This is a genomic window from Modestobacter sp. VKM Ac-2979, assembly GCF_026967995.1.
GTDB lineage: Bacteria > Actinomycetota > Actinomycetes > Mycobacteriales > Geodermatophilaceae > Modestobacter.
In genome coordinates this window covers 169,683-227,353 of sequence record NZ_JAPVBO010000006.1, presented here as the reverse complement: position 1 = coordinate 227,353, position 57,671 = coordinate 169,683, and the positions used below count along the sequence as shown (strand labels likewise).

General features: G+C 74.1%; 51 protein-coding genes and 2 pseudogenes (2 of these 53 cut by a window edge). 25 read left to right on the top strand and 28 right to left on the bottom strand.

The features are described from left to right. The 4 genes from O2W15_RS18360 to O2W15_RS18345 form a co-directional block, all read right to left on the bottom strand. A protein-coding gene (locus O2W15_RS18360; protein WP_269180426.1) for a polysaccharide pyruvyl transferase family protein crosses the window boundary here: on the bottom strand, positions 1–622 show its 5' end (the start). 629 nt of this gene lie to the left of the window's left edge; 622 of the gene's 1,251 nt are visible here — the first part of the coding sequence; it begins with the start codon at positions 620–622; the stop codon falls past the left edge of the window. Next, the gene (locus O2W15_RS18355; protein ID WP_269180425.1) at positions 619–2,232 is read right to left on the bottom strand and encodes a lipopolysaccharide biosynthesis protein; all 1,614 of its coding nucleotides are present in this window, start codon (positions 2,230–2,232) and stop codon (positions 619–621) included. The genes O2W15_RS18360 and O2W15_RS18355 overlap by 4 nt, the downstream gene beginning before the upstream one ends. Continuing rightward, positions 2,229–3,278, bottom strand: coding sequence for a glycosyltransferase (locus tag O2W15_RS18350; protein WP_269161187.1), 1,050 nt, complete (start codon positions 3,276–3,278; stop codon positions 2,229–2,231). The genes O2W15_RS18355 and O2W15_RS18350 overlap by 4 nt, the downstream gene beginning before the upstream one ends. Before the next feature lie 136 nt (positions 3,279–3,414). Continuing rightward, positions 3,415–4,335, bottom strand: coding sequence for a hypothetical protein (locus O2W15_RS18345; protein WP_269180424.1), 921 nt, complete (start codon positions 4,333–4,335; stop codon positions 3,415–3,417). Positions 4,336–4,643: 308 nt separating this feature from the next. On the opposite strand from O2W15_RS18345, the gene O2W15_RS18340 reads away from it, so the two are divergent. The 7 genes from O2W15_RS18340 to O2W15_RS18310 all read left to right on the top strand — a co-directional run bounded on the left by O2W15_RS18340 (position 4,644) and on the right by O2W15_RS18310 (position 11,344). Further along, entirely contained in the window at positions 4,644–5,795 is a 1,152-nt protein-coding gene (locus O2W15_RS18340) for a hypothetical protein (RefSeq protein WP_269180423.1), read from the top strand. Beyond that, positions 5,792–6,451, top strand: coding sequence for a CHAP domain-containing protein (locus tag O2W15_RS18335; RefSeq protein WP_269180422.1), 660 nt, complete (start codon positions 5,792–5,794; stop codon positions 6,449–6,451). The genes O2W15_RS18340 and O2W15_RS18335 overlap by 4 nt, the downstream gene beginning before the upstream one ends. An 18-nt stretch (positions 6,452–6,469) precedes the next feature. Continuing rightward, positions 6,470–7,441 (top strand): glycosyltransferase family 2 protein, encoded by a 972-nt coding sequence (locus O2W15_RS18330; RefSeq protein ID WP_269180421.1) that lies wholly within the window; start codon positions 6,470–6,472, stop codon positions 7,439–7,441. Between the two features lie 154 nt (positions 7,442–7,595). Beyond that, entirely contained in the window at positions 7,596–8,717 is a 1,122-nt protein-coding gene (locus tag O2W15_RS18325; RefSeq protein ID WP_269180420.1) for a hypothetical protein, read from the top strand. A gap of 5 nt (positions 8,718–8,722) precedes the next feature. After that, the gene (locus O2W15_RS18320; protein ID WP_269180419.1) at positions 8,723–9,772 is read left to right on the top strand and encodes a glycosyltransferase family 4 protein; all 1,050 of its coding nucleotides are present in this window, start codon (positions 8,723–8,725) and stop codon (positions 9,770–9,772) included. A 349-nt stretch (positions 9,773–10,121) separates the two neighbouring features. Next, positions 10,122–11,006 (top strand): tyrosinase family protein, encoded by an 885-nt coding sequence (locus tag O2W15_RS18315; protein WP_269180418.1) that lies wholly within the window; start codon positions 10,122–10,124, stop codon positions 11,004–11,006. Positions 11,007–11,020: 14 nt separating this feature from the next. Continuing rightward, positions 11,021–11,344 carry a hypothetical protein gene (locus tag O2W15_RS18310; RefSeq protein WP_269161179.1) on the top strand — a complete coding sequence of 108 codons (324 nt, stop codon included), beginning with the start codon at positions 11,021–11,023 and terminating at the stop codon, positions 11,342–11,344. A gap of 185 nt (positions 11,345–11,529) precedes the next feature. Here O2W15_RS18310 and O2W15_RS18305 read toward each other — a convergent pair whose 3' ends face one another. Next, entirely contained in the window at positions 11,530–13,068 is a 1,539-nt protein-coding gene (locus O2W15_RS18305; protein ID WP_269180417.1) for a sugar transferase, read from the bottom strand. A 501-nt stretch (positions 13,069–13,569) separates the two neighbouring features. On the opposite strand from O2W15_RS18305, the gene O2W15_RS18300 reads away from it, so the two are divergent. Both O2W15_RS18300 and O2W15_RS18295 read left to right on the top strand, forming a co-directional pair. Then, on the top strand, positions 13,570–14,559 hold the full coding sequence (locus O2W15_RS18300; RefSeq protein WP_269180416.1) for a hypothetical protein: 990 nt from the start codon (positions 13,570–13,572) through the stop codon (positions 14,557–14,559). A gap of 68 nt (positions 14,560–14,627) precedes the next feature. Then, positions 14,628–15,185 (top strand): diguanylate cyclase domain-containing protein, encoded by a 558-nt coding sequence (locus tag O2W15_RS18295; protein WP_269180415.1) that lies wholly within the window; start codon positions 14,628–14,630, stop codon positions 15,183–15,185. Between the two features lie 1,880 nt (positions 15,186–17,065). On the opposite strand, the gene nrfD is transcribed toward O2W15_RS18295, so the two are convergent. The 3 genes and pseudogenes from nrfD to fdh all read right to left on the bottom strand — a co-directional run bounded on the left by nrfD (position 17,066) and on the right by fdh (position 22,663). Next, positions 17,066–18,166 carry an NrfD/PsrC family molybdoenzyme membrane anchor subunit gene (gene nrfD / locus O2W15_RS18290; RefSeq protein WP_269161175.1) on the bottom strand — a complete coding sequence of 367 codons (1,101 nt, stop codon included), beginning with the start codon at positions 18,164–18,166 and terminating at the stop codon, positions 17,066–17,068. Next, positions 18,163–19,293, bottom strand: a complete 1,131-nt coding sequence (locus O2W15_RS18285; protein WP_269180414.1) for a 4Fe-4S dicluster domain-containing protein — start codon at positions 19,291–19,293, stop codon at positions 18,163–18,165. The genes nrfD and O2W15_RS18285 overlap by 4 nt, the downstream gene beginning before the upstream one ends. 31 nt (positions 19,294–19,324) lie before the next feature. Then, positions 19,325–22,663: pseudogene (fdh, locus tag O2W15_RS18280) on the bottom strand (formate dehydrogenase). Positions 22,664–22,777: 114 nt separating this feature from the next. Between fdh and O2W15_RS18275 the strand changes: the two are divergent. The 5 genes from O2W15_RS18275 to O2W15_RS18255 all read left to right on the top strand — a co-directional run bounded on the left by O2W15_RS18275 (position 22,778) and on the right by O2W15_RS18255 (position 30,473). Further along, entirely contained in the window at positions 22,778–23,065 is a 288-nt protein-coding gene (locus O2W15_RS18275) for a hypothetical protein (RefSeq protein WP_269180413.1), read from the top strand. 148 nt (positions 23,066–23,213) lie between these two features. Continuing rightward, positions 23,214–25,853: a putative bifunctional diguanylate cyclase/phosphodiesterase gene (locus tag O2W15_RS18270; protein ID WP_269180412.1), complete on the top strand. Its 2,640-nt coding sequence runs from the start codon at positions 23,214–23,216 to the stop codon at positions 25,851–25,853. Then, complete coding sequence (locus O2W15_RS18265; protein ID WP_269180411.1) at positions 25,850–28,474, top strand: diguanylate cyclase domain-containing protein; 2,625 nt, start codon at positions 25,850–25,852, stop codon at positions 28,472–28,474. Before O2W15_RS18270 ends, O2W15_RS18265 begins: the two co-directional genes overlap by 4 nt. Before the next feature lie 34 nt (positions 28,475–28,508). Next, on the top strand, positions 28,509–29,330 hold the full coding sequence (locus O2W15_RS18260) for an MBL fold metallo-hydrolase (protein ID WP_269180410.1): 822 nt from the start codon (positions 28,509–28,511) through the stop codon (positions 29,328–29,330). Between the two features lie 150 nt (positions 29,331–29,480). Further along, entirely contained in the window at positions 29,481–30,473 is a 993-nt protein-coding gene (locus O2W15_RS18255) for a glucosyl-3-phosphoglycerate synthase (RefSeq protein WP_269180409.1), read from the top strand. Positions 30,474–30,540: 67 nt separating this feature from the next. Here the strand turns inward: O2W15_RS18255 and O2W15_RS18250 are convergent, their stop codons facing one another. Further along, positions 30,541–31,206, bottom strand: coding sequence for an HAD family hydrolase (locus O2W15_RS18250; protein WP_269180408.1), 666 nt, complete (start codon positions 31,204–31,206; stop codon positions 30,541–30,543). Positions 31,207–31,284: 78 nt separating this feature from the next. Beyond that, on the bottom strand, positions 31,285–32,391 hold the full coding sequence (locus O2W15_RS18245; protein ID WP_269161168.1) for an NDMA-dependent alcohol dehydrogenase: 1,107 nt from the start codon (positions 32,389–32,391) through the stop codon (positions 31,285–31,287). 132 nt (positions 32,392–32,523) lie between these two features. On the opposite strand from O2W15_RS18245, the gene O2W15_RS18240 reads away from it, so the two are divergent. After that, complete coding sequence (locus tag O2W15_RS18240; protein ID WP_269180407.1) at positions 32,524–33,045, top strand: DUF5946 family protein; 522 nt, start codon at positions 32,524–32,526, stop codon at positions 33,043–33,045. Between the two features lie 42 nt (positions 33,046–33,087). Then, positions 33,088–33,762, top strand: coding sequence for a TetR/AcrR family transcriptional regulator (locus O2W15_RS18235; RefSeq protein WP_269161166.1), 675 nt, complete (start codon positions 33,088–33,090; stop codon positions 33,760–33,762). Positions 33,763–33,807: 45 nt separating this feature from the next. Here the strand turns inward: O2W15_RS18235 and O2W15_RS18230 are convergent, their stop codons facing one another. The 3 genes from O2W15_RS18230 to O2W15_RS18220 all read right to left on the bottom strand — a co-directional run bounded on the left by O2W15_RS18230 (position 33,808) and on the right by O2W15_RS18220 (position 35,764). Further along, entirely contained in the window at positions 33,808–34,434 is a 627-nt protein-coding gene (locus O2W15_RS18230) for a TetR-like C-terminal domain-containing protein (RefSeq protein ID WP_269180406.1), read from the bottom strand. A 91-nt stretch (positions 34,435–34,525) separates the two neighbouring features. Further along, positions 34,526–34,858 (bottom strand): hypothetical protein, encoded by a 333-nt coding sequence (locus O2W15_RS18225; RefSeq protein ID WP_269161164.1) that lies wholly within the window; start codon positions 34,856–34,858, stop codon positions 34,526–34,528. A gap of 15 nt (positions 34,859–34,873) precedes the next feature. Then, positions 34,874–35,764, bottom strand: coding sequence for a 1,4-dihydroxy-2-naphthoyl-CoA synthase (locus tag O2W15_RS18220; RefSeq protein WP_269161163.1), 891 nt, complete (start codon positions 35,762–35,764; stop codon positions 34,874–34,876). Positions 35,765–35,887: 123 nt separating this feature from the next. Here O2W15_RS18220 and O2W15_RS18215 point away from each other — a divergent pair, with 123 nt between their 5' ends. Next, positions 35,888–36,682, top strand: coding sequence for an endonuclease/exonuclease/phosphatase family protein (locus O2W15_RS18215; RefSeq protein WP_269161162.1), 795 nt, complete (start codon positions 35,888–35,890; stop codon positions 36,680–36,682). A gap of 47 nt (positions 36,683–36,729) precedes the next feature. Here O2W15_RS18215 and O2W15_RS18210 read toward each other — a convergent pair whose 3' ends face one another. Together O2W15_RS18210 and O2W15_RS18205 are read right to left on the bottom strand one after the other, a co-directional pair. Beyond that, a complete protein-coding gene (locus O2W15_RS18210; RefSeq protein ID WP_269180405.1) occupies positions 36,730–37,401 on the bottom strand; it encodes a Pr6Pr family membrane protein in 672 nt (223 codons plus the stop codon). After that, on the bottom strand, positions 37,398–37,871 hold the full coding sequence (locus O2W15_RS18205) for an NUDIX domain-containing protein (protein WP_269180404.1): 474 nt from the start codon (positions 37,869–37,871) through the stop codon (positions 37,398–37,400). Before O2W15_RS18205 ends, O2W15_RS18210 begins: the two co-directional genes overlap by 4 nt. Positions 37,872–37,953: 82 nt before the next feature. Here O2W15_RS18205 and O2W15_RS18200 point away from each other — a divergent pair, with 82 nt between their 5' ends. Together O2W15_RS18200 and O2W15_RS18195 are read left to right on the top strand one after the other, a co-directional pair. Further along, a complete protein-coding gene (locus tag O2W15_RS18200; RefSeq protein WP_269161159.1) occupies positions 37,954–38,301 on the top strand; it encodes a VOC family protein in 348 nt (115 codons plus the stop codon). A gap of 29 nt (positions 38,302–38,330) precedes the next feature. Further along, a complete protein-coding gene (locus O2W15_RS18195) occupies positions 38,331–38,627 on the top strand; it encodes a hypothetical protein (RefSeq protein ID WP_036335646.1) in 297 nt (98 codons plus the stop codon). A gap of 46 nt (positions 38,628–38,673) precedes the next feature. Here O2W15_RS18195 and O2W15_RS18190 read toward each other — a convergent pair whose 3' ends face one another. The 8 genes and pseudogenes from O2W15_RS18190 to O2W15_RS18155 form a co-directional block, all read right to left on the bottom strand. After that, positions 38,674–39,270, bottom strand: coding sequence for a hypothetical protein (locus tag O2W15_RS18190; protein ID WP_269180403.1), 597 nt, complete (start codon positions 39,268–39,270; stop codon positions 38,674–38,676). Then, a complete protein-coding gene (locus tag O2W15_RS18185; protein ID WP_269180402.1) occupies positions 39,270–40,955 on the bottom strand; it encodes a PHP domain-containing protein in 1,686 nt (561 codons plus the stop codon). Before O2W15_RS18185 ends, O2W15_RS18190 begins: the two co-directional genes overlap by 1 nt. A gap of 125 nt (positions 40,956–41,080) precedes the next feature. After that, positions 41,081–41,797 carry an IclR family transcriptional regulator gene (locus O2W15_RS18180; RefSeq protein WP_269180401.1) on the bottom strand — a complete coding sequence of 239 codons (717 nt, stop codon included), beginning with the start codon at positions 41,795–41,797 and terminating at the stop codon, positions 41,081–41,083. Positions 41,798–41,856: 59 nt separating this feature from the next. Continuing rightward, positions 41,857–42,774, bottom strand: a pseudogene (locus tag O2W15_RS18175) (PDR/VanB family oxidoreductase); the annotation flags it as partial. Between the two features lie 168 nt (positions 42,775–42,942). Then, a complete protein-coding gene (locus O2W15_RS18170; RefSeq protein ID WP_269180399.1) occupies positions 42,943–43,266 on the bottom strand; it encodes a hypothetical protein in 324 nt (107 codons plus the stop codon). Next, positions 43,263–44,363: an aromatic ring-hydroxylating dioxygenase subunit alpha gene (locus O2W15_RS18165; RefSeq protein ID WP_269180398.1), complete on the bottom strand. Its 1,101-nt coding sequence runs from the start codon at positions 44,361–44,363 to the stop codon at positions 43,263–43,265. The genes O2W15_RS18170 and O2W15_RS18165 overlap by 4 nt, the downstream gene beginning before the upstream one ends. Before the next feature lie 114 nt (positions 44,364–44,477). Then, positions 44,478–45,455: an ABC transporter substrate-binding protein gene (locus O2W15_RS18160; RefSeq protein ID WP_269180397.1), complete on the bottom strand. Its 978-nt coding sequence runs from the start codon at positions 45,453–45,455 to the stop codon at positions 44,478–44,480. Between the two features lie 100 nt (positions 45,456–45,555). Then, positions 45,556–46,017 (bottom strand): MarR family winged helix-turn-helix transcriptional regulator, encoded by a 462-nt coding sequence (locus O2W15_RS18155; protein ID WP_269180396.1) that lies wholly within the window; start codon positions 46,015–46,017, stop codon positions 45,556–45,558. Positions 46,018–46,094: 77 nt separating this feature from the next. Here O2W15_RS18155 and O2W15_RS18150 point away from each other — a divergent pair, with 77 nt between their 5' ends. The 6 genes from O2W15_RS18150 (at position 46,095) to O2W15_RS18125 (ending at position 51,659) form a co-directional block, all read left to right on the top strand. Continuing rightward, positions 46,095–47,003 carry an SDR family NAD(P)-dependent oxidoreductase gene (locus tag O2W15_RS18150; protein WP_269180395.1) on the top strand — a complete coding sequence of 303 codons (909 nt, stop codon included), beginning with the start codon at positions 46,095–46,097 and terminating at the stop codon, positions 47,001–47,003. Continuing rightward, on the top strand, positions 47,000–47,872 hold the full coding sequence (locus O2W15_RS18145; RefSeq protein ID WP_269161149.1) for an amidohydrolase family protein: 873 nt from the start codon (positions 47,000–47,002) through the stop codon (positions 47,870–47,872). The genes O2W15_RS18150 and O2W15_RS18145 overlap by 4 nt, the downstream gene beginning before the upstream one ends. Then, the gene (locus O2W15_RS18140; RefSeq protein ID WP_269180394.1) at positions 47,869–49,413 is read left to right on the top strand and encodes an acyl-CoA synthetase; all 1,545 of its coding nucleotides are present in this window, start codon (positions 47,869–47,871) and stop codon (positions 49,411–49,413) included. The genes O2W15_RS18145 and O2W15_RS18140 overlap by 4 nt, the downstream gene beginning before the upstream one ends. Next, positions 49,410–49,868 carry a MaoC family dehydratase gene (locus O2W15_RS18135; protein ID WP_269161147.1) on the top strand — a complete coding sequence of 153 codons (459 nt, stop codon included), beginning with the start codon at positions 49,410–49,412 and terminating at the stop codon, positions 49,866–49,868. Before O2W15_RS18140 ends, O2W15_RS18135 begins: the two co-directional genes overlap by 4 nt. Positions 49,869–49,960: 92 nt before the next feature. Continuing rightward, the gene (locus O2W15_RS18130) at positions 49,961–50,533 is read left to right on the top strand and encodes a TIGR00730 family Rossman fold protein (protein ID WP_269161146.1); all 573 of its coding nucleotides are present in this window, start codon (positions 49,961–49,963) and stop codon (positions 50,531–50,533) included. A 10-nt stretch (positions 50,534–50,543) separates the two neighbouring features. Continuing rightward, positions 50,544–51,659 (top strand): NAD(P)/FAD-dependent oxidoreductase, encoded by a 1,116-nt coding sequence (locus O2W15_RS18125; protein WP_269180393.1) that lies wholly within the window; start codon positions 50,544–50,546, stop codon positions 51,657–51,659. A gap of 9 nt (positions 51,660–51,668) precedes the next feature. Here the strand turns inward: O2W15_RS18125 and O2W15_RS18120 are convergent, their stop codons facing one another. From O2W15_RS18120 to O2W15_RS18100, 5 genes are all read right to left on the bottom strand, one after another. Beyond that, complete coding sequence (locus O2W15_RS18120) at positions 51,669–52,427, bottom strand: sulfite exporter TauE/SafE family protein (RefSeq protein ID WP_269180392.1); 759 nt, start codon at positions 52,425–52,427, stop codon at positions 51,669–51,671. A 151-nt stretch (positions 52,428–52,578) separates the two neighbouring features. Beyond that, a complete protein-coding gene (locus tag O2W15_RS18115; protein WP_269180391.1) occupies positions 52,579–53,541 on the bottom strand; it encodes a GGDEF domain-containing protein in 963 nt (320 codons plus the stop codon). Between the two features lie 277 nt (positions 53,542–53,818). Continuing rightward, entirely contained in the window at positions 53,819–55,900 is a 2,082-nt protein-coding gene (locus O2W15_RS18110) for a bifunctional metallophosphatase/5'-nucleotidase (RefSeq protein WP_269180390.1), read from the bottom strand. 160 nt (positions 55,901–56,060) lie between these two features. Then, positions 56,061–57,548, bottom strand: a complete 1,488-nt coding sequence (locus O2W15_RS18105; protein WP_269180389.1) for a glycoside hydrolase family 3 protein — start codon at positions 57,546–57,548, stop codon at positions 56,061–56,063. A 44-nt stretch (positions 57,549–57,592) separates the two neighbouring features. Beyond that, positions 57,593–57,671: the final stretch of an ROK family protein gene (locus tag O2W15_RS18100; protein ID WP_269161140.1), read on the bottom strand. 902 nt of this gene lie beyond the right edge of the window; 79 of the gene's 981 nt are visible here — the last part of the coding sequence; the start codon falls outside the window, past its right edge; it ends in the stop codon at positions 57,593–57,595.

Here is a 57,671-nt window from a genome sequence, read left to right as displayed (position 1 = left end):
CGACCGGTGCGATCCCGTCCTTGCGGGCGCGCTCGGCGGAGATGGGGTCGCGCAGCAACAGGCGCACCCCGTCCCGGGCCGCGGCAGCCAGTGACCGCCGGGCCGCGACCCGGGCACGGTCGCTCCAGCTGAACCCGATGACCCGGGTCTGGACCCCGGCGAGCGCGGCCGCCCGGGCGAGGTTCGACCGGCGCACCGACGCCGGCAACGAGTACCGGCCGTCCATCACGTCCGCGCCCAGGACGGACAGCTGGGCCGCACCCGCGAGAGCCCGGCCGAACGACGCCACCGATGCCCGGTGCTCGGCGCCGGTCCCGTAGACCAGGTGCGGGATCTCCAGCACCTCCACGCGCTGCCGGAACTCCTCGGGCAGCTCCACCGACGCGCGGTCGGGCACGACCAGGGTCACCGGGCCGGCGGTGTTCTCCAGCACCGACTCGAGCATCGCCTGGTCCCCGACGTTGCCGCCGCCGGGCGCGGCGAGGAGCAGGTGCCTGCTCCGGTCGCGCGGCTCGGCGCGCACCCGGGACCGGACGATCCGGCGGTCGACGAGGCTGGGCAGCCCCGATGCCACCACCGCCCGTCGCCGGATCCGGTGCGCGCGCTCGATGGCCTTGGTCATGCGTCCATACCCGCCTTCGGGGTCGTGATCGGGTCAGTGGCAGCCGCACCGGTGAGGCTGAGGGTGGTCGGGTCGGCGTCCCGGCCGGTGGGTGCGCCGTCGTCGTCCGCCGGCCGGGTGGCCGGACGACCGGAGCCGCGCCGGAGGGACCTGCGCATCCCCGCGATGCCGCGCAGGTCGCGCCGGAACGTCGGCCAGACGAGTGCGGTGAGGCCGGTCGCGCCGAGGACGGCGACGACCCCGACGACCAGGCGCAGCGCATGCGCGTCATCCGGGAGCGCCACCGTGGCCAGGTAGGAGAGCGCCGACGCCGTGCCGAAGACCAGCCCGGTGCGGAGCCCGTTGCCGAACATCCGCCCGGCGGGGGCGTCGGAGACGCGCGCGATCCACAGCAGCGCCACCGGCCAGGACAGGGCCACCCCGATCGCGTAGCCCACCGCCACGCCCTGCAGCCCCCAGGCGGAGCCGACCACGATGATGACGGCCATCACGGGCCTGGTCACCAACGCGTAGACGAACTGCGAGCGCGTCAGCCCCTTGGCCAGGAAGACCCACGAGATGGCGTAGGTGGCGGCCTGGAAGAACCCGGCGACGAGCAGCACCCGGAAGATCGGCACCGCCTCCGTCCACTGGGACCCGAGCATCACGAACACCACGGACTCGGCCTGCGCGAACAGCACGGCGAACAGACCGCCGATCAGGGTGAGCAGCGCGACCTGACCGAAGCTGATGAACTCGGCGAACCGCTTCCGGTCGTCCTGCAGCCGGGAGAGGACCGGCAGGGCCACCCGGGTCGCCGGTGCCTGGACCTGCAGCAGCGGCATCATGACCAGCTGGAAGGCGCGGTTGTAGAGCCCGACGGGCGCCGCACCGAAGCGCGCACCCAGCACGAGGGTGTCCATGTTCCGGCCCAGGTAGTTGAGCAGGTGCGAGCCGAGCAGCGGCATGCCGTACCCGATGAAGGGCCGGACGGACGCGCTCCGGTCCACCCAGCCCGGCAGCCACCGGTTGGTGGCGACCAGGAACACCTGCGCGACCAGCCCCTGGGTGAGCTGCTGGGCGACCAGCGCCCAGTAGCCGGCCCCGAGGACGGCGAGCACGATGCCGACGACCACCCCGGCGACCTGCCCGCCGATCTCGGAGAGAGCCAGCTTGCCGAACCGCAGGTGCCGGGTGTGCATCGCCCGGTACTGGGTGGAGACCCCGTTCAGCAGGAAGGTGGCCGACATGACGACGGCGACGAGCGTGAGCCGGTCGTCGTCGAAGGCCAGCGCGATCAGCGGCGATGCGGCGCAGACGAGCACGGCCAGGACCGCGCCCATGCCGGTGTTGAGCCAGAACAGGTTGTCCCGCTGCCCGTCGGAGAGCGTCTTGGCCTGGACGGCGGCCGAGGAGAGCCCGAAGTCCCGGAACAGCTCACCGAAACCGACGATCAGGGCCACGATCGCGATGAGCCCGTAGTCCTCGGGGTCGAGCAGCCGCGCGAGGACGGCGATGCCCACGAGCTGGACGAGCACCCGGATCCCCTGGCCGCCCAGCGTGACGGCAGCACCCCGGGTGGCTCGTGTGCCGAGCCCCGGGCCCTCCCCCGCTCGTGACTCGGCGTTCACCCTCGCCCGCTGAGCACTCGGGCCCGGCGGTAGGCGTCGCGGTGGTGGAGCCCGATCCGCTCCCAGTCGCGGTCGTCGAGCCGCGGTTCGCCGTCCAGGCCGGTGGCCGTGGAGGTGATCGCCGCCTCGAGGACCTGCGGGGTCAGCTCACCGGCGTACTGCAGGATCCAGTCGGGACCCACCTCCTCGGACAACGCCGCGTTGGTCGGCGACTCCGGCACGAGGACCGGCCGACCGAGGGACAGCGCCGCGAAGAGGGACCCGGAGTTGTGCATGCTCCCGCGGTAGGGCAGGACCACCAGCTGCGATCGGCGGATCTCGTCGACCAGCTCCTGGTCGCTCACGAGCCGGAGCAGGGTGTCGATGCGCGGGTCGCCCGCGCACGCCTCCTGCACCAACTCGGCCTGGCCGGGGTGCGGGTTCCCCACGATCCGCAACCGGAGGTCGGCCCGGTCGATGCCCCGGAAGGCGTCGATGAGGACGTCGACGCCCTTGTAGGGCCGGATGATGCCGAAGTAGAGGACCCGGCCGGGCTCCGCCTCGGGCTGCGGGTACTGGGCGAAGGGCTGCCGGTAGTGGCCGTGCGGGATGGTCACCGTCTCGCGGCCGGCGGTGACCGGACTGGCCGGGTTGAGCCGGATCACCAGGTCGACGTGCCGGTAGAACCGGTCCAGCGACCGGTGGTCGGCTCGACTGCCCTGCTCATGCGGGCTGAGGTTGTGCGCCGTCCACACCAGCGGGACCCGCCGCAGCCGCAGCCGCAGGAGCAACAGGTCCAGCAGCCGGCGCTTGACGAACCGCAGCCACGGCCGCCGGCTGTCGCGGATGAGCAGCTCGGGCCAGTGCACGTGCAGCACGTCGTACCGGCCGAACAGCCCCGTCTGCCAGTCGAAGAAGCGGATGTCGACGTCCGGGGCGGCGCCCTGGACCATCTGGTCGGCGTACTGCGTGGTGCCGTCCGGCTCGCGCAGGGAGTGCAGCACCACCAGGCGCCGTTCGGGGTTGGTCCCAGCGGCCGCCGGACGCAGGGGCCGGCGGCCGGTCACGGCCGGCAGAGCCCGTCGCCAGACACTCCAGCGTGCGGCCCGACGCACATCGCTCCTCGCGCGGTCATGGGTGTCGCCGCCCATCGGACAGCGGACGGGGGTTCGGTGCAACGGACATGGGGCAGTGGGCTCCCGCTCACAGCCAGGAGGAGAAGGTGGCGGCCATGTCGGAGTTCGTCCACCCCGGCACGGTGTGCCCCTGGTCGTGGTACTGGACCCGCACGTCGGCCGCGACCGGCTTCGCGAGACCTGCCAGCGCGAGGCCGTGCCGCTCCGGCGGCACGACCGGGTCCACGAGGGAGACCACGGTCTTCACCCGCTTGCCCGCCCACGCGCTCTGCGGCAGCCGGGCGGGGTTCGTCGCCGCGACGAGCGCCGGGTCGTTGCCGTAGACCGGACCGATCCGCCCAGGGTCCCGGGCGTAGAGGTCCTCCATGTCGTAGGTCGCATTGGCCAGGTAGATCCCGCGCATCCCGCGGACCATGTTCTTCGCGTAGGCGTAGGTCATCAGCGAGCCACCGCCGGAGTTCGCGCGGGCGAAGGCGACGCCGATGTTGAACACGCCGCTCATGTACTTGTCCCAGTTCACCTGGTGGGTGAGCGCTGCCTGCGTGGTCCAGGTGCTCCCGCCGAAGTTGGGGCAGACGCAGACCGCGCCACGGTCGACCAGCAGCTGGGAGCCGTACGCGTACGCGCCGTCGAGCGCGGTGTGGGTGCTGCCGTTCGAGTGGTACATCCAGGCCACCGCGCTGGGCTTCGGCGCCTTCGGCGGGGTCGCCCACGGCACGTAGAGCCGGGCCCGGTCCTTGCCCCAGACGACGTCGATGACCTCGAACTTCTTCTTCCCGACCCGGGTGGTCCGGGTGTCGGCGCGGGAGACCTCGCCCGGCAGCTTCGGGATGGGGGTGTAGACCGGGGCCGCCTGCGCGGGCCGAGCCGCGACGGCCACGCCGGCGAGCCCGGCCGCGGCACCCAGCAGGACGGTGCGTCGGCTGGCCAGGGGCGCGCGGACGGCGGACAGGTCGGACGCGGGGACGTCCGGGCGGACTCGGGACACGGGCTACGCCCTCCATGAGAACCGGGACGGGTGGTCGGCACCGAGCCGCAGGACCGCAACAGGTGTACCGGAAAACTAGCCTCCACCGAACGCAGAAGCCAGGGAAGACCTGTGGCCGATCCCGTCCGGGCGTCACCCGATCAGGGGGCGAGCGCCGCGGCACCGCACGCACCGTCGACCGTGTCCCCGCCCACCCGTGGCCGACAGAGGCAGGCGTGGCCGGGTCGGCACGTACCCTGGACAAGAGGCGACTTCCCTGGCCCAGGGCCCGCCGTGACGCCGTCGCACGCACCGTCTGGAGGAGGAGCATGGCCTCGATCGCCGTCCTGGACCCTGCTCCGGGGGCCCGGGTGCGGGGCACGGTCGAGGTGCGGGTCGAGGTGCGCGGCGGCAGCAGGGTGGCCAGTGTCACGGTCGCCATCGGCGATCCGGAGTTCGGGACCCGGCCGGCCGAACGGGTCGGCGACCGGACGTACGCCGTCCGCTGGGACACCACGCGCAAACTGGTCGACCGCAAGGTCCCTGCACCGGCCGATGCACTGTTCTGGATCACCGCCTCGGCGGTCGTCGACGGCATCCGGGTCGAGGCGCCGCACATCGCCGTCGTCACCGCCAACGACCGGGACGCCGTGCGTGCGGAGTCCGCCGGCGGATGGCGGGAGGAGCTCGCCTGGGCCGCGGACTACAGCGGGTCGACCGAGCAGTGGCTGGCCAGCAACACCGCGGTCGTCGGGGCCGAGTACGCCTCCGTCGAACCCGACCCGGTGCTCGGGCCGGCGCGGCGGGCCGTCCGGGTCTCCGTGCCCGACAGCGCGCGGGGCGACCGCGACCAGCCGACGTCGTCCACCGTGCGGTTCCAGTCCTCGAGCAGGTCCAACATCCGCGAGGGGGACGAGTTCTGCGTCGGCTTCGCGTTCCTGCCCCCCGACGACTTCCCCTCCGTCCACCCCCGGGACGGCGTCCTCCGCCCCGGCGGCGAGGCGTCCGGGTACATCGCGGTCTTCCAGTTCTACGGGCCGCCGTACGAGCAGGGCTCCCCGTTCGTGCTGCACACCGAGCGCCGCACGCCCGACGACCCGATCGACGAGTTCAGCGTGCGGGGCAACGAGCTGAACCCCGGCGACCCGGTCCCCTTCCTCTCGTTGCCCTACCGCCGCGGGCAGTGGACCGACGTGGTGTTCCGGATCCGGGCGTCGTCGTCCATCGCGTCCGGCTGGGTGGAGTGCCACGTCAACCAGGGTGAGTCGACGGCGGTCCGTCCGATGCAGCTCGCCGACGGCCGGCTCCAGGTCCCCCGGGTGCTCCTCCGGCCGGACTCCGAGGCCCACCGGACCGACATGCAGCTCTACCGGGTGGCCGGCCGCTTCGACCGGGTGACCCTCTGGCACACCGGCCACAGGATCGCCCGCACGGTCGAGGAAGCAGACCCGGGCTCCTACCGGAACGGGGCGTTGGCGTGATCGACCCGCACGGCCCGTCCCTGCGCGGCGACCAGCCGACCGACCCCGACGGCCCGGACGCCCCGGCCCCCGGTCGGCGGCCGGTCAGCCGTCGCTCGTTCCTGCTCGCAGGCGGCGCCGTCCTCGCCGGTGGTGCGGCCGTCGTGGCGGGGCTGTCCCGGTCGGGGCAGCCCGAGGTCCCGCCGGTCGCGACGCCGCCCCCGGAGACGCCGGCGCCGTCCGAGCTGGTGCCCGGCTCCCTGGACGCGGTGCTGGCCGAGGCCGGACGGACCGCCGGGCGCCGGCTGCTCGGCAGCCCGTGGCGGGCCTGGTTCGGTGAGACGTCGGAGCCGTGGAGCGCCATCTACGTCACCTGGTTGCTGCGCGAGAACGGGGTGCAGCGGACGGCCGACCCGGTGACCCTCTACGCGGAGCTGCAGCGCGACGGCCGGGTGGGCTCGGACCCGGAGCCCGGGGCGCTGGTCTTCTACTCCCGGGGCGAGGTCAACCGGCCACACCACGTGGGGCTGGTGACCTCGGTGACCCGCGGTGTGCCGCAGACGGTCGAGGGCGACCACCCCTTCTCGCTGCCGTACCCCGAGCGCTTCGTGCGCCGGTACGCCCGCCCCTGGGAGGAGCAGGCGCTGCTCAGCTACGGCTACCCTGCCTACGCCTGACCGCCGCCTGGAGGAAACGTGCTGATCAGCGTCGTGCTGCCCGTCTACAACGACGCCGCCCACCTCGCCGACGCGATCGACCGGGTGCTGGGCCAGGAGAGGGTCGACGTCGAGCTGGTGCTCGTCGACGACGGCTCCACCGACGGCTCGCGGGCGATCGCCCAGGCCGCTGCCGACCGGGACGACCGGATCCGGTTCGTCCCCCTGCCGGAGAACGGCGGGGTCGCGCGGGCCCGGGAGCGCGGGGTGCAGGAGGCGACCGCGGACTGGATCTGGTTCGTGGACTCCGACGACGGCTGGCTGCCCGACGCCGCCGCCCAGCTCCTGGCTGCCGCCGCGGCGTTCCCGGACACGGACGTGGTCGTGGCCGGCGCCACCGCCACCTTCGAGTCCGGCAAGGCGCCCACCAGCAACGAGCCGCCGGCCGGCCCGCCCGTCCCGGGCCACGAGGCGTTCAGCCTCTTCCTGACCGGCCGGATCACCGGGCACCTGTGGAACAAGCTGTTCCGCCGGGAGCTGCTGGGCAGCATCGACTTCACCCCCGCCCGGGTGCAGTCCGACCTCGCCATGGTCGCCCAGGCGGTCGCCGGCGCCCGCTGGGTGGGCTTCCTGCCGGTGTCCGTCTACGAGTACCGCGTGCGCAGCGCCTCGATCATCACCACCCGGTCCCGGCGCGCGGAGTCCCTCGAGCTCATCGCCGCCGCGGTCGAGGGCGCCGCCCGGCGGATGGACCCGACGGCCATCGGGACGGCTGAGTACCGCTACTTCGTGACCCGCTACCTCACCCTCTCCGGGCTCAAGGACGCCGTCCTCGGTTCCTACAGCCCCGCGGAGAGCGCCCAGCACGTGCGCCGGCTGCGCCGTCGGCTCGGGGTGCGGGAACTGGTGCTCCTGGCCCGGCGCCGGGACGCCAAGCGGCTGGCGCTGGCGCTCTCGGCGAGGGTGTGCCTCCCCGCCTACCGCCGGCTGCTGGCCGTCGCCGACCGGTGAGCAGCCCAGCCGGCGCGCACGGTGCGTTACCGTTCGACGGCTCCGTGGACCACCGGACCTGCGCCCCCCAGGGTGCCGTCCAGGCCACCGCGGACCTGCGTGTCCTGAGGTGCCGACGACGCCACCGCCGCCACCGTCACCGAAAGGCGCCCGCATGACGAAGGTCTTCGCGATCGGCCGCGGCCAGTACGAGAACGTGGGAGACATCATCCTGCGCCGGCAGCTCCTCGACTGGGTACGTCCGGTCGGCGAGCTGCACGTCTACGTGGGCGCCTCCCCTGCCGGCTACGACGAGGGCCTCGGGCTCCGGCCAGGCGACCGCGTCTACCGGTCGCTGCGGGCCTGGTACCGGGTCGCCCTGACCTCGGCGGTGCGGGGCCGGGCCGCCTACGTCTTCAAGCCCGGGGAGATCCAGCTGACCCTCGTGGGCATGAAGGAGCACCTCTCCCTGCTGCCCCTCCTGCTGGCGCTGAAGCTGCGGGGCGGCGCCGCCGTCCGGGCCGGGGTGGGCACGCGCAACTACGCAGCCGTGCCCCGGGCCCTGATGCGCCCGTCGATCGCCCTGTCGGACCGGACCCTGTGGCGCGACGACGCGACCGGCCGCTACATGGGCACCGGCGCGGTCATGCCGGACCTCGCCTTCGGCGAGGGGGCCGATGACGCCGCGGTCGCGCGGTTCGCCTCCCCCGCCCCCGAGCGGAACGCCCTCGTGGTGTCGATGCGCGGCGAGGACCCGGCCCGCCCCTACCCGAGTCAGGCCTGGCTGGACGGCGTCCGGGCGTACGCCGCGGCGCACGACCTGGAGATCTGGGCGGTCACCCAGGTGTGGACCGACGAGGAGCGCACCCGGCGACTGGCGGCGGACCTGGGCGGCCAGACGCTCGGCTGGGACGGCCCCACCGGCCACGACGAGCAGGAGCGCCGGCTGCGGGAGCTGTACGCCCGCACCGCGATCGTGCTGTCGGACCGGCTGCACGTGGTCATCGCCGCGTTCACCGAGGGCGCGGTGCCGGTCGGCTCACCGGTCGGGGACTCCGACAAGGTGGACCGGCACTTCACCACCATCGGCGTCCCGGGGGTGACCGTCTCGGCCGCCACCGACTCCGCCGACGAGCTGGTGGCCCGGCTGGAGGCCCTGGCCGGACGGCGGGCCGAGCTGTTCGGCGCCCTCCTGGAGGCGCGCCGGCGGCTGCGCGGGCACCGCGACGACATCCGGCAGGTGCTGTCCGGGCGATCCCCGGCGGCTCCGGCCACCACCGAGCCGGTCGCGGGCTGACCGCGGTGACGACCCGGCCGACCGTGCACCACCTGGGCCGCGTGGGGGACATCCCCGGCGGGATGACGCAGGTCATGAACGGCTACCTGGCGTGGCCCTTCCCGCGGGTGGACGTCGCGGTGATCACCTCCCGGGGAGACCCGCACGACCTGCGGGCCGCCCTGGTGAAGGGCACCGGTGCGCTGGCCCGGGTGCTGCGGCTGCCCCGGCGGTCCTCGGTCGTGGTGGCGCACCTGTCCGAGCGCGGGTCCTTCGTCCGCGAGGGCGCGCTGATGCGGGTGGCGCACCGCCGCGGGATCGCCACGGTGGCGCACCTGCACGGCAGCTCGTTCGCCGCCTTCGCCGCCGCGCACCCGCGGCTGACCGGATGGGCCCTGCGCGGCGCCGACCGGGTGATCAGCCTGTCGGCCGAGTCCTCGGAGGTGGCGGCCCGCTTCGTGCCGGCCGAGCGGGTGGTGCTGATCCCGAACGCGATCCCCTCCAGCGCTCCCGTGGCGAAGGAGGACCTGGTGGTCTTCGGCGGCGTCGTGTCGCACCGCAAGGGGATCGACGTGCTGCAGGAGGCGTGGGCCCGGATCGACGCCCCGGGCTGGGAGCTCGTCGTGGCCGGCCCCGTCCAGGACGCCGCGCTCGTCCGTGCGGACGTCGAGGGGCTCACGATGGCCGGTTCGCTGGCGCACGAGGAGCTCATGGCGCTGCTGGACCGGTCCCGGATCGCGGTGCTCCCGTCCCGGGACGAGGCGATGCCGATGTTCATCCTCGAGGCGATGGCCCGCGGCAACTGCGTGGTCTCCACCGACGTGGGGGGCATCGCCGCGGTCCTGGGGGACGAGCACGGCATCGTCGTCCCGCCCGGGGACGTGGAGGCCTTCCGGGCCGCCCTGCAGTCGGTCCTCAGCGACCCGGAGCGCCGGTCCCGGCTGGCCGAGTCGGCCCTGCTGGCCTTCGAGGAGCGCTTCAGCGCGGACGCGGTGTTCCCCCGGGTCGAGGACCTGTGGCTCGCCGCGCTCGCCGACCGCCGTCCTCCCACCTCCGGCGCCCCCCGGGCCGACTGAGCCTGCCGGTCACCAGACGGTCACCGTACGGATCGGGCTCGCTCCGAATCGTACGGAATGAGTCATCGAACGCACGCGATGAGTCACACTGGGGAATGCTCTTAGTGACCCCGTGATCACGGGGGGAAGTGGCGAATCGCTCAGTCCATATCCGCGAGAGATGTGGCTATGGTGTCGACGAGATTACGAGCGATCGACCTTCGAGTTCGCGCCTCCCAGTTGCGGATTCCCGTCGGTTCGATTGCCTCTGTCGAACGTCACCAACTGTTCTCGAAGGGTCGGACATGCTCGAACGAGGGCCTGCGGCACCGGTCGCCTCCCCGTCTCGCCAGGAAGGGGTGTGCTCCTGATGACCGGGACGAGACGGAACATCCTGAGCCTGTCCCCGACCGAGGTGCAGCGGCTGACCTCGGCCTTCAACGTGCTCAAGGCGAACGGCACCTACGACCAGTTCATCCGGAACCACGTCGCCGCGATGAACGTCGCGACCCCCCCGGGCTCCACGCGCAACGCCGCCCATCGCGCGCCGGCCTTCCTCCCCTGGCACCGGGCGACCCTGCTCGACATCGAGAACGCCCTGCAGGCCGTCGACCCGTCGATCGAGGGGATGCCCTACTGGCGGTGGCAGAACGACACGGCCCTCAACGGTGGCGACCCGCGACGCTCGCCGCTGTGGAGCCCGGGGGGCATCGGCGGCGACGGCGACCCGGCCCGGGGCAACCGGGTGCTCAACGGGCCGTTCGCGCACTGGGTGGCGCTCATCGTCAACAACAGCACCGGAGCGCTGGTCCCGCGCTCGCAGCCCGGCCTGATCCGACTCCTGGGCCGCGACCCCCGCGGGTCGAGCAGCCTGCCAACCCCGGCACAGGTCACCGACGCCATCGACCGCTACACCACCTACGACAGGTCCCCCTGGGACGCCAGCGTGGCGACCTTCCGCAACCGGATGGAGGGCTGGTCCGGAGGCCCCCGTATGCACAACCTGGTGCACCGGTGGGTGGGCGGCGACATGCTCGCCGGCACCTCGCCGAACGACCCGGTCTTCTGGCTGACCCACGCCAACGTGGACCGGCTCTGGTGGGTCTGGCAGGGCATGCGGGGCGTGAACAACTACCAGCCCACCTCCGGCGGTCCCACCGGGCACAACCTCAACGACTCGATGCAGGGCCTGGTCGTCCCGCGGACCCCGGCTGACGTCCTCGACATCAACCGGCTCGACTACACCTACGTCTAGGAGGACCGACGCACATGGATCGCAGACGTTTCGTGATGGGGGCCTCCGTGGCCGTCGTCGGCACCGCGGTGGCCGTGACCGGCACCCCTCCGTTCGACGACGTGCCGAGTGCGGCCGCAGCCGGGGAGGAGCGCTTCACGGCCCGGGGGCGTGCGGTGGCCATCCAGCGGATCGGCAACAGCGCGCACGCCGTGATCAACGGCCGGCACGGGGTGCACCTCGAGCGGATGCTCGACGGGTACGCGACCCACCTGCTCCCGTTCGGCACGTACAAGTCGCCGCGGAAGCTCATCGAGGCCGTCATCCAGGCCGAGGACGCCGGGCTGCTGATCATCTGACGCGTCCGACACGGACGGCAGGACGGAGGCGGGGCGCTGGCAGACCAGCGCCCCGCCTCCGTCGTGTCGGGCTGTCACCGGGCGTCAGCGGTGCGCGGCCCACTGACACCGGCGCCGGGAACGACGTCGGGGTGGGCCCGAGGCTGCATGCGCAGCCCAGGCCCACCCCGGTCGGCGGCGGTCGGTCAGTAGGCGCCGGAGCCGCGGAAGACCGCACCCACGGTCTTCCACAGGATCATGAAGTCGAAGGCCAGCGACCAGTTCTCCACGTACCGGACGTCGATCCGCACCGAGTCGTCCCAGGAGAGGTCGGAGCGGCCGCTGACCTGCCACAGCCCGGTGATCCCGGGCTTGACCAGGAAGCGCCGGTGCATGTCGAAGCCGTAGCGCTCGACCTCGGTGGGCAGCGGCGGGCGCGGCCCGACCAGCGACATCTCACCGCGCAGCACGTTGAGCAGCTGCGGCAGCTCGTCGAGGGAGTAGCGGCGCAGCACCCGGCCGACCGGGGTGACCCGCGGGTCGCCCTTCATCTTGAACAGGACGCCGTTGCCGTCGCTCTGCTCGGCCAGGTCGGGCACCATCCGGTCGGCGCCGGCGACCATGGTGCGGAACTTCAGCATCCCGAAGGTCTGCCCGTCCCGGCCGACGCGCTCCTGCCGGTAGAACACCCCGCCACGGCTGGTGAGCCCGACCGCCAGGGCCAGGGCGGCGAGCACCGGCAGGATGAGCAGGATCCCCACCGTCGCCGACGTGCGGTCGAAGGACTCCTTGGTGAGCCGGCGGACGCCGCGCAGCTCGGGCCGCTCCATGTGCAGCAGCGGCAGCCCGCACACCGGGCGGATGCGCACACGGGGGCCGGCGATCTCGGTGACCGCGGGAGCCAGCAGCAGCTCGGCGCGGGTCTTCTCCAGGTCCCAGCCCAGCCGGCGCAGCGCCGGACCGTCCAGCTCCGGGGAGGGCAGCACCGCGACGGTGTCGACCTCGTAGGCGTGGACGACGTCGACCACCTCGTCGAGGGTGCCCAGCACCGGCAGCCCGTCGAAGGCCTCCGGGGACTCCCCCTTCGGGCCGGCCGGGAGGCAGCAGCCGATCACCCGGTAGCCGTGGTAGGCCTCGCGGTCGATCTGCGCGTGCAGTGCGGTGACCCCGCCGCGGTGACCGACGAGGATCGCCGTCTGCAGGAAGCGCCCCTCGGCGCGACGGCGGTGCACCCACTGCCGCTGCAGGTAACGCTGCAGCAGTGAGAGCCCGGTGGCCAGCGGCAGGGCGACCACGATGAAGCCACGGGCGAGCTCGAGCTTGAAGGCCCAGGAGACGGTGCCGACCGTGGCGAGCAGCAGGACGGCGGCGGAGAAGACCCGACGGAACTCCTCCGGGCCCACCCACAGGAAGCGCTCCTCGTAGCTGCGACTGACGAGCATGATGGTCACCCACGCCACGGGGAGGATCGTCGCCATCCAGACCGACGCCTGCTGCCCTGCGGACATCCCCTCGGGGCCGAACCGGGTCAGGTAGCCGACGGTGGCGGCGACCCCGGCCGCTGCCGCGTCCCCGATCGCGATGTGGCGGACGTACTGGGCGCGCCAGGCCCGGCGGGCCACGGTGCCCTCACCGCGCAGCCAGGAGCGTGCGAACGTGCGGCGCCGCGGCTCCTGCGCCCGGTGCTTGGACGCCGTGCTCCGTCGAGGACGGACGGCGCTGTTCCGCTCGTCGATCATGCTCATGCAGTGAACCCCCGGGAGGCTGGCGCCACGGGAAACGCAACCTCGTAGCCATGTCTTGGACGGACCGACGACTGCTCTGTCCGACCGGCCAGGGTGAAGGTAACGAAGTCGTAGCAATAGCGGCACCCCGAGAGAATGGAACTTCGACCGGTCCCGGCGTGGGGCCCATTACTCGGGCACGTGCAGTCAGTCGACCATTACTCACTGCAAGGACACACGCGGCATGTGTGAATACCTGGCGTATCGACCAGCGGTGAATTGAGTCACTGCAGGCGGACCGTCGCGCACGTCGGGCCCGGGCTCCCGAGCCGCCGACGCCGACTCAGCCCCGCCCAGCGTGTCGATACGGACACGCCGTAGTCGTCTAGGCACAGCGTGCCACGACAACTACCTTGCTGCCGTCGGCTCGTGCCGACGCGCGAGGGGGGAACGCAGGACGTGCAGACCGATCGACCAGACCCGGAGACCTCCGGCCGGCACCGCCAGGTCCAGGTGCCACCAGTGCCCCCCGAGACCGGCCGGCACCGGGTCGTCACCGACCCGCCGCTCCGGGCGGCCGAAAGCGCGCTGCCGACCCCGGCGCCGCCGACCCCGGTGCGCCGCCGGCACGCGGCGGATGAGGCGCCGAGCTCCCACCCCGATGCCCGCCGCCGACGCAGCCGGACACCCCAGCGGGTCATCGCCGGCGCCACCCTGTTGCTGATCACCGCGACGCCGGTGCTCGCCCGGTCCACCACCGCCCTCGGCATGCACGACGCGGTCGCCGCTGAGATCGCCGCCCACCCCGACCAGGCCGACGACACACTGGCGGCGATCACCGCCGGCGGCGTCCTGGCCGGCGCGGCCTCGCCCAGCCCGGCTGTGGTGCCCCCCGCTCCCGACGACTCCGGCGCACGCTCAGTGGAGCCCGACGGCACGGCCCCCGCCCCGGCGGACGCCGCGGCCACCCGGTCCGACGCTGCCGCGCCCGGCACCGACAGCGCCGATCAACCGGCCCCTGGTCCGCCCACCGCCAGCAGTGCGTCCGCCGGCTCGCCCACCGGGACCGGACAGCCGACGCCGCCTGGCACCCGCCCGGTGACACCCGTGCCGACCGACGCGGCGCCGACCGGTGTGACGCCGACCGGCACGGAGCGGACCGGCGCAGAGCGGACCGGCGCAGAGCAGACCGGCGCAGAGCAGACCGGCGCAGAGCAGACCGGGGCGAGGCAGACCGACGACAGCACGCCCGGGACGAGCGGCCTGCCGGCTCCGGAGACCACGGACGCCCCGCCGACCGACGAGCCGCTCGTCCAGTCCTTCCTGACCCAGGACCCACCGCCACCGAGCCCGACCGCGCCGTCCACCGGCGCGCCGGGGGCGACGGTCGCGCCGGAGCCCTCGGAGCCGGCACCGACCACGGCGGCCCCGTCGCCTTCGGCAACAGCAGAGGCGTCCGCCGGCACCGTCGCTGCGCTCATCGAGCGGGTGGGCACCCTCGTCGGTCCCTGAGCCGGGGCCGCGGCGGACCACTCGACCCGGCCACGGGCGGCGGCCGCTCCCTCCGACGGGGCACCCCGGTGGCCGCGGACCTCAACCGGGCCGTCCAGGACGCCGACACCTCGGTCATGCCGATCGCCGCCGCCCCGGTCGCCGACGAGGTCTCGTCACTGCCGGGCCTCCACGCCGCCGCCGTCTCCCTGCTGCCCACCCGGGCCACGTTGCTCGCCCGGATCGCCGAGCAGACGGCCGCCGCGGACGTCTCCCCCGCTGCGCTGGTGCTCGTCGGACTGCTCCGCCGGGACACCGGCTGGCCCCTGCCGGGCGACCACCTCGACCAGGTCGCTGCGGCGCTGTCGGCCAACGTCCGTGGCGACGACTGGCTGGCCCGCTCCGGTCCCACCGAGTTCGCCGTGCTGCTGGGCGCGGCGGCACACCACGCCGAGACCGCGACCGACCGGCTCCTCGAGGTCGTCGCCGGCACCGGCGTCCCCGGCCTCACCGCCTGCGCCGGCATCGCCGGGCTCTCCCCGGACACCTCACCCAGCGAGGTGCACCGCCGGGCCACCCTGTGCCTCACCGCGGCGCGCAGCATCGGCGGCGGCCGGGTCATCCGCTACCGCGGCACCCGCCGCTGACGACGCGTGTCCACCGCAGCGGCGCGGTGGGCACGTGGCCGATCGGCGACCACCCCAGACCTGCCCCGTGCCGCCGTGTCCCGGCGGCACGGGGCAGCTCCACGTGTCCGGTCGACCGGGCCCGGACGGTGCTGGCGCCCACCCGTCGCCGGGGCCCTCCGTCACGCCCCCTAGGCTTCCGCTGCGCTCGTCTCCCGGACCTCGGTGACGCCCCTTCGGATCGGAGGGGTCACCGTCCCGCTGGGGCACCGCCGAGGACCCTGTCGGCAGGTCGCTCCAACGGACCGATGGCCTGGTGAGACCCGCGATTGACGGGAACGTCCGACCGGGCGAACCTTGGCGTGGGGACGCTGCCAGCGTGGGCAGAGCGGCCGAGACGAGGGAACTCCGTGGCGTGGTGGTGGCTGCTGGTCGCATGGCCCGTGGTGGGTCTGCTGGCTGCTGCCGTCTTCCACGTCGTCGTCACCCACGTGCCACCGGACCGCTGCCATGAGCTGACCCCCGTACAGCGCGCCCACCTCCCCGGTGTGCACCCCCTGAGGCTGCGCCGCCGACCCGCCTCCCGCCCCACGGCCGGCCGCCCCGGTGGCCCATCCCTCACCCGGTACCGCCCCACGAGCGCGACCGGCGCGCCGATGCCCCTCGGCCAGACCCGCGGGCCGGTACACCGCCTCTCCCCGCAGACGCAGCTCGTCCCGGGGCGCCGGCGGCGCGCATCGGGCCGAGCTCCTCTCCCCCAGGTGCCGGGTGCCGTGGCGCAGGCGGGCTGCGCGCCCCGGCGGACCGCCGGCCACGGGCCCCTCGCCGCAACTGCCCGGGGCGCCGTCACCGTCTTCGTCTCGGTGCCGTCCCACCAGCCGTCCCGATCGGTCAGGCCACTCCGGGCCGGCGTCGTGCCCAGTGCCACCGCACACCGCAGGCGGCCGTCGTGGACGCGCGGGGGGGCAGATCGGCCAGGGCGGCGGGGCCCGGGTGCGCAGCGCCTCCTCGCGCTCACGGCGCTCGCGGCCGTCGCACTCGCGCCGGTCCTGGCCCGCTCCAGCACCAGCCTGGGCTTCACCGACCCCCTCGTAGCCGACCTCGTCGCACATCCCGACCAGGTGCCGGCCACCTTCGAGGCCCTGAACCGTGGCGCTGCGATGTCCGGGCTGGCCCCCATCTCGGTTCCCGAGTGGGAGACGGTGCTGTCCGGGGCGGTGCCGACCGACACCGGCGACCGGTCCACCAGGCGGGCACCCGACCCCACCACGGCCGCCACCGAGTCGAGCCGGACCAACGCCCCGCCTGCGACCTCGACCGACGATGCGCCCGGCGACGGGCCGACGGTGCCGCCCGGGGCCGTCCCCGACGACCCACCGCCGGCGAGCGACGCTCCGACCGGCGGGGTCACCCGCACCACCGTGCCGACGCCGACACCGACGCCGTCGGACCCGGCCGACCCCACCGCGCCGCGGCCCACCCCGACCCCCAGCCCGACGGATCCCGAGCCGACGCCGACGCCTACTCCGACCCCGACTCCGACGCCGACCGACCCGGTGCCCACGCCGACCCCGACCGACCCGGAGCCGACCCCCACGCCCAGCCCGACCGACCCGGCCGAGCCGACGGAGCCGGCGCCCACGGAGCCGGCGCCGACGGAGCCGGCGCCGACGGAGCCGGACGAGCCGGACGACGCGGCGGCCGCGGCCGGCGACGTCACTCCCCCTCGGCCTCCAGCGGCTCCCACCGCACCCTAGGAGCCGGCCCGGTCCGGTCCGGCACAGGACTGCCGGACGGCCACCTGGCCACCGAGGGCGACTTCGGGTGCGCAGTGCCCGGAACGCCGAACTGCCCCGGCACCACCAGCGGTGGGACGGGGCAGTTCGGTCGGAGCTGGTCGCTCAGCGGGTGACGGAGCGGGCCTCGTCCTCGCGCTTCTTCTCCTCGCGGGCAGCCATCCGGGCCCGCTGCGGGACCACCGTGTACTTCGGGTCCCGGGCGCTGGCCATGCCGGCCTCGAAGACGCCGAAGCGGGTGAGCAGCGAGCCGGCCGCCAGGAGCGCACCGGAGACCGCGGCACCGACCCGGGTGCGGCCGGCCACCACGGTGAGACCCGCACCGCTGGCGGTGCAGGCCTTCGCGGCCTTCATCATCGTGCCGGCCTTGCCCAGCTGGTACGGCTCGCCGACGATGCCGTGGTCGTGCTCGACCTTGTGCATCGCGGCCAGCTCGACCGCCGCTCCGGCGACAGCCATCTTCCGGGCCGGACCCGCCTCGGCGACCGGGGTGAACGCCATGCAGATCCCGCCGCCGGCGGCCATCCCGGAGCCGGCGAAGACGAAGGGCAGCTCCTTGTACGGCTCGTGCCATGACGGCACGGCGGTGTTGGCCAGCAGCACCGCCGTGTAGGTGGTCATCGGGCCACCGAAGACGGCGGACGTGGTGCCCACGACCTTCCGGAGCCCGGGGAACCAGCCGGCGATCCGCCGCAGCCCGAACTTCTGCAGACCGGGGAAGGCCTCCAGCAGCTGGAGGCCCGCGGTGGCCGCGGTCAGGGCGCTGAACGGCGCCAGGATGTAGGAGCCCACCGACAGCGGCGAGGTCGGCTTGATCACCCGGAGCATGTGCAGGAACCGAGCCGGCCGCCCCAGGTCGTGGATCAGCCAGACGACCGACGCCAACGCCCCGCCACCGGCGGTGTAGTGCGCCGCCCGGGTCAGCGCCGGGCGACCGGTCACGTCGGCGATCGCGCCGAGCACCGCCGACGAACCCGCGGCGCCACCCAGGAACAGGTACAGCGGCACGTCCGGGGTCTTCCACACCGGCGGCTTGATGATCGGCCGGCCGTAGTACGAGGTGAACTCGGCCTCGTCGACGGTCGGGTCGCCGTCCCGGCCACCGCCGCGGCGGCCGCCCTTGCGCCGCTTCTTCTCCCGCGCCTGCGCCGGGGGGCCGTCAGCCCGCCGCCAGCCGGCGCCCGGCGTCACCAGTCCCTCGGTCATCGGCGCAGCCCCTTACGTGAGCCCAGGACGGCGGAGAGCGCGAACCCGACCACCATGGCCGCGCCGCCGACGGCGTGCTTCCACATCGACGGCAGGTCCCGGGTGGTGACGATCGGGTCCGGCGGGAGCCCGTAGACCTCCGGCTCGTCGAGCAGCAGGAAGAACGCGCCCGCACCGCCGACGCCGTCCTCCTCGTCCCGCCCGTAGAGCCGCGCGGTCTCCACGCCCTGCTCCTTGAGCGTCGCCAGCCGAGCATCGGCCCGGGCCTGGAGCTCGTCCAGGTCGCCGAACTGGATCGACTGGGTGGGGCAGGCCGTCGCGCAGGCAGGCTGCAGCCCGTCGGTGAGCCGGTCGTAGCACATCGTGCACTTGAAGACCCGGCCGTCGTCCTTGCGCTGGTCGATCACGCCGTAGGGGCAGGCCGGCACGCAGTAGCCGCAGCCGTTGCAGATGTCGCCCTGCACGACCACGGTGCCGAACTCGGTGCGGAACAACGCCCCGGTCGGGCAGACGTCCAGGCACCCGGCGTGCGTGCAGTGCTTGCACACGTCCGAGGACATCAGCCAGCGGATCTCCCGGTCGCCGGACTGACCGGTCTGCGGGTCGAACTCGCTGAGCGCCTCGGCGTTCAGCACGCTGGACTGGGCCATGCCCACCCCGTCGGCGTTGCCGCCGGCCGAGACGGCGTGCGGGTCACCCGAGCCACTCCCGCAGCCCCCGCCGCTGCTGCCGCAGCCGGCCGCGGGTGCGGCGGCGCCCGCGCCACCGGCGCCCGGCAGCCCGACCCCCGGCATGGGGAGGTCGACGGCCCGGCTCTGCTCGACGAACGCCACGTGCCGCCAGGAGTTGGCCCCGAGCATGCCGGTGTTGTCGTAGGACTGAGCCGTCAGGCCCATGACGTCGCGGTTGCCGTCCGCGTCGTCCATCGGGAGCGTGTTCCACTCCTTGCAGGCGACCTCGCAGGCCTTGCAGCCGATGCAGACCGAGGTGTCGGTGAAGAAGCCCACCCGCGCGGGGTGGTCCTCCTCGTAACCGGCCTCCCCGCTCACATCGGGCAGCGGGCCGTAGAGCCGGTTGGCCGGGTCGTTGCCGGTGAGCGCCGGGCTCGCCGAGCTGACGGTCGTCACGAGCGCTCCTCTTCCATCGGGTCGAGCCGCATCAGCTCGTCCCCTCCTCGATCGGTGCCCGGCCGCCGCTGGGGACCAGGCCCGACTGCACGCCCGCCCGGATCCGGTGGTCCTCCACGAACTGCACCAGCTCCTTGCCGCGCGGACGCCGCCCGGGCTGGATGTCGCAGGTGGCGACCTTGGTCTCCTGGATGTGCACGTTGGGGTCCATCACCACGCCGAACAGGTCGTTGGCGGAGTCGCCGGTGGACAACCCCTGCTCGCCCCAGTGGTACGGGATCCCGATCTGCTCGACGACCTGGCCGCCCTTGAGCCGCATCGGCCGCATCCGCTCGGTGACCAGCACCTTGGCCTCGATCGCCGTCCGGGCGCTGATCAGCGTGGCCCACCCGCCGCTCTCGAGCCCGCGCAGCTCGGCCAGCTGCGGGCTGACCTCGACGAAGAACTCCGGCTGCAGCTCCGACAGGTAGGGCAGCGTGCGGCTCATCGCCCCGGCGGTGTGGTGCTCGGTCAGCCGGTAGGTGATCATCGCGAAGGGGTAGACCTCGCTGCGCGGCGGGTTGCCCCGGTTCCACGCCCCCTGGATCTCCTCCCGGCCCGGGTTGGCCTGCTGGCCGTACAGCGCGTTCTCCACCGGCGACTCGGCCGGCTCGTAGTGCGCCGGCATCGGGCCGTCGGCCAGCCCGGCCGGCACGTAGAGCCACGCCTTGCCGTCGGCCTGCATGACGAACGGGTCGGCACCGCCGATCCCGGCCTGCGCCACCGCACCCTCCGGCGGGACGTAGTCCGGTCGCTTGGTCGCCTCGAAGTCGGGGACGTCATGACCGACCCAGCGGCCGGCTCCGTCCTCCCCTGCCTCCTCGTCCCACCAGACGAAGGCCTTCCGCTCGCTCCACGGCTTGCCGCTCGGGTCGGCCGAGGCGCGGTTGTAGAGCACCCGGCGGTTCGACGGCCAGGCCCAGCCCCACTCGGCGGCGACCCAGTCCTGCTCGCGGCCGGGCTTGCGCCGGGCGGCCTGGTTGACCCCGTCGGCGTAGACACCGGTGTAGATCCAGCAACCGCCGGTGGTCGAGCCGTCGTCCTTCATGTCCAGGTACGTCGAGAGCATCTCGCCGTCCGGACCCGAGCCGTTGATCTCCCGCAGGACGGCGTCGGCGCTGGGCTCGTCGTGCTCACCGTGCGTCGGGTAGTCCCAGGTGAGGTCCAGCAGCGGACGGTCCCGCGGGTCGGTCGACCCGGCCAGCTTCTCCCGCAGCCTGCGGCCCAGGTGGAAGTAGAACCACAGGTCGCTGCGGCAGTCGACCGGCGGCTCGACCGCCTTGTGCCGCCACTGCAGCAGCCGCTGCGTCTGGGTGAAGGTGCCCTCCTTCTCCACGTGCGTGGCCGCGGGCATGAAGAAGACCTCGGTGGCGATGTCCTCGGTGACCAGCTCCCCGGTCTCGATCTCCGGGGCGGTCTTCCAGAACGTCGCCGACTCGATCATCTGCAGGTCGCGGACGACCAGCCACTCCAGGTTGGCCAGCCCGAAGCGCTGCATGCGCCCGTTGGCGCTGCCCACCGCGGGGTTCTCGCCCACCAGGAAGTAGCCGGGCACGTTGCCCTGGATCATGTCGGCGACAGTGGTGTACGTGCCGTGGTCGCCGGTGATCTTGGGCAGGTAGTTGAACGCGAAGTCGTTCTCCGCCGTCGCCGCGTCGCCCCACCAGGACTTCAGCATGCTCGTGGTGTACGCGCGCATGTTCCCCCAGAAGCCCACCCGGTCGTCGCTGGAGGCACAGAAGCTGTCCAGGTCGGTGTGCTGCTGGGCGTGGGGCATCGGGATGTAGCCGGGCAGGATGTTGAACAGCGTCGGGATGTCGGTGGAGCCCTGGATGCTGGCGTGCCCGCGCAGCGCCAGGATCCCGCCTCCCGGACGGCCCATGTTGCCCAGCAGCGCCTGCAGGATGCCCGCGGTCCGGATGTACTGCACGCCCACCGTGTGGTGCGTCCAGCCCACCGAGTAGACCCACGCCGTCGTCCGCTCGCGGTTGCTGTTCGCGGTGACCCACTCGGCGACCTTGAGGAAGACCTCGGGCTCGATGCCGCAGATGTCGGCGACCATCTCCGGGGTGTAGCGGGCGTAGTGCCGCTTGAGCACCTGGAAGACGCAGCGGGGGTGCTGCAGCGTCTCGTCCCGCATCGGCTTGCCGTGGATGTCGGCCGAGCCCTGTGCACCCTGCTGCTGGTCGGCCTCCTTGACGCCCTCGGTCTCGTCGTCGGTGCCGTCGTCCGCTGCGTCGTCGGGCCGGTCGCCCTCGTCGGAACGGAAGGCCGACCCGCCGGGCTGGCTCGGCGAGCGCTGGCCGGCCGAGGCCGGCACGTTGACGCCCTCGTACTGCCAGGTGGTCTCGTCGTACTGCCCGGTCTCGGGGTCGAAGCCGGAGAACAGGCCGTCGAGGTCCTCGGTGTCCTGGAAGTCCTCACGCAGGATCGCCGCCGCGTTCGTGTAGGCGACGACGTACTCGCGGAAGTCCAGGTCGTTGTCCAGGACGTACTTGACCAGCCCACCGAGGAACGCGATGTCGGTGCCCGCGCGCAGCGGCACGTGCAGGTCGGCCAGCGCGCTGGTGCGGGTGAACCGCGGGTCGATGTGGATGACCTTCGCGCCCCGCGCCTTGGCCTCCATGACCCACTGGAAGCCGACCGGGTGGCACTCGGCCATGTTCGAACCCTCGATCACGATGCAATCGGAGTTCACCAGGTCCTGCTGGAAGTTCGTGGCGCCGCCACGACCGAACGAGGTCCCCAGACCGGGGACCGTCGCGGAGTGCTATATGCGGGCCTGGTTCTCGATCTGTACAGCGCCCATGGCGCTGTACAGCTTCTTCATCAGGTAGTTCTCCTCGTTGTCGAGGGTCGCCCCGCCGAGGCTCGCGATGCCCAGCGTGCGGTTCACCGGGTGCCCGTCGACCTCGTCCTGCCAGCCCTTGCGGCGGGCGTCCAGCACCCGGTCGGCGATCATGTCCATCGCCGTGTCCAGGTCGAGGTCCTCCCACTCCGTCCCGTGCGGACGGCGGTACTTGACCGTGGTGACCCGGCTCGGGCTCGTGACCAGCTGCTTGCTGGCGCTGCCCTTGGGGCAGAGCCGGCCGCGGCTGATCGGCGAGTCCGGGTCGCCCTCGATCTGCACGACCTGCTCGTCCTTGACGAACACCCGCTGGCCGCAGCCCACCGCGCAGTACGGACAGACCGACTGCACCACCCTGTCGGCGGTGGCCGTGCGGCTGACCACCTGCTCTGTCGCCTTGCTGCGCGCGGCCTTGCCACGCCCCAGCGGGTCAGGACCCGTCAGCTGCCGGAACACCGGCCATGCATCCAGCCACGTCTTCACCCCGACGAGCTTGCCACCCGGAGGCGCCGTTCGCGCGCCCAGCCCTCCGGCGGGTCTCACCCGTTCGTACCCGCCGGGCCCGCCTCCGGGAGGACGACGCAGCACGAGGGGCTGGTGCAGCTGAGTAGCGTCGTCGGGGACACGAGGAGGCGCCCCATCGCAACCGACCACGCACGCCGCTCCGAAACCCACCTCGACTGCCCGTGTGCCGGCGACACCGCCGTCCACGCCCGGCACGCCGGCGAGGCCCCGTCCGTCGGCGAGGCCCAGCCCGGCACCGAGGGCATGGTGGAGTGCCCCGAGTGCGGTGAGCCCAGCAGCCACGTGCGGATCGCCACCTGGGGTCACTGCCGGGTCTGCCGCACCGCCGACTCCCGGGCGACCCAGCCCCTGCGCTGGTGAACCGGCCCGACTGAGCGGGCGTCCTCCCCCTCACCCCTCCGCCCCCGCCCCTTCGGGTGAGTGGCGTCGGCCACTGGTGCAGTCCGGCCGCGCGCGGTCCGACAACTGATCCGTGACCTCCGGAGCCCTCGCCGCACCCATGCGGGCCATGGCCGCTCCGACGCGGAGCGGCCCGGCCGCCGTCCGCACGCTCAGCCGGCCACTCCTGCTCGCCGTCCTGGCGGCCTGCGCCACCCTGTCCGCCGGGCTGCTGCCCGGACGGACCGCCGTCACCGTCGCGGTGACGGTCAACTTCCTCGCCGTCCTCGGTGCGCTCGTCCTCCTCACCCGCACCGGGCGCCGGAGCGCCCACCCGGCCGGCTGGCGCTGGTACACGGCCTCGGTCGCCGTGGGCGCCGGCGGTGCCATGGCCGCCGCGTCGGTGCTGCCGTGGGGGCAGACCGCCCTGGGCAGCGTCCCCGGTCAGCTGCTGGTGGTCGTGGCGATCCTGCGGATGCTCGACCGCGCGTCGCTCCGGGCCGCCCGGGCGCAGGTCGCCACGATGTTCGCGCTCTTCGTGATCGCCGACCTGCTGACCGTGCACACGCTCTACCACCTGACCATCGCCCGGGACGGCGTGCTGCCCCTGTCGGAGACGGTCGCGCTCTTCGCCCTGCTGGCCAGCATCGCCCTCGGCACCGGCTTCTCGCTGGTCCTCATCGCGGTCTGCCCCGCCGCCCAGCGTCCGGTCGGCTGGCTGCTGTTCGCCTCCCAGGTCGCCACCGCACTGGCCGGCGCCTGCTCCTCCCTCGCATCGGGGCCGGGCCTCGTCCAGTACCTGGCCTGCGGGCTGAGCGTCCTCGGGTTGGGCCTGCTCGTGGTCGCCTGCCACGCCGACCGACCGCAGCCCACCGCCGACCGCAGGGGTGCAGACGGTTCCACCCTCGGCGCCATGCTGCCGCACGCCACCGCACTGGCCGGCGGCTCGCTGCTGCTGCTCAGCGTCCCGGTCACCGGGACCCTCACCATCTTCGGGACGACGCTCGGCGTGCTCGGGCTGGGCGCCCTGCTGGCCCACCAGGTGGTGTCCTGGCGCACCCAGCAGCGGCTGACCACCGAACTGCAGCGCAGCGAGGCCTACTTCCGCACGCTGGTGCGCGGCAGCGCCGACCCGGTGCTGATCCTCGACGACCAGCTGCAGGTGCAGTGGGTCTCCCCCGCCATCACCGCGCTGCTCGGCCTGGACCCCCAGCGCATCGTCGGTTCCTCGATCGCCGCCGCCGTCCACCCCGACGACGCCCCGGGCCTGGTCGCCGCCCTGAACTCCACCTCCGGGGACGCCTCGGAGACCAAGACCCGGACGGCGCGGGTGCGGCACCTCGACGGCCGGTGGCGACTGATCCAGTCCCAGGTCCGCGACCTCCGCGGCGACCCCGACGTGGGAGCCCTGGTGCTCTACTGCCGGGACGTCAGCGCCAGTGCACCGCAGCCGGCCGAGCCCGTGGTCACCTTCAGCACGAGCGACCCGGCGACCGGCCTGCCCAACCGCTCGGCCCTGACCCAGCGGCTCGCCGCCACCCTCCGCGCCCCGTCGGCCGGCAGCGCCTCGCTCATCGTGCTGGGCGTCGACGGGCTGCCCGCCGGCGACGACGTCGCGGTGCTGCGCGAGCTGACCACCCGGTTCGCCCGTGCCCTGCGCGGCGACGACTGGCTGGCCCGCTCCGGGGTGAGCGAGTTCGCCGTCCTCGTCTCCGGCACGGTGGCCGACGCCGAGGTGATCGCCGGCCGGCTGGTCGCCGCCGTCGAGCCGGTCGCCACCGGCAACGGCACCCTGCGGCTGACCGCCGCGGCCGGCGTCACGCCCGTGGACGCCGACGCGGACGCCGGGGAGGCGCTGCGCGGGGGCGACCTGGCGCTGCGCAGCGCCCGCGCCGCCGGTCCCGGCCGGGTCCGCCGGCACTCCGACGCCCTCCGGATCACCCAGCAGCGTGGGGAGACGCTGCGCACCGACCTGGACCGGGCCCTCGCCGAGGGTCAGCTGCGGCTGGTCTACCAGCCGGTCGTCGACCTGGCGCTGCACCGCACCGTCTCGGTCGAGGCGCTGCTGCGCTGGCGGCACCCCGTGTACGGGGAGGTGTCGCCGGCGGAGTTCGTGCCGCTGGCCGAGGAGTCGGCGCTGATCACCGAACTGGGTCGGTGGGTGCTCGCCGAGGCCACCGCCACGGTCGCCGCACTCCCGCACCAGGACCTGGCGGTGGCGGTCAACGTCTCGGCGCGGCACGTCCGCAGCGGCGAGCTGGTCTCCGACGTGCTCCAGGCCCTGGGGTCCAGTGGGCTGTCCGCCTCCCGGCTGGTCCTGGAGATCACCGAGTCGGTGCTGCTGGACGACGAGCACGTGACCGACGACCTGGCCGCCCTGCGGCGGCTGGGCGTCCGGATCGCCGTCGACGACTTCGGCACCGGCTGGTCCTCGCTGGCCTACCTCGTCGGCCTGCCGATCGACGTGCTGAAGATGGACCGGCAGTTCCTCGCCGACGTCGAGACCGACCCGCAGCGCCGAGCACTGTGCAGCTCCGTCCTGCACCTGGGCACCAGCCTGGGCCTGGTCGTGGTCGTGGAGGGCGTCGAGACGGCGACCGAGCTGCAGCTGCTGCGCGACATGGGCCACCGGTTCATCCAGGGCTACCTGCTGGCCCGGCCGCTGGACCGGGCCGCGCTGACCGCCCAGCTCCCGGGGCTGGGCGGGGCGCCGCTGCCCACCTCGGCCTCGGGGCTGCCCCGGGCCGCGGACGACGGACTGCCGAGGTGAACCAGGTCCGGCGGGCACCGCTGACCCTGGTGCTGCTCGGCGCGCTCGTCGCCCTGGGGATCACCGTGCCGGCCAGTCCGCACGGGGCCGTGCCGCAGTGGGACAACCTGGTGCTGGCCGTGCTCGGCGGGTGGGCGGCCTGGCGCTGCGCCCGGCTCACTCGTGGGATGGACGTCCGCGACCGGCTGCCCTGGCAGGTCCTGGGTGCCAGCTCCCTGCTCTTCGCCTGCGCCAGCCTGGTCACCGGGCTGGGCGTCGGTGCGCTCGGCCGGCTGGGCTTCGGTGACCTGCTCGTGCTCACCGCGGCCCTCGGGCCGACGGTCAGCGCCGCGCTGATCGGCGGCCGGGTCCGCCGCACCCGCTGGCCGATCCTGGTGATCGACGGGGTGCTGGTCACCGTCGCCCTGGTCATCGTCGCCGATGTGCTGGTGCTCGCCCCGGCACTGACCCCGGGCGCGATCGAACCCGACCTGCTGCCCCTGGTGCTCGCCTACGGCATCTACCCCGCGGTGGCCGTGGGCGTCGTCGGGGCCCTGTGCACGGTGTCGACCGCGGCCGTCCGGCGTCCGGCGACCGCGATGATCCTCATGACCGGGCTGCTGGGGCTGGCCTCGGCGCTGCTGGCCGTGCACATCGTGCAGCCGAGCACGCCCTGGGCCGCCGCGGCCGACGCGGCGATCGCCGGCGCACTGGTCGTCGGTGTCCACGCCGTCCAGCTGGCCAGCGCCGTCCCGGGCCGGTCCTCCGCCGCCGACTCCACCCCGACCGTGAACTCCGCCGGCCTGGTCATCGACGTCCTGGCGCTGGTCGGGGTGCCGATCACCCTGGTGACCGCCCTCCTGCTGGACCTCCGGGTCCCCGACGGAGCGCTCGCCTGCACCGCCGTCGTCGTCCTGCTGCTCCTGCTCCGGCTGTTCATGCGCATCCGGGACAGCGACCGCATCGAGGAGGACCTGCTCCGCAGCGAGGACGACTTCCGCGGCCTGGTCGAGGCCAGCTCGGACGGCGTGGCCATCGTGGACGCCGAGCTCCGGCTGGAGTTCACCTCCCCCGCGGCCCGGACCCTGCTCGGGATCGTCCAGGCCGACCTGCACCCGCTGCTGCTGGACCTGCTGCACGAGGAGGACCGCGCCCGCGTCCGCCGCGAGCTGACCGCCGCGCCCGGCGGGGGGACCCCCTCGGTGCACCTGCGGCTGCGCGACGCCGAGGGCGAGCCGCGCGAGCTGGAGGTCACCCACCACGAGCGGCCCGGCAGCGGACGCCGGGTGCTCCACCTGCGGGACGTGACCACCCGGCGACGCCGCGAGCGGGAGCTGGAGCGGATGGCGTTCACCGACCACCTCACCCGGCTGCCCAACCGCGCACTGCTGTTCCAGGAGATGGCCGCCGGGTCGGCGACCGCCGACCAGCGGTGCCTGCTGGTGCTGGACCTCGACGGCTTCAAGGCGGTCAACGACTCCGCCGGCCACGAGGCCGGCGACCTGCTGCTGGTCGAGGTCGCCCGCCGGCTGCAGGGCCTGCTGCGCGCCGACGACCTGGTCGCCCGCCTCGGCGGCGACGAGTTCGCCGTGCTGTTGACCGGGGCCGAGGACGCCGCCGTCGAGGCCGCCCAGCGGGTGCTCGACGCGCTCGCCCGGCCCTGCCGGATCGGCAACCGCACCTTCACCGTCGGCGCCAGCGTGGGCCTCTGCCGGGTGCACCCCGGGGGCGGCCAGCTCGCCTTCCGCCAGGCCGACGCCGCCCTCGGCGCCGCCAAGCGGGCCGGCAAGGGCTGCTGGCGGATGCACAGCGACGACCGGGTGGCGCAGGCCGCGGCCAGCAGCTCCGTCGCCACCGCCCTGGCCGACGGGGAGGTCCAGCTCCGCTTCGACACCATCGCCAACGGCGACACCGGCATCCTCGCTGCGTTGCACGCCCAGCCCGTGTGGGTGCACCCCGAGCTCGGCGCGCTGCCCGCCGCGGAGCTGTGGGCCGCCGCCGAACGGCAGGGCTGCACCGCGACCCTGCAGCAGTGGCTGATCACCCGCGCCTGCGCCGACGTGGCCGCCCTCGACGACCAGCTGCTGGTCGCCGTCGACCTGCCCGCGGGGCTGGTGCACGCCGACGAGCTGCCCGGCGAGGTGGCCATCGCGCTGGCCGGGGCCGGCCTGGCGCCTCCCCGGCTCACCCTCTTCGTCACCGAGGAGGTGCTGCAGACCTCCTCCGCGGCACTCACCCCCGCGCTGCACGCCGTGCACCGGACCGGCGTCCGGCTCGGGCTGGACGACTACGGCATGGGCTCCACCCTGTGGTCGCAGCTCGCCCGGCTGCCCCTGGAGGTGGTGATGGTCGACGTCCGCAACCTGTCGTCCGGCGACAACCACGACCGGACCCTCGAGCTGCTGGGCGCGATCGGCCGCAGCGCCCGCGACTTCGAGGTGTCCACCGTCGCCAAGGAGATCACCTCCCCGCAGCTGCTCCACGAGCTGCGCGTGCAGGGCGTGGTCGCCGTCTCCGGCCCGGCGCTGCCGACCGGCCTGACCGCCGCCGAGGTGGCCGCCCTGCTGCGCCGCCCCGAGGGCGCGGTGGTCGCGCCCCTGTCCACCCCCGCGCCGCCGCCGCGAGCGCGTGCCGGGGTGTGATGACCGGGCGGGTGGTGGGCGCGACACTGGCCCGGTGACCGCGCCGTCCCTGCGATTCCTCGGCCACTCGACCGTCCGGGTGGAGCTGGCCGGCCGGACGGTGCTCACCGACCCGCTGCTCACCCACCGGCTGGGCCCGCTGCGGCGGGTGGTCCCCCGCCTGGCCCCCGAGGCCTGGGCCGGCGTCGACCTGGTGGTCGTCTCGCACCTGCACAACGACCACCTGCACCTGCCCTCGCTGCGTCGACTGGGCCGCAGCACGCCGATCGTGGTGCCCCGCGGCGCCGGCCGGTGGCTCACCCGGCACGGTTTCACCGCCGTCGAGGAGCTCGGTCCGGGCGCGAGCCTCACCGACGGCGGCCTCACCGTCACCGCCACCCCCGCCGACCACGCCGCCCACCGCTGGGGGCCGCTGCTCACGTACGGCCCGCACGCCCCGGCGGTCGGGCACCTGCTCGCCGGGGACGGCGTCACCGTCTACGCCGCCGGCGACACCGACCTCTTCCCCGGGATGGCCGACCTCGGTGACGACGGCGTGGACGTCGCCCTGCTGCCGGTGTGGGGGTGGGGCCCCACGCTCGGGCCCGGACACCTGGACCCGGCCGGTGCCGCCCGGGCCGTGGCGCTGCTCCGCCCGCAGGTCGCCGTCCCGGTGCACTGGGGCACCTTCGCCGTCGCCGGGCTGACCTCGGTGCCCAGCCCCTGGCGGGCCCGGATGCGGGCACTGCTCGTCGAGCCACCCCGCCGGTTCGCGGCCGCGGTCGCCGCCGCGGGCTCGGCCACCGCCGTGGCGCTGACCGCCCCCGGCGCCCGCGTGGCACTGGACGCCGTGGAGCCCGGCCGGGAGAGCACCTGACCGACCTCCGGTGCCCCGACGCGGCCGTCTCACGGGATTTGCCGGGTGGCCGCACAGCAGTCACCCTGGTTCGCAGGGGGAACGTGAAGTTCATGTGAACGCCGCCCCGCCGACGTGCCGGAGGTGGCTGGATTGCTCGACAGTGGGCTGATGCGACCTGACGCCCGGGCCTGGTTCGAGCACCGCACCACGTCGGCCACCTCCCTGGCCGAGATCGACGCCGATGCGCTGCTGCTGGCCAAACGCCGTGGCGGCCACCGGGTCAGCGTCGTCCTGCCCGCGCGGAACGAGGAGACCACCGTCGGGGTCCTGGTCCGCGACCTGGTCGAGCGCTGGGTCGAGGGTGTGCCGCTGATCGACGAGCTCGTCGTCATCGACTCCCACTCCACCGACGCGACCGCCGAGGTGGCCCGGGCAGCCGGCGCCGAGGTCGTCGCGGTCGGCGACGTGCTGCCGAGGCAGGGCGACCGCCCGGGCAAGGGCGAGGCGCTGTGGAAGTCCCTGGCGGCCACGACCGGCGACCTCGTCGTCTTCATCGACTCCGACCTGCTGGGTGACGTCAGCCACTACGTGCCGGGCCTGCTCACCCCGCTGCTCACCGACCCTCGCGTCGAGTACGTGAAGGGCTGCTACACCCGCCCGCTCACCGTCGACGGCGAGCACCGCCCGGCCGGCGGGGGCCGGGTCACCGAGCTCACCGCCCGTCCGCTGCTGAACGCGCTGTGGCCGGAGCTGGCCGGGTTCGTGCAGCCGCTGGGCGGGGAGTACGCCGGCCGCCGCTCGGCCCTCGAGCAGGTGCCGTTCGTCTCCGGCTACGGCGTGGAGGTGGGCCTGCTGGTCGACCTGCTGCAGGTCTGCGGCCTCAACGGGCTGGCCCAGGTCGACCTCGGAACCCGCACGCACTCCCACCAGACCGACGAGGCGCTGGGCACGATGGCCGGCCAGATCGTCTCGACCGTGCTGTCCCGCGCCGAGCGCGGCCGGTCGGACCGGCACCGCCTGGAGCCCGGCGGGCTGCTCACCCAGTTCGCCCACGACGGGCGCGGCTTCGTACCGACCAGCCACACCGTCGCGGTCGACGAGCGGCCGCCGATGTGCGCGGTCGACGAGTACACCTCGCTCCGCGCCGGCGTCGTCAGCTGACGAAGGGCCCCGCTGCCCCCCACCGCTCGCACGCTCGCGGCGGGCCCCTGCAGCGGGGCCGGAAGAACTAGGCGAGCGGGGTGTCGTCCAGTGCGGCCGCGAGGTCGCCGGGGGTGTCGTAGATCCCGACGGCACCGGCATCCTGCAACTCGTCGTCCCCGAAGCCACCGGAGCGGACGACGATCGCCGGCATCCCGGCGTTCTTCGCGGCCTCCACGTCCCACACCGAGTCACCGACCAGCACGCTGGCGGAGTCCGCCGACACCCCGAGCTTCTCCAGCGCGACCCCGAGCAGGTCCGGTGCGGGCTTGGACGCCTCGACGTCCTCGCTGGAGGTGACGGCGTCGGCGAGGTCCCGCACGTCGAGCAGGTCGATGAACGCGTCCACGTGCTTCGGCTTGCCCGAGCTGGCCAGCACCAGCCGGTGCCCGCGCTCCTTGATCGCCAGCAGCAGGTCGCGGGCACCGGGCAGCGGCACGATCTCCGGCAGCATCAGGTCGAACTCCTCGACCCAGCGGTCCCGCGCCCGGTCCCCGATCCGGGCCTCGACGTCGTCGCCGCCGAGCGCTCCCACCAACTGGTCACCGCCCATGCCGATGAGCCGGTGGATGCGCCAGATCGGGAAGGTCTCCCCGCAGGAGCGCAGCGCCCGGTACCAGGCCAGGGCGTGCTGGTAGTTGGTGTCGACCAGGGTGCCGTCGACGTCCAGGACGGCGATCGTGGGTTCAGCCATGCCCGATGCCCTGCCCAGTCACCCGGACGATCACCCCCTGAGCCACCAAAATGGCCATTTTGGTGGCTCAGGGGTGGGTCAGTGCTGGTGCTGGAGGACGCCGCGGATGACGGTTCCGTCGCGCTGGTCCTGGTAGCCCTGGTTGACCTCGTCGAGCGAGTAGCGCTTGGTGATCAGCGAGTCGACCTCCAGCGCGCCGTCCTCGTAGAGCCGCAGCAGCCGTGGGATGTCCCGGTAGGCGTTGCACATCCCGTACAGCGCCCCCTGCACCCGCTGCTCGTAGACGGTGGTGATGTTGCCGGGCAGCGCGACGGTCGTCGCCATCGTGTGGTCGGCCAGCCCGGTGAGCACCAGCGTGCCGCCCTTGCCCAGGCAGCGGTAGGCGCCGCCGGTGATCTCCGGGCTGGTCGTGCCGGTGGCCAGGATGACGACGTCGGCCCCGGTGCCGCGGGACAGCTGCTTCGCCAGGCCCGCCGCCTCCTCGGTGCTGGCGACCGCGTGGGTGGCGCCCAGGGTCTGGGCGAACTCGCGACGGAAGGCCACCGGGTCGACGGCGACGACGGCGCCTGCACCGGCCATCGCCGCGCCCTGCACGGCGTTGCAGCCGACCCCGCCGGTGCCGACGACGACCACGACGTCGCCCTGGCGCACCGGCCCGGCGTTCACCGCGGACCCCCAGCCGGTCGGGACGCTGCACGCCATCAGCGCAGCGACGTCCAGGGGCAGGTGCGGCTCGATCTTGACGCAGGAGAACTGGGACAGCACCGAGTGCTGGGCGAAGGCACCGACCATGCAGAAGCCGCCGAGCTCCTCGCCGTCCAGCCGGAACGGCCAGGTCCCGTCCGGCAGCTGCCCGGTGCCGATCGTCGCGCCGAGGTCGCAGAGGTTGGACCGGCCGGTGGCGCACCAGCGGCAGTGGCCGCACGCCGGCAGGAAGGAGGTGACCACGTGGTCGCCGGGCTGCACGCCGGTGACGCCGGCCCCGACGGCCTGGACCACGCCGGCGCCCTCGTGCCCGCCGACGATGGGGTAGCGCTGGCTCTCGAACCGCAGGTGCTCGTCGGAGTGGCACAGCCCCGCGTAGGCCATCTCCACCAGCACCTGCCCCGGGCCGGGGTCGACCAGTTCGAGCTCCGCGACCTCCCAGTCGCCGGGACCCCGCAGCACCGCACCGTGCGTCTTCATCCACCGTCTCCTGTCTCGAGCGTGACCTGACCCACGCTAGGGGGTCCGGCGTCACCCCCCGCCGTCGGGTGGCACTCAGTGCCACCCCGCCCGGGCGGCGGTGCCTGCCCCCGTGCGGCACGATCGACCGCCATGACCGGCGCCGACACCCCGAGCCCGCCGCAGGCACCGGAGACCTCGGTCTGTCCCGGCTGCGGTGCGGTGCTCGCCGTCGTCCCCGGCCTGGTCGGCACGCACGTCGGCGCCTCGGCCAGCTGCGCCGGGCTGTTCGCCGTGACGGTGCGCGGCCTGCGCGAGGAGGCCGGGCAGGACGTGCGGGCCGCATCGCTGCTCCGGGTGTCCACCGACGCCTACGACGCCCAGCACCTGGTGCCCGGCGCACCGGCCGCCGCACCGGTCCGGCTCTGCCTGGAGCTGGAGCGGAGCGTCGACCACGCGCGCTCGGCCGCACTCGGCAGCCGGGTGGACGACGCCGCTCCCCGCGACCTGACCGCACCGGAGCGTTGGACGACGACCGTCGCGGACCTGGCCGCCGACCTGGACGTCGTGGACCTGCCGGCCCTGGTGCGCGCCTGGGCGGACGCGGTCTGGACGGACTGGACACCGGCGCACGACCGGCTGCGCGCCGCCGCGGACGCGGCCCTGACCGGCTGACACGGCATCGCGAGCGGTCGGTTGCGCTCTACATTGTCGACCGTGGACGCGGCGACGGGGGGACGCCGGGAACGCCGCAAGGCGCAGACCCGGGCGGAGATACGCGCGGCGGCGCAGCGCCTGTTCGCCGAGCGCAGCTTCGACGCGGTGACCATCGCCGACATCGCCGCGACCGCCGACGTCGCGGTGCAGACCGTCTTCAACCACTTCGACAGCAAGGAAGCGCTGTTCTTCGACGGCCGGACGCCCTGGGTCGAGGGGGTCGCCGCCGCCGTCACGGCCCGGCCGCACGGCACCGGACCGCTGGCCGCCCTGCGCAGCTACCTGGAGAGCGACCTCCACCAGTTGTTGGAGCAGGAGTCGCAGCCGGAGCACCGCAGCTACCTGGAGGCCCTGGCGCATTCGACCAGCCTGCAGGAACGGGAACGGACGCTGGTCGAGGAGGCCGGCGTGCGGGTGGCCGCTGCGCTGGCGACGGCGCTCGCGGCGGCGGAGCAGCCGGACGGCGCCTCGGTCGACCTGCTCAGCCGGCTGGCGGCCGACCTGTTCCTCGTGGCCGGGCGCGTGCTGGTGCTCGCGAACCGCCGGCAGGTGCTCGGCACGGGACGCGGCGCCGCAGCGCGCGGCCCCGGGCACGCGACCACCGCCGCCACCCTCGCCATGCTCGAGGACGGGGTGCGCCGGCTCGCCCGCCAGCTGGACGTGCGGATCGACTGAAGGAGGACGCCGCTGCCCCCGGCCAGACGAGGACGGGGTCCTTCCTCAGCCGGGCGGCAGCTGGGCCGGCTCGACGATCGGCAGCAGCACGTCGGTGACCAGCTGCTCGACCTGTGCGGTGCTCATCGACGCCGGGGCGAAGGCCGTGTAGCGCTGCCACCACAGCGCCTGCACCGCCGACCCCAGCAGCGCGACCCGCTGGTGCGGCAGTTCACGCCCGCGGGCGGCCTCCCGCGCCGCGAGCTCGCGCACGGCACCGGCCAGCGGGCGCACCAGCGCCTCCTCGAGGCCGGCGCGCAGGTCGTCGTCGTGCCGGGCTGCCCCGACCAGGCTCGCGGCGGCTCGCTCCGCCCGGTCCAGCGGCCGGGTCCAGCGGGCCAGCAGCTCACAGAGGTCGCTGCGCAGCGACCCCGAGTCGGCGGGCAGCTCGACCAGCGGCGCGGTGTTCAGCGCGTGCCGCGCCAGTGCGGCCATCGTGGGCCAGCGCCGGTAGATGCCGGCCTTGCCGGCCCGGGCCCGCGCGGCCACCCGGTCGCTGTTGAGCCTCCCCCAGCCCTCATCGGCGAGGATCTCCACCGCCACGGCCACCAGTTGCTCGGACAGCTCCGAGGACAGTGGGCGCCCCGGAGGACGGGCACCGGCAGGTCGCGGAGGCAGATCGGTCGCGGTCACCGTGCAATCGTGCCCAAGAGAGTGGAGTGACCACAACAACCGAGCGATTCCACTTCGAGATCACATCCCGCCGGGCACGCCGGGAGCGCCCTCAGGCCGACGCGGCCGGCTCCACGTGCACCTGCAGGCTGGCTCCGTCGTCCGCCGTCCAGCCCTTCTGGACGGCCTGCTCCACCATCCCGTCGAACCGCTGCGCCCAGTCGTCGGCGGTCGCCTGCGGTTCGGCGGCGGCGCGCAGGGCCGCCACGTCCAGCAGGCCGGTGTCCCCCTCGGTCAGCCGGCCCAGGCCCGCCTGGCGCAACGCCCGGTCGACGTCCTCGTCGGTCAGCGCCCCCACGGCCAGGTGCAGCCGGGCCAGGTCGTCGACGTCGGCCACCCGCACCTCGGGCACCTCGTCGGCACCCCCGATCACCTCGACGATCATCCGTGTCCTCCTCCTTCAGGCGTGCCATGGGAAGCGGGAGAAGTCGGCCGGGCGCTTCTCCAGGAACGAGTCCCGGCCCTCCACCGCCTCCTCGGCCATGTAGGCCAGCCGGGTGGTCTCCCCGGCGAACAGCTGCTGACCGACCAGCCCGTCGTCGATCAGGTTGAACGAGTACTTGAGCATCCGCTGGGCGGTCGGGCTCTTGGCCACGATCCGGCGCCCCCAGTCCAGCGCGGTGGCCTCCAGCTCGGCGTGCGGCACGACCCGGTTGACCATGCCCATCCGGTGCGCCTCCTCGGCGGAGTACTCCTCCCCGAGGAAGAAGACCTCCCGGGCGAACTTCTGCCCGACCTGGCGGGCCAGGTACGCCGAGCCGAACCCGCCGTCGAAGCTGCCGACGTCGGCGTCGGTCTGCTTGAACCGGGCGTGCTCGGCGCTGGCCAGGGTCAGGTCGGCGACCACGTGCAGGCTGTGCCCGCCACCGGCCGCCCAGCCCGGGACGACGCAGACGACGACCTTCGGCATGAACCGGATCAGCCGCTGCACCTCCAGGATGTGCAGCCGGCCGTTCGCCCCGTCGCCGGCCTCGTAGCCGTACTTGCCGCGCACCCGCTGGTCGCCGCCGGAGCAGAACGCCCAGCCGCCGTCCTTGGCGCTGGGGCCGTTGCCGGTGAGCAGCACGCAGCCGACGTCGGTGGCCAGCCGGGCGTGCTCGAAGACGGCGAGCAACTGGTCGACCGTCTGCGGGCGGAAGGCGTTGCGGACTTCGGGCCGGTCGAGGGCGATCCGGACGACCCCGGCGTCGACGGCGCGGTGGTAGGTGACGTCGGTCAGCTGCTCGAAGCCCTCGACCGGCCGCCAGGCGGTGGGGTCGAAGATCTCGGAGACGTCGGCGCGGGCACTCACGGTGCCGAACCTAGCCGCAGCAGGATGCCCCCGCTCCGCCGAGCAGGTGCCTCCTCGGCGCCTCGTGCCTCTTCACCACCGGTGAGCAGAGCACGAGTGGCCCCGGACTGGTCTGATGGAGGTGTGGAACTCCGGATCGGGACGTTGAACCTCGCCTCCGGCCGGGACGGTGGCGGTCGCTCGCTCGACGCCGCGACCCTGCGGGCCGCGCTGGCGGAGGTGGACGTCGACGTCCTCGCCGTCCAGGAGGTCGACGTGGGCCAGCCCCGGTCGCACGGTGTCGACCAGGCGGTCGAGGTGGCCGCCGCGCTCGGTGCGCCCGAGTGGCGGTTCGCCGCAGCCGTCGCCGGCACCCCCGACCCGTTCCGCAGCTGGACGCCGGTCGACCCGCCGGTGCTCCGCGGGTCCTGGGAGACGCCGACCGGCCCGCACTACGGCATCGCGCTGTTCAGTCGGCTGCCGGTCCACCGCTGGTCGGTGCTCCCGCTGGGCGCCGGGCGGGCCCGGCTGCCGCTGCGGGCGCCCGACCCGCGCACCGGGCAGACCCGCCGGTGGTGGTTCCCGGACGAGCCGCGGCTGGCGATCGCCGCCGAGCTGGAGCACTGCACCGTGGTCTGCACCCACCTCTCCTTCGCGCCGCACACCGCGGTCCGCCAGCTGACCCGGCTGCGCCGGTGGTGCGCCGAGTTGCCCGGCCCGGTGGTGCTGGCCGGCGACCTCAACCTGGTGGGACCGGTGCCCGCGCGGGTGTTCGGCGCCACGCGGTTGGTCAGCGCGCCGAGCTATCCGGCCCCGGCGCCGCGCGTGCAGTTCGACCACCTGCTCGGCCCGGCCGGGCTGGACCCGCAGCGCCCCGAGGTGCGACAGCTCTCGCTCGGCGACCACCGGCTGGTCACCGTGTCGGTGTCCCCGGGCTGAGCCCGCGCGCGCCCCGGGTGGTCCCCGGGGCCGCCCTCCGCCCACGGTCAGCTCTCCGCGGCGGCCTCCTCGCGCTCGCGTCGGCGGCCGTCGGTGGCCGGCAGCCACCGGTCGGCGGCCCAGTAGACCAGCAGGAACGCCAAGGCCAGAAGCACGACGAAGGCGGTGTTCCGCAGCGCGATCGCGAGGCCGAGGTCGCGGGCGTCGAGGAAGAAGTAGGGGTACCAGCGGCTCCGCGCGCCGTGCCACATCGTCCAGCCGATCCAGGCCACCGGGAAGAGCATCGCCCAGGCGACCGTGCCGCCGGTGATCCGCGGCCGCGGCCCGAAGACCAGCCAGCCGACCACCATCGCCAGCGGTGACAGGTAGTGCAGCACGAGGTTGGTCCACACGGTCACGCCCGTGGGGTCGACGGTCGGCGACAACAGGACCGAGAAGACCAGCCCGGTGACCGTGATGGCCAGCAGCGCGTCGAGCATCAGCACCCGCCAGAGGCGGCCGGAGCGCACCGGGTCGAGCGCCAGGGTCGTCGCAGCGGCCAGCACCAGCACGTTGCTCCCGACCGTGAACAGGCTGAGCCACCGGACCACCTCCGTCACCGTGGTGGTCCGGCCGCCCGCTGCCTCGAGCACGGTGCGCGTCAAGGACGTCGCCAGGCACGCCGCGACGACGAGTGCCAGCACCGCCCAGTAGCCGCGCGCGATCTGCCGTCCGCTCATGTGGCGTCGGAGCCGGTCACCGCGCGCGCGAGCACCGGCAGGGTCGCGGCGAGCCCGGGGTGGAGCACGGGCAGCGCGTCGAGGGCGAACCAGCCGACGCCGGCGCTCTCCTCGTTCAGCGCCAGGTCGTCGGGCTCGAGCGCGCCGGCGGGCGTGGCCAGCACGGTGGTGTAGCTCCAGCCGCCGTGGTCGTCGACCCACTCAGCGCCCAGGACGACGTCCGCGGGGCGCAACCCCAGCTCCTCCCCCGCCTCGCGCAGCGCGCCGTCGGCTGCGGACTCCTGCGGGTGCAGCGCGCCGCCCGGGGTGCCCCAGGTGCCGCCGTGGTGCGACCACTCCACCCGCAGCTGGAGCAACACCTCGACACCGCCTGCACCGGGCCGGTGCAGCAGCAGACCGGCCGCGCCGGCCAGGCCCCAGTGTCGGTGGCCCAGGGCGCAGGTCGTCCAGCCATCGGTCGGAGAGCGCACGCCGACAGTCTGCCGTGGGTTGACCGGCCGCCGCGCGGGGCACCGGTCGGGCACGACCGATCGAGGACGAGGGAGTGCTGACGTGGCGAGTGGCGTGGCGAGTGTGTGGGTGCCGGTGACGGACATGGCCCGGGCCCGGGCGTTCTACCGGGACACCCTGGGGCTGTCCGAGGGGAAGACCACCGAGGAGTGGAGCGAGTTCGACGCCAACGGCCTGATGATCGGGCTCAACGCGCGGGAGAGCGCCCAGCCCACCACCGGCGGCGCGGTGATCACCTTCCAGCCCGACGGCGACCTGGACGCCGAGGTGGCCGCCCTGCAGGACAAGGGCGTGGAGTTCGGCGGGATCGCCGACCACCCGTGGGGCCGGCTCGCACCGTTCAAGGACTCCGAGGGCAACGACCTGCAGTTCTACGCGCCACCGTCCTGAGCTGCCGTCCCGACGGGCAGGATGACGGCATGGAGACCGTGCAGCTGCGCCGATACGTGCTCGAACCGGGCCGGATGGCCGACTTCCTGGCCTGGTTCCCCACCTTGCTGCCGGTGCGCGAGCAGTACGGGTTCCGGGTGCTGTTCGCCCTGGCCGACGAGGAGCACCAGACGTTCACCTGGGCCGTCGCGCACGACGGTGACCAGGACGAGTTCCGCCGGGTGGAGGAGACGTACCACGACTCCCCCGAGCGGGCCCGGGTGTTCGAGACCTTCCCGGCGTGCGTCGCCGACAAGGAGATCGGCTTCGCCGTCTCCGCCGTCTGAACGTCCGCGGGGGCAGGGACGGACCGTCCCTGCCCCCGCGGGTCGCTCAGTGCCCGCCGCCCTCGCAGCACTGGTGCGGGTCCTCGATCTCGAACGGCTGGAGCACGCCCCCGGCGGCCCGCTCGACCAGCAGCGTGAGCCGCCCGCCGGAGAACCGCGGCCGCAGGAACCCGTTCGGCCCGGTGTCCACGACGTCGGTGCCGGCCGGCTCCACGCCGATCCCGACGACCTGGTCGATCGCCGTGGTGGCGATCAGGTCGGCCACGGAGACCCGCCCGGTGACCGACGCCGAGCCCGGGAAGCGGACCGCCCGGCCGGCCTCAGCGGCACCGGCCTCGAGCAGCGCCGTCCGGGCCGGGCCGACGACCTCGGCGTCGTCCGTGTCCCCGGCCACCACCGGGCCGGCCAGCGCCCGGGCCAGGGCCGACCGGGTCGCCGCCGGGTCGGCGGGTTCCGCGGTCAGCCGGATCGAGACGCCGACCCGGGGCGCCGGGGCGGAGCCGTCCACGTGGGTGCAGACCAGCTCCGCCTCGGCTCCCGAGCCGGACAGCGCCTCGTCGACCGCCGCCAGGAGGTGGGCGTCGGCGATCTGGTCGTCCACCGGCGCCCCGCCCCACCAGACCGCCGTCAGCGAGGCGGTCATCAGATCGCGTCGACGAAGACCGGGTTGGCGTAGAACCAGAGGTCCTCCCACGGGTTCGCGTCCCCGACGACGTCCATCGGCGGGTTGCCGTTGGCGTCCAGCTGGTTGCCGTCGCTGCCACGCAGGCGGACGTAGAACGAGCGCTCCACGTTGGTGAACGTGTGCTCGAACCGCCACTGGGCCCGGCCGCGGCCCACCTCGAAGGTCTTCACGACGCTGGTCTCCGGCGCGGTGAACCGGTCCCGGTCGCCGGCCTCGCCGGTGACCGGCCCACTGATCACGTCGACCTTGGCCAGCTTCGGCACGTCACCGTTGGCGTTCGCGCCACCGGCCACCTTGACCGTGATGGTCACCGTGACGTCACCACCGCGGCGCACCCAGGTGCGGCCACCGAGCGAGGCGCCCTGCGGGTCGCCGTCGTTCGCCGAGCGGACCCGCACGTCCAGGGCCTCGATGATCCGGCCGTGCACGGCGACGACCTTGCCGGCCTGCAGGCCCTGCATGATCCCGACGTAGGAACGGCTGTCGGACCCCACCAGGGTGCTGCTGTACTGGCCGGGCCAGAAGTCGCCGTACTGGGTGATCGGCCGGCCGGTGTCGACCGCGTCGCCCTTGGTCCCGTTGGCGTTGAAGTCCAGCGGCCCCTGGATGCGGGTGTCCCGGAAGACCCGGTGCGAGTCCGAGGTGGCGGTGACCCACCAGGGCTTGCCCTCGGCCAGCAGCGAGTCCCACAGGCCGCCGACGGTGGAGGTCATCCAGTCGAAGCCGCCGAAGGTGCGGTAGGACTCCGGCGGGTACGCCAGGAAGCGGGTGGGGTTGGTGCCGGCGTTGTCGTAGTAGCCGCGGCCGCTGCCGGGGCCACCCTGCGACGTCGGGATGCCGGCGGCCTGGTGACCGGGCGCGCCCTCCATGCCGACGGCGACCTGCGGGGCCGCGTCGCGCCAGTTGCGGATCTCGTGCGGGCTGTCGATGCCCTGGCGGCTCGGGTGGTTGGCGAACATCAGCGCGATCTCGGTGCGCCGGTTGCGCACCTGGTTGTCCAGGTACTTCAGCGCCTCGATGGCGTAGGGCTCGACGTTGCCGGTGATGCCGTTGGCCGCCAGCGCGCTGCCGTCGTAGCCGGCCTCGAACGCCTTGAGGATGTCCACGGTCGCGTTGCCCGGGGGCAGCATGACGGTGGCGTGCTCGGCGCCGGGGATGTTCCACTCCAGGCCCTGGTAGACCATCGTGCCCGCGTACTGCCGGCGGACCTTCTCGATCTCCGGGGTGATCTTGTCGATCGAGAGCTTCTGGTGGGCGACGCCACCGTGGTCGGTGATGACCATCCAGTCCAGGCCGTACTGACGGCCCTTGATGACCTGGGTCGACACGTCGTACTGCGCGTCCGGCGAGTACTTGGTGTGGATGTGGTGGTCACCCGCGTAGTAGCGGGTGCGGCCGGTCCACGCGTTGGTGGTCGTCCCTGCGCCGGCGGCGGCAGCGACTCCCTGGCCGACGCCGGAGACGGCGCCGCCCAGCCCGGCGGCGGCACCGACGGCGGCGGCGGTGGCCAGGAAGGCCCGCCGCGAGACCGACAACGGGTCGTCGGCCTGCGGGTCGGCCCAGGTGCCCTCCACGCCGGAGACCTCACCGTGGGAGTGGCCATGATCGTGGTGGGTGTGGGGGTGGTCGTGGTCGTGGCTCATCGAGGCGCTCCCGCATCGTCCGCAGTGCATCTGTCGGCGGGAACTCTGCGTTGCCGGTACGGACCAACGGGTGACCCCGAGGAGATCATCGGGCGAACAGCCGACGTCCGGCAGCGCGCCATACCTCACGCCTGGTCGGGGCCTCCGGAGAGGGTCCGACTGATCGCCCGGGCGGCGGCCCGCACACCGGGCGCCATCGGCCGGACGGCGGCGGCCGAGCTGCCCCGCACCACGATCGACAACGCCGCGACCACCTCGCCGCGGGCGGAGATCGGGGCGGCCACCGAGACCGCGTCGTCGGTGACCTGCCGGTCGCTGACCGCCACCCCGGCACGGCGGACCTCGGCCAGCACCCGGCGCAGCTGCACCGGGTCGGTGATCGTCTGCGCGGTGTACCGGCGCAGCGGCGCGGCCAGCACCTGCTCCTGCACCGCGGTCGGTGCGTGCGCGAGCAGCACCAGCCCGACCCCGGTGGGCGGCAGCGCGAACCGGCCGCCGACCTCGGTGTAGACCGCCACCGCGTCCCGGGAGGCGAAGCGCTCGACGAACACCACCTCGACGCCGTCCCGCACCGCCAGCTGGACGTTCTCGTGGGTCACCTCGTAGAGGTCCTCCATGAACGGCAGCGCCGCCTCGCGCAGGCCCAGGCCACGCGGGGCCAGCGCGCCCAGCTCCCACAGCCGCAGCCCGACCCGGTACCGGCCGTCGGGGTCCCGCTCGAGCCCGCCCCAGCTGCACAGCTCGGCGATCAGCCGGTGGGCGGTGGACAGCGGGACGTCGGTGGCCCGGGCGATCTCCGAGAGGGTCAGCGCGCGCCGGTCCCGGGTGAACGCGTCGAGCACGGCCAGCAGCTTGCTGCCCGCCGTCCGCCGCGCCGCCGACCCCGCAGGGCCGGGCGGGCTCAGAGCTCCAGGACGAGCTTCGGACACGCGGCTCGGGAGACGCAGATGAACATCGTGTCGTTCGCCTCCTGCTCCTCCGGGGTCAGCAGCGAGTCGCGGTGGTCGACGGTCCCCTCCAGCACTCCGGTCTCGCACGTGCCGCACGTCCCCTCCTGGCACGAGGACAGGACCGGGATGCCCGCCTCCTCGACCACCTGCAGGATCGACTTGTCCGGCGGGACGGTCAGCGTCGCGCCCGACAGCGTCAGCTCGACGTCGAAGTCCCCACTGAGCACCCGCTCGCCCTGCTCCTTGGGAGCGAATCGTTCCACGTGCAGCGCCCCGGGCGGCCAGTCGGCGCAGCGCTGTTCCACCGCGGCCAGCAGCGGCTCGGGCCCGCAGCAGTACACCCTCGTGTCCGGCTGCGGGGTGCCCAGGATGCGGTCGAGGTCGATCAGCCCCACCTCGTCCTGCGGGTGCAGCGTGATCCGCAGGCCGTGCCCGGTCTTCTCCTCCAGGGCCTCCAGCGCCTCGAGGAAGGCCATCGACGTGCGGGTGCGCCCGCCGTAGTGGAACTCCCAGGTGGCGCCGGCCTCCTCGGCGGCGGCCGCCATCGGCAGGATCGGGGTGATGCCGATACCCCCGGCGATGAAGACGTACCGCGCGGCGGGCACCAGCTCGAAGTGGTTCCGCGGCCCACGGACATCGATCTCCGCGCCCTCCTGCACCTGGTCGTGCACGAGGGCCGACCCACCCCGGCCCTCCGGCTCGCGGAGCACGCCGATCTGCCAGACCGCCCGGTCGTGCGGGTCGCCGCAGAGCGAGTACTGCCGGGTCAGCCCGCCGGGCAGCAGCAGGTCGATGTGCGCGCCGGGCGACCAGGCCGGCAGGTCGGCCCCGGTCTGGTCGCGCAGCTCGAGGACGACGACGCCCTCGGCGCCCGTCGTCCGCCGGGCCACCTGCAGCCGCAGGTCGACCTCGTCATGCGTGCTGTGCACTGCTCTCCTCGTCATCGGTCCTGCCGCAGCAGCCCGCGCCGTCCCCCCGGCCCCGCTGCAGGAGCCCGCCGCGAGCTCGCGAGGGGTGGGGGGCAGCGGGGTCCTTCGTCAGGCGGGGACCGGTACCCGGCGGATGATCACCAGGGGGTCGGTCACCAGGTGGGCGGGTGGGGTGGGCAGCGGGCCCGTCGCCGGGGGCTCGACCGGTCCACCGGCCGGGTGGTCGGGGTGGGCCAGCAGCCACTCCCACATCTCCACCGGGTCCGACGCCTCGGCCTCCGCGCCGCAGTGGCACAGGCCGCGCAGCCGGTCGGAGCCGGGCAGCCAGTTGACCCGCAGCACCCGCTCGCCCTCGAGCACCTGGCGCGGCGCGGGCAGCGTCAGCCCGGGCTCGGGGTGCGCGCCGTCCCGCGGCGCGGGGACGCCGGTCACCGGGTGGCCGCCGCCGGGCTGCGCACGGCCTGGGGCGCGCGGACGGCGGGCTGCTCCTCGCCGGCGCCCTCGGCCGCCAGCCGGGCGATGATCCGCCGGGCGGCCAGGCCACCGGTGTCGATGTTGATGGAGAGCTCCTGGTAGCCGTCCGGCTCGCCGGTCAGCACCTTCTCCAGCACGTCGAGGGCGACGACGTCCTGCAGGACGACGGTGCGGTTGCTCTCCCGCAGGAAGTCCGAGACCCCCTCGTCGTCGAGGGCGAAGTCGCGGGCGACGGCCCAGAAGTCGTGCGTGGTCGACTCCGTCTCCGGGGTGATCGCGTAGACGACCTCGACGTGGAAGGCGTCCGGGTCGGTGCCGTCGTCGTTCGGCAGCACCCCGACCGGGGCGATCCGGCTGTGCAGCTTGTACAGGCAGGGCGGGGTGAACTCGATGTCCTGCCAGCGGGTGATCCGGCCGGTGATGCCGGTGCTCTTCGCGTAGAAGGGCGGGCACTCCGCGTCGGCCATGTGCCGGCTGACGTAGACGACCCCGGCGGCGTCGTCGACCTCGGTGGTGATCGGGGTGTTCGCCACCTCCGGCGTTCCGATGTACCCGCCGTGCAGGTAGGTCTCGTGCGAGAGGTCCATCAGGTTGTCCACGAGCAGGCTGGCCCGCGCGGCGAGCGGCTCCATGCCGCTGACCGTCGTCCAGCCCTCCTGGGCCAGCCACGGCGCCCGCGGGATCGTGGTGCTCTCGGCCTTCTCCGCGTCGCCGATGAACACCCAGACGAAGCTGTCCTGCTCCACCACCGGGTAGCTCTTCAGCCGGGCGGTGCGCGGCACCCGGGTCTGGCCGGGCACCGCCACGCAGCCGCCGTCGGCGCCGTAGGTGAAGCCGTGGTAGCCGCAGACGACGGTGTCGCCGACCAGGTGGCTGGGCTCCTGGGAGAGCGGGAACCGGCGGTGCACGCAACGGTCGCTCATCGCGGTGACCTCGCCGGCCTCGGTCCGCCAGAAGAGGACCGACTCCCCGCAGATCGTGCGGCTGAACAGCTCGCGGCCGACCTCGCGGCCGTAGGCGGCCACGTACCACTGGTTGCGGACGATCGACGTCATGGGTGTTCCTCCCGCTGGTGTCCTCTTCGACGTCTCCACGGTGACGCCCATCACGCCGTCCCGACCATGGGGCTTCCGCGTGGCGGAAGCCCCGTTCGGCAGCTCCGAGCGGCCTCAGTCCTCGGGGAGGAGCCCGTCCAGGTCCGCCGGCTCCTCGATCAGGCCGTCCTCCTCCATCAGCCGGCCCAGCTCCTCGAGCTGCTCGCGGCGCAGGTCGGTGCCGAACTCCTCCAACCGCACGCTCTGCGCCACCTCCGCCGGCAACTGCGGCAGCACCTGGGGGATCTGGGCCTTGACCGCGTCGGGGTTCTCCTCGGCGTAGGCGAGGGTCTCCTCCAGCGCCGCGGTCATGTCCGCGACCAGCTCCGGGTCGGACTCGGCGAGCTGCCCGGAGGTGAAGAACAGCTGAGTGGGGTGTCCCGTGACCGACTCCAGGCTCGGGTGGGTGACCACGGTGTTCCCCTCGGCCTGCAGGCTGCTCAGGAAGGGCTCGGGCACCCACACCGCGTCGACGTTGCCGGCCGCCAGTGCGGCGGGCATGTCCGGGAAGCCGAGCTCGAGGAAGGACACGGCGTCCGGGTCGCCCCCGTCCTGACGGACGGCCTCGCGGATGGTCAGTCCGCCCATGCCGTTGAGCGTGTTCACGGCCACCTGCTTGCCCTCCAGGTCCGCGGCCGAGTCGATCCCGGAGTCCGGCGCGGCGACGACGGCGTTGACGTCGGCGTCCCCGGACGACAGCGCGGAGGTCCAGTGGGCGACCACCTGCACGTCCAGCCCGCGCGCCCGGGCCTGCAGCAGGGAGACCGGGTTGCTGGTGGCGAACTCCAGGTCACCGGAGAGGACGGCCGGCAGCAACGCCGCCCCACCCTGACCGGTCTCCACGGCCACCTGCAGACCGTGGTCTTCGAAGAACCCCTGCTCGATGCCGGCGTACAGGGCAGCGGTCGGCATGATCGGCAGCATCCCGACGGAGACCTCCCGCAGCTCCCCGGACGAGCCCGCCGCGGCATCCGGCGTCTGTTCGGACTCCCCTCCGCAGGCGGAGAGCGCCAGCAGGACCGAGACCAGGACAGGGACCGACTTCCGGACCATCGCGCTCTCCCCAATGAGATACATGACGACGTCAACGATTGACGTTGGTCATGATGCACGTCACACCCGTCGACGGCCAGCCCCTCCGTCGCGACCGCGGTCAGCCGCGGCCGGCCGCCGGTCCGCCGCCGAACACCAAGCGGGTCAGCAGCTCCTGCAGCAGTTGGCGCTCCCCGGCGGAGAAGTCGGTGAGCTCGCCCGCCAAGGCGAGCTCGACGTCCCGGGCCGCCGCCGTCCGGACGGCCTGCCCGGCTGCGGTGCCGAGGACCAGCTTGTTCCGGCGGTCGGCCGGAGACGGCCGCCGCTCCACCCGCCCGGCCGCGGTCAGCTCGTCGACGAGCAGGACGATCTGGCTGGGGTCGAGCCCGAGCACGTCGGCCAGCTCCCGCTGGGAGATCCCCTCGGCCGCGTCGCACGCCAGCACCAGCACCGACCAGGGGCGGACCCGCAGCCCGTGCCCGGCGAGCACGGCGTTGCTCGCCCGCACCAGCCGGCCACTGGCCCGGGAGAGCAGGAAACCGACGTCGTCGGTCAGTCCGGGTCGATCGAGCTCGATGTCCATGGGACCTCCATTCGTTGACATCATCCAACATCGAGCCCTAGCGTCCGCGCTGGCCCGTCCCGATCGAAGGAGCTCTCGTGGACCTGACCGGCAAGGTCGCCGTCGTCACCGGATCCGGACGGGGCCTCGGCCTCGCCTACGCCACCGAACTCGCCCGCTGCGGGGCCGCCGTCGTGGTCAACGACGTCGACCCCGACGTCGCCGAGGCCGCCGTGCAGTCGATCACCGACGCCGGGGGCACCGCCGTCGCGGAGGTCGCCGCGGTCGGCAGCAGCGAGGCCGCCCAGGCGCTGGTCGACCGGGCGGTGGGCGAGTTCGGCCGGCTCGACGTGCTGGTCAACAACGCCGGCATCCTGCGCGACACCACGTTGTGGAAGATGACCGACGAGCAGTTCGACGCCGTGCTCACCACCCACCTGCGCGGCACCTTCACCTGCACCCGCGCCGCCGCGGTGCGGATGCGGGAGCAGGGCGAGGGCGGCCGGGTCATCTGCATCGGCTCGCCCACCGGCCAGGTCGGCAACTTCGGCCAGACCAACTACGCCGCCGCCAAGGCCGGGATCGTCGGGATGGTGCGCACCTGGGCGATGGAGCTGGCCCGGGCCGAGATCACCGTGAACGCCGTCGTCCCGGTCGCCGCCACCGCGATGACCGAGACGGTGCCCTTCCTCAAGCCCTACGTCGACGCGCTCGCCGCCGGCGACCCGCTGCCGGCCTTCGCCCGGCAGGAGCTGGGCTTCGGCTCACCGGCGGACGCCGCCGGGCTGGTCGCCTTCCTCGCCTCCGACGCCGCCGCCGGGATCACCGGGCAGGCCGTGGGCATCGGCGGTGACCGGCTGGCGCTGTGGAGCCACCCGACCGAGGTCGTCGTGGAGTTCGCCGACGGCACCGGCTGGTCACCCGACGCCATCGCCGGCGTCTGGCCGGAGAAGTTCGCCTCGTCGCTGCAGACGGTGGGCCAGCAGCTGCCGGAGCCACCGAAGTGACCGGGCTCGACCTCGACTCCCTGGTCGCGATCGACGTGCACGTCCACGTGCACGCCGATCAGCACGGGCACCTGGCCCTGGACGACGAGCTCAACGCCGCCGCCAGCCAGTACTTCAAGGGCGACCCGTACGACCCGACCGTCCCCGACATCGCCGCCGACTACCGGGACAAGAAGATGGCCGCGGTCGTCTTCACCGTCGACGCCGAGGCGGCCACCGGGCAGATGACGCTGTCCAACGAGGAGATCGCCGACCTCGCCGCGCAGCACCCCGACGTGCTCATCCCGTTCGGGTCGATCGACCCGGCACGCGGGGTGGCCGGCATCCGGGCCGCCCGCCGGCTGGTGCAGGAGCACGGGGTGCGGGGGTTCAAGTTCCACCCCAGCCTGCAGGACTTCCTGCCCAACGACCGCGCGGTGTACCCGCTGTACGAGGAGCTGCAGAGCCTCGGCGTCCCGGCGTTGTTCCACACCGGGCAGACCGGGATCGGCGCCGGGCTGCCCGGCGGGCGCGGGATCAAGCTGCGCTACTCCGACCCGATGCTGCTCGACGACGTCGCCGCCGACTTCCCGGGCCTGACGATCATCATGGCCCACCCGTCGGTGCCCTGGCAGGACGCCGCGATCTCGGTCGCCACCCACAAGGCCAACGTCTACATCGACCTGTCCGGCTGGTCGCCGAAGTACTTCCCGCCGCAGCTGGTGCGGGCGGCCAACTCGATGCTCAAGCGCAAGGTGCTCTTCGGGTCGGACTACCCGCTGCTGCGCCCCGAGCGCTGGATCCGCGACTTCGCGGCGCTGGAGATCAAGGACGAGGTCCGGCCGCTGATCATGAAGGAGAACGCGATCGTGGCCCTGGGGCTGCGGTGAGGAACGCCGGACTGGGCTCCTGGCCCGAGCGCCGGCTGCGGAGCTCCCCGCACCGGCCGGCGCTCTGGTTCGAGGGGACGACGACGACGCACGGCGAGTTCGCGCTGCGGGTGCGGCGGGCCGCCACCGCGCTGGCCGGGCTCGGGGTGCAGCGCGGCGACCGGGTCGCGTGGTTCGGCGCGAACCACCCCGCCGGGCTGGAGGCGCTCTACGCGTGCGGCCAGCTCGGCGCGATCTGGGTGCCGGTCAACGCCCGGCTCACCCCGCCCGAGGCGCAGTACGTGCTCGAGCACTCCGGCGCCTCGCTGGTCGTGCACGGCCGGGAGCAGGGGGCGACGGCGGACACCCTGCGGGAGGCGCTGCCCGCCGTCCGGCACTGGGTGGCCGCGGAGCCGCCGCTGGCCGGCGGCGCCGACTCGCTGGACTGGGCGGTGCTGCTGGATGAGGCCGAGCCGGTGCAACGCGACGAGCCGGTCACCCTCGACGACGTCTGCCTGATCATGTACACCTCCGGCACCACCGGACGGCCCAAGGGCGCGGTGCTGACCCACGGGAACATGACCTGGTCGTGCATGAGCCAGGTGCTCGGGTTCGACTTCACCCCCGACGAGCGGACCCTGGCCCTCGCCCCGCTGTTCCACATCGGGGGGCTGAACGGGACGCTCAACCCGACCCTGCTGCGCGGCGGCTGCGTCGTGCTGGTGCGCGGGTTCGACCCACCGGCGACGCTCGCGGTCATCGCCGAGCAGCGGGTGACGTCGTTCTTCGCCGTCCCCACCATGCTCGACGCGCTCAGCCGCCAGCCGGACTTCGGCACCCTCGACCTGTCGGCGCTGCGCACCATCGGCGCGGCCGGGGCACCGCTCCCCCTGCCGCTGCTGCGCACCTGGCTGGAGCGCGGGGTGACCGTGCAGCAGGCCTACGGCATGACCGAGACGGCCCCGGCCGGGACGGCGCTGGACAGCGCGGACGCGGTGACCAAGGTCGGATCGGCCGGGAAGTCGCAGTTCTTCACCGACGTCCGAGTGGTCCGGCCGGACGGGACCGAGTGCCCGCCGGGCGAGGTCGGCGAGATCGTGCTGTCCGGGCCGAACGTCATGGCCGGGTACTGGAACGCCCCCGAGGCCACCGCCGCCGCGATCGTCGACGGCTGGTACCACTCCGGGGACGCCGGCTCCACCGACGAGGACGGCTACCTCTACATCCGCGACCGCTACAAGGACATGATCATCTCCGGCGGGGAGAACGTGTACCCGGCCGAGGTCGAGTCGGTGATGCTGGAGCTGCCCGAGGTGCAGGAGGTCGCGGTCATCGGCAAGCCCGACGCGCACTGGGGCGAGGTCGGCCTGGCCGTCGTCGTCCCCGCCCCCGGGGCCCCCCGCGACGCCGACGCGCTGTGCGCCGCGCTGCGAGAACGGCTCGCCGGGTTCAAGGTGCCCAAGGAGGTCCGCTACGTGGACGAGCTGCCCAAGACCGCGACGGGCAAGATCCGCAAGCCGGACCTGCGACGGACGTACGTGCCAACCGAGGAGGACGCATGACCCGCACCACCACCACCATCGCCGAGCTGCCCTCGCTGAAGGGCCAGGAGCTCGGCACCAGCGACTGGTACGAGGTGACCCAGGAGGCGGTGAACCTCTTCGCCGACGCCACCAACGACCACCAGTGGATCCACGTCGACGTCGAGCGGGCGAAGGCGGAGAGCCCCTTCGGCGGCCCGATCGCCCACGGCTACCTGACGCTGTCGCTGCTCGTGCCGCTGGTCTCGCAGACCTACACGGTCACCGACGCGAAGATGGGCGTGAACTACGGCCTGAACAAGGTCCGCTTCCCCGCGCCCGTGCCGGTCGGGTCGAAGGTCCGGGCCCGGGTGACGCTCAAGGACGTCGAGGAGATCGCCGGCGGGTTGCAGAACACCGTCACCGTCACCATCGAGCGCGAGGGCGGCGACAAGCCGGTCTGCATCGCCGAGTGGGTCACCCGCACCTACGCCTAGAAGGACCCCGTCCTCCTCACCCCTCGCAAGCTCGGGGTGAGCCTCTGGACGGGGCCGGACGGCGGGCCGGCTGCGGACCCTACGGTGGAGACGTGCGCATCGCCGTCTTCACCGGGTCCCACGTCGGGCCGCCGTCCCACCAGCTGGCCGCCGCCACCTTCGCCACCGAGCTGGCCCGGGCCGGCGTCGGCATCGTGTACGGCGGGGGGAACGTGGGGCTGATGGGCGTCGTCGCCGACGCGGCGCTGGCCGCCGGCGGCGAGGTGGTCGGGGTGATCCCGCAGCACCTGGTGGACGACGAGGTCGCGCACCCCGGCCTGCCCCGGCTGGAGGTCGTGCAGACGATGCACGAGCGCAAGGCGGTGATGGCCGACCTGTCCGACGCGTTCGTCGCGCTGCCCGGTGCCGCCGGCACCCTCGAGGAGCTGTTCGAGGCCTGGACCTGGGGCATGCTCGGGCTGCACGCCAAGCCCACCGCGTTGCTCGACGTCGACGGGTTCTGGCAGCCGCTGCTGGACCAGTTGCGCCGGATGGTCGACGACGGCTACCTGGCCGCCAACCGGCTCGACGCCCTCGGCGTGGTGCACGACGCCGCGGAGCTGCTGGCCTTCGTCGCGGGCTACGAGCACCCGGCGCGCAAGTGGACCCCGCCACCGGCCGCCTAGCCTGCTGCCCATGGAGCACGCGGACGTCGTCGTCGTCGGGGGCGGGCCGGCCGGCGCGGCGTGCGCGGCCGCCGTCCGCCGGGCCCGACCGGACGCCGACGTGCTCGTGCTCGACCGCGCCGACTTCCCCCGGGACAAGGTCTGCGGGGACGGGATCGCCCCCGAGGCGCTGGACGTGCTCGCCGGGCTGGGGATCGACGTCCCGGCGCTGACCGCGGGGTTTCCCGCCGTCCCCCGGCTCCGCCTGCAGAGCCCGGGCGGGACGACGGTGGAGCGGGCGCTGCACCGGCCCTCGCTCGTCGTGCCCCGTGCGGTGCTCGACGGGCGACTGCTCGCCCAGGTGCTGGCCACCGGCGTCCGGTTCCGGCGGCACACCGTCCGCCAGGTCACCGCGCACCCCACCCACGTCGAGGTCGACGGCGTCGTCCGCGCCGGGGTGCTGGTGGGCGCCGACGGCGCCGAGTCGGTGGTGCGCCGCGCGCTCGGGCTGGCCCCCAACCCACCGGACCGGCTGGCCATCGCGATCCGCGGCTACGCGCCGGTGCTCCCCGGCCTGGACGGCGTGCAGGTGGTGACCACCACCGACCAGCGGTGGCCGGCCTACGCCTGGTCCTTCCCGATCGGCGACGGGCGGGCCAACGTCGGCTACGGCGAGCTCGTCTCCGGGGGCGTGACCCGCACCGAGCTGATCGCCGGGCTGCACCGGATGCTGCCGGGCGTGCAGCCCGAGGGGCTGCGCGCGCACCGGCTGCCGCTGTCGACCGGCCAGCCCCGGCTGCCCGGGGGCCGGGTGCTGCTGGCCGGGGACGCGCAGTCGCTGATCAACCCGCTGACCGGGGAGGGGATCTTCTACGCCGTCCTCTCCGGCGCCCTGGCGGGCGCGGCGGCCGACCACGGTCCGCGCGCCGGCGAGGTGCACCGGCGGCTGCTGCGCCGCCGGCTCGGCGGGCACCTCCGCGCCTCCGCGATGACCTCCCAGCTGAGCCGGTGGCCGGTGCTGATGGACGCCGCCGTGCGGGCGGCGCAGGCCGACCAGCGGGTCTTCGACGACGTCGTCGCCCTCGGGCTGGCCGACGGGCGACTCACCGCCCGGACCCTGGCGGCCACCGCACGCCGGCTGCGCTGACCCGCCCCGTCACAGACTGCCGACCGACGTGGCCACGGTCGCCAGCCCCGTGACCATGACCAGACCGAGCGTCAGCAGCCGGAACGGGGCCAGGGGCAGCCGGGAGCCGTAGGCCACGCCCAGGAGGTTGCCCAGCACCGCGCCCGGGAGCCAGCACGCCAGCAGCAGCCCCACCCGGTCCACCGACAGCCCACCCGTCAGCCCGATCAGGGTCAGCGCCATCCCGTTGCAGGCGAGCAGGTACACCGCCATGTCGGCGATGAACGCCCGGGGCGCCACGTTCCGGTGGGAGAGCAGGAGCACCGGCGGGGGGCCGTTCATCGAGGTCGTGATGCCGAGGAACCCGCCCAGCACCCCGGCGACCCCCGGTGCGAGGCGGGACGGCGCCCCCGGGACACCGGCTGCGACAGCCGGCCGCCGGAGCAGGAGGAACCCCGCGGCGACGACCGCCACGACTCCGGCCGTCACCTTGAGCGCGTCGGCGTCCACCCGGTCGAGGGCGAGGTGGCCGAGCAGCAGTCCGGGGACGCAGCCCGCCACCAGGTACGTGGACCGTTGCCGGTCGACCGAGTGCCGGAGCCGGAGGACGGCTCCGAACCGGGTCACCACGCCGACCGTGAGGTTGATGACGACGACGTCGGCCAGCGGGATGCCGGCCAGCAGCAGGAGCGGCGCGCACACCAGGGAGTAGCCGAAGCCCGTCCCGCCGGCCAGGACGCTCGCGAGGAAGACGACGACGCCGCCGGCCACCAGGAGCGTCCCGTCCACCGTCCCCCCTCCCCCGCACCGACCGCACTACCGGCAGATCATGCACGTGAGGCGGAGTCGGAAATCCAGATCCAGGACGGGCGACCCAGGGCGGTCTGCAGAGCACCTGCCGGACCCGAACGACATCAGCCGGTCGTGCTGATGTCGCCCTTCAGCTGACGGCCGCCACCTCGACCCGGCCGCGGCCGGCGCGCTTGGCCGCGTACAGCGCCGCGTCGGCGGCCGCGTAAAGCTCCTCCAGCCCGGTGGCGTGCGTCGGGGCGTGGGCCACGCCCAGGCTCACCGAGATCGCCAGCAGGCTCCCGTCGGGCAGCGTCAGGGGCGCGGCCCGGACCGCGTCGAGCACCTCGGTGGCCCGGGCTGCGGCCACGTCCGCCGGGCAGTCCGGCAGCAGGACGGCGAGCTCATCACCGCCCATCCGGCTGAGCACGGCGTCCCCGGCGCGGACCGCCGAGCGCAGCACCGCAGCGATGTGCACCAGGGCGTCGTCGCCGACCGGGTGGCCGTGCTCGTCGTTGATCGTCTTGAACGAGTCGACGTCCACGAGGACCAGGGAGGTGCCCCGCGGCGCGACCGGGGCGGCCAGCGCGGTGCCCAGCGCCGCGTCGAACACCCGCCGGTTGACCAGCCCGGTGAGCGAGTCGGTGGCGGCCAACTGCTGCAGCTGGGCCACCAGCCGGGCCTGGGTGTCCCCGGCGCGCACCAGCATCGCCGCCATGACCACGAGCACGGTGCCGAAGAAGCTCAGGTCGCTGACCGCGTGGCCGGCCGGCTGCAGCTGGAGCAGCACCACGGCGTTCCCGGCGAGCGCGACGGCGGTCACCAGGACCACCGCGGTGCGTCGGAGGTGCACGCCGGCCCAGAGCACCGGGAAGGCGAGGAAGGCCTGGCCACCGGCGGAGGAGTCGCGGGTGATCCAGTTCATCCCGCAGCACAGCACGACGCCGACGAGCGCGGTCAGCACGTACCCGCCGCGGGCGTCGACCCGGGCGGAGTCGGCGAGCCGGTAGGCCACGGCCAGGACCGCGAGCAGGGCGGCACACACCCAGGAGGCGACGACGCCCCCCGTCGTCACCGCGTTGGGCCCGAACAGCGAGAAGATCAACAACGTCACCGCACAGACCAGCAGCACCGGGACCGCGGTCCGCGCTGCCGTCCGAGGGTCTCGCGCCCTCAGCCGCTCGTTGATCTGCACCCTCCGGTGATCGGCAGCCAGGGGGGTCGACTACCTCCCGCCGTCCCCCGGCCGCCCCATACGGGTGAGTCCCGCCGGCCGCAGGCCACCGACGGCGACGGGCCCCCCACCGGAGTGGGGGGCCCGTCGTCGTCCCGTCGTGCTGGTCAGTGCCTCAGCTCGGGCCGGTCGTGCGCCCGAGCCGAGGCACCGGGGGTCACCGCAGCCAGGTGCCCAACAGCTGCCGCAGCCACGAGGCCAGCTCCTGCGCCCGGGTGCCGCGGTCGACCGGCCGCGCCCGGTCGGTCACCTGCACCTCGACCGCCGCGGTCGAGCCGGAGGTGACGCCGGTGGCCGTGATCTCGACCGTGCCGGTGTCCACGGAGCCCGGCACCCGTACCCGGACCGTCGCGGCGCCCTCGGCGTCGGTCGTGACCCGGCCCAGCCGCCGGCCGTCCACCGTGACCTCGACCCGCTCGGCGGGGCCGAAGCCGCTCACCGAGAAGGTCACCAGGTCGCCGGGGGCGAAGGTCGACGGCGAGACCGCCACCTCGGCCGCCGGCTGCTGCGGCTCCTGCGGCTGCTCGGAGGCGTCCCCGACGGTGACCCGCCCGGTGAACTCCTCCGGGCTGAGCGGCGAGTTCTCCTCCAGGTAGGCCTGGAAGGAGTCGAAGTCGATCAGACCGGTCTGCTCCGTGGTGCCCTCGGCGAAGGTGGTGAAGTTGTCGCCGCCGGAGGCCAGGAAGCTGTTGGTCGCCACCCGGTAGGTGCCGTCGGTGTCGATCGGCTCCCCCGAGATCCGGATGCTGTCGACGATGATCCGCTCACCGGGGGCCGCCTCCGGGTCGTAGGACCAGGTGAGCTCCTCCGAGGTGCCCAGGGCCAGGAACGGCCGCGAGCTGCCCTCGGGCTGCCACTGCTGCTCCAGCACCTGCACCAACTGGGCCCCGGTCAGCGAGACGACGACCAGGTCGTTGGCGAACGGGGTGACCTCGTTGGCCTCGGCCAGCGTGATCTCACCGTCCTCCCCGTAGAGCAGGTCGGCCCGCAGGCCACCAGGGTTGACCAGGCCGAGGTCGGCCGGCTCGATGGCGCTGTCCGCGGCGCCGTACACGTAGCTGTCCGCCACCAGGCCGCCGAGGGCCGAGTACGAACCGCGGTCCTCGGCCTGCTCGCCGTCCGGGCCGGTGGTGAAGGCCCGGGTGATGTCGGCGGTGACCGACCCGACGACCACGCTGCCGAGCTCGTCGGCAGCCGCCTGGGCGACCGCGACGGTCTCGGCGACCTCGGCGACGCGCGGGTAGGCGACGACCAGCTCCTCCTCGGGCACCTCGGTCAGCGCCAGGTTCTCCGCCGTCGCGGCGGTGACCTCGTCGGCCGACTCGTCGTAGCTGAGCACGATCCGGCCGAGGTCCGCGGCGTAGGAACCCGTCTGGATCACCGGCCGGGTCTCGTCGGTGCCCAGGACCGGCGCCTGCCAGGCGTAGGTCTGGTGCGTGTGCCCGGTGAAGATCGCGTCCACGTCGGCGTCCACGCCGTTGACGATCGCGGCGAACGCGGTGTCGGCGGCGAGCTGCTCCTCCAGCGTGCTGGTGGCCTCGCCCTCCGGCGCACCCTCGTGGGCGACCAGGACGATGACCTCCGCCTCGTCACCGACGCCGTCGGTGAGCTCGTCGGTCACCCGGTTCGCGGCCTCCACCGGGTCGCCGAACGTGATGCCCTCGATGCCGGACGGGGAGACCAGCGAGCTCGTCTCCTGGGTGACGACGCCGATGACCCCGACGGTGACGCCGGCGGCCTCCAGCAGCGCGTACTCCGGCAGCACCGGGTCACCGTCGGTGCCGTAGACGTTGGCGCCCAGGTAGTCGAAGTCGGCCAGGCCGCTCTCGCCGTCGACCCCGACCCGGCCGGTCAGGTCGGCGAAGCCGCGGTCGAACTCGTGGTTGCCCACGGCCGAGGCGTCCAGCCCCATCTCGTTCAGCACCTCGATCGTCGGTGCGTCCTGCTGGCTGGAGGAGACGAACGGCGAGGCGCCGATGTTGTCGCCGGCCGACAGCAGCACGGTCGCGTCGACGTCGTCCCGGGCCCGCTGCTCCTCGATCGTGCCCGCCAGGGCGACCGCGTCGTCCAGCCGGCCGTGGAAGTCGTTGATCCCGAGCAGCTGCAGCTCGGTGGTGCCGTCGTCGCTGACGGGCGACTCCACCGCCAGGGCAGGGGACGCGCCGAGCAGGGCACCCCCCACGGTGACGGCGGTGACGACAGCGACCCTGCGGGCCGTCATCGAGTGGGCAAAGGGCACGTGTGGCCTCCGGTTGCGACGGATCGGTACGACGCCGAGGACTGTCACTCACTCGGGTGAACGTGAGATGTCGACATGAAAGCAGTCAGTCGTCGATACGAACAGGTCCCGTTCACCTCCGCCGGGCCCGGGCCGCACGGACCCGGCCGTCCGGCCTGGCTCAGTCGCCGCGGAGCAGGTCGGCGACCGCCCGGGTGACCACCCGGGCGGCGCCGTGGGCCGCGACCGCCGGCCCCGTCGCCCGCTCGGCGTCGACCGACATGCCCAGCGCGACCAGGACCGCGTCGGGCCGAGCCCGGAGGAGCTGGTCGAGCCACGCGGTCTGCCAGGGGCTGCGGTAGGCGTCCCGGACGGCGACCACCAACGGCCGGCCGGCCGCCGCGGCGGCCACCTCCTCCGCGGTGACCCCGCCCTCGGTCACCGTCTGCACCGCGGCCAGCAGGCCGTCCTCGGCCAGCGGCTGGGCCAGGCTCCAGGCGGCGTCCCCGACCGCCAGGTTGGTCTCGGCGCGCAGCTCGGCCACGACCGCCGGCCCGGTCAGCGGCGCGACGCCACGCGGCTGGAGGGCGGCCCGGGCAGCGGCCCGCCCGGTGTCCGGGTCGGTCGCCGGGGGCTCGGGGCGCTCGACGTCGGCCAGCCGCTGCCGCAGCGCGGTCACCCGGGCCGCGGCGTCGCGCAGCCGGGCCTCGGGCAACGTGCCGTCGGCGAGGGCCGCCCGCACCGCCGCCCGGATCGCCACACAGTGCTCCGCGCCGTCCTCGGCACCCAGCAGCAGCAGGTCGGCACCGGCGGCCAGGGAGAGCACGGCGGCCCCGGCCAGCCCGTGCGCGGCCCGGACCCCGGCCATGTCGAGGGCGTCGGTGACCACGACCCCGGTGAAGCCCAGCTCGCCGCGGAGCACGTCGACCAGCAGCCGGCGGCTCAGCGTGGCGGGCGCAGTGTCCAGCGCCGGGAAGACGACGTGCGCCGTCATGACCAGGTCCACCCCGGCCCGGACGGCGGCGGCGAAGGGCGGCAGCTCGCGCTCCCGGAAGGTGGCCTCGTCGGCGTCGATCACCGGCAGGCCGAGGTGCGAGTCGACCGTGGTCGCCCCGTGCCCGGGGAAGTGCTTCGCGGCGGCGGCGACGCCGGCCGAGCGCAGCCCCTGCACGTAGGCCACCCCGTGCCGGGCGACCAGCGCCGGGTCGGCACCGAACGAGCGGACGCCGATGACCGGGTTGGCCACGTCGCTGTTGACGTCCACCGACGGCGCGAGGTCGACGTCCACCCCGACCCGGCGCAGCTGGGCGCCGATCCCGGCGGCCACCGCGAAGGTGACCGCCTCGTCGTCGACCACGCCGAGGGCGGCGTTGCCCGGCCAGCTGCTGCCGACCGTGTACTCCAGGCGGGTCACGTCCCCGCCCTCCTCGTCCAGCGCCACCAGCACGTCGCCGCGCACGGCCCGGGCCGCCGCGGTGATCGCCGCGACCCGCTCGGCCACCGGCGGGCCCTCGCCGGTGAGGTTCTGGCCGTACAGGCAGACCCCGGCCAGGCCGTCGGCCAGTGCGTCGGCGACCCAGGCCGGGAGGGTCGCGCCGCTGAAGCCCGGCATGAGGCAGGCGTTCACCAGCCGGTCCAGGTCGGTGCTGTTGCGGTGCTCGGTGGCCATGCTGCGGTGCTCCTCGTCGGGGGAAGGCGGTGCCGCCGGACCGGTCACGACGGGGTGGGCACCGGGCGGCGTCCGCCGGCGGCGACCCGGTCCCGCACGGCGAGCGCGGCCCCGATCGGGGCC

Coding starts and splice junctions, on each gene's coding strand:
- O2W15_RS18340 (WP_269180423.1), top strand. CDS start 4,644: ATGGCCTCGATCGCCGTCCTGGACCCTGCTCCGGGGGCCCGGGTGCGG.
- O2W15_RS18325 (WP_269180420.1), top strand. CDS start 7,596: ATGACGAAGGTCTTCGCGATCGGCCGCGGCCAGTACGAGAACGTGGGA.
- O2W15_RS18315 (WP_269180418.1), top strand. CDS start 10,122: ATGACCGGGACGAGACGGAACATCCTGAGCCTGTCCCCGACCGAGGTG.
- O2W15_RS18310 (WP_269161179.1), top strand. CDS start 11,021: ATGGATCGCAGACGTTTCGTGATGGGGGCCTCCGTGGCCGTCGTCGGC.
- O2W15_RS18305 (WP_269180417.1), bottom strand. CDS start 13,068: ATGAGCATGATCGACGAGCGGAACAGCGCCGTCCGTCCTCGACGGAGC.
- nrfD (WP_269161175.1), bottom strand. CDS start 18,166: ATGACCGAGGGACTGGTGACGCCGGGCGCCGGCTGGCGGCGGGCTGAC.
- O2W15_RS18270 (WP_269180412.1), top strand. CDS start 23,214: ATGGCCGCTCCGACGCGGAGCGGCCCGGCCGCCGTCCGCACGCTCAGC.
- O2W15_RS18255 (WP_269180409.1), top strand. CDS start 29,481: ATGCGACCTGACGCCCGGGCCTGGTTCGAGCACCGCACCACGTCGGCC.
- O2W15_RS18250 (WP_269180408.1), bottom strand. CDS start 31,206: ATGGCTGAACCCACGATCGCCGTCCTGGACGTCGACGGCACCCTGGTC.
- O2W15_RS18245 (WP_269161168.1), bottom strand. CDS start 32,391: ATGAAGACGCACGGTGCGGTGCTGCGGGGTCCCGGCGACTGGGAGGTC.
- O2W15_RS18240 (WP_269180407.1), top strand. CDS start 32,524: ATGACCGGCGCCGACACCCCGAGCCCGCCGCAGGCACCGGAGACCTCG.
- O2W15_RS18225 (WP_269161164.1), bottom strand. CDS start 34,858: ATGATCGTCGAGGTGATCGGGGGTGCCGACGAGGTGCCCGAGGTGCGG.
- O2W15_RS18210 (WP_269180405.1), bottom strand. CDS start 37,401: ATGAGCGGACGGCAGATCGCGCGCGGCTACTGGGCGGTGCTGGCACTC.
- O2W15_RS18195 (WP_036335646.1), top strand. CDS start 38,331: ATGGAGACCGTGCAGCTGCGCCGATACGTGCTCGAACCGGGCCGGATG.
- O2W15_RS18190 (WP_269180403.1), bottom strand. CDS start 39,270: ATGACCGCCTCGCTGACGGCGGTCTGGTGGGGCGGGGCGCCGGTGGAC.
- O2W15_RS18185 (WP_269180402.1), bottom strand. CDS start 40,955: ATGAGCCACGACCACGACCACCCCCACACCCACCACGATCATGGCCAC.
- O2W15_RS18165 (WP_269180398.1), bottom strand. CDS start 44,363: ATGACGTCGATCGTCCGCAACCAGTGGTACGTGGCCGCCTACGGCCGC.
- O2W15_RS18160 (WP_269180397.1), bottom strand. CDS start 45,455: ATGGTCCGGAAGTCGGTCCCTGTCCTGGTCTCGGTCCTGCTGGCGCTC.
- O2W15_RS18155 (WP_269180396.1), bottom strand. CDS start 46,017: ATGGACATCGAGCTCGATCGACCCGGACTGACCGACGACGTCGGTTTC.
- O2W15_RS18135 (WP_269161147.1), top strand. CDS start 49,410: ATGACCCGCACCACCACCACCATCGCCGAGCTGCCCTCGCTGAAGGGC.
- O2W15_RS18125 (WP_269180393.1), top strand. CDS start 50,544: ATGGAGCACGCGGACGTCGTCGTCGTCGGGGGCGGGCCGGCCGGCGCG.
- O2W15_RS18105 (WP_269180389.1), bottom strand. CDS start 57,548: ATGGCCACCGAGCACCGCAACAGCACCGACCTGGACCGGCTGGTGAAC.